The 57,553-nt window shown below is 68.8% G+C and carries 49 protein-coding genes, 1 tRNA gene and 1 pseudogene (1 of these 51 cut by a window edge); 40 read left to right on the top strand and 11 right to left on the bottom strand.

All coding sequences use genetic code 11. The annotated features are described in order from the left end of the window. Positions 1–1,128: the 5' portion of an iron uptake system protein EfeO gene (gene efeO / locus H5411_RS21070; RefSeq protein ID WP_183124773.1), read on the bottom strand. Its footprint begins 24 nt before the window's first position; the window shows 1,128 of its 1,152 coding nt (coding positions 1–1,128); its start codon is at positions 1,126–1,128; its stop codon lies off the left edge, out of view. Between the two features lie 2 nt (positions 1,129–1,130). Beyond that, entirely contained in the window at positions 1,131–1,982 is an 852-nt protein-coding gene (efeU, locus tag H5411_RS21065; protein WP_101437656.1) for an iron uptake transporter permease EfeU, read from the bottom strand. Between the two features lie 268 nt (positions 1,983–2,250). On the opposite strand from efeU, the gene H5411_RS21060 reads away from it, so the two are divergent. Further along, the gene (locus tag H5411_RS21060) at positions 2,251–3,051 is read left to right on the top strand and encodes a lysozyme family protein (protein WP_312878498.1); all 801 of its coding nucleotides are present in this window, start codon (positions 2,251–2,253) and stop codon (positions 3,049–3,051) included. Between the two features lie 962 nt (positions 3,052–4,013). On the opposite strand, the gene H5411_RS21055 is transcribed toward H5411_RS21060, so the two are convergent. Together H5411_RS21055 and H5411_RS21050 are read right to left on the bottom strand one after the other, a co-directional pair. Further along, positions 4,014–4,196 carry a hypothetical protein gene (locus H5411_RS21055; protein ID WP_183124772.1) on the bottom strand — a complete coding sequence of 61 codons (183 nt, stop codon included), beginning with the start codon at positions 4,194–4,196 and terminating at the stop codon, positions 4,014–4,016. Positions 4,197–4,402: 206 nt separating this feature from the next. Then, on the bottom strand, positions 4,403–4,807 hold the full coding sequence (locus H5411_RS21050; protein WP_067575623.1) for a tetratricopeptide repeat protein: 405 nt from the start codon (positions 4,805–4,807) through the stop codon (positions 4,403–4,405). Positions 4,808–4,877: 70 nt separating this feature from the next. Between H5411_RS21050 and H5411_RS21045 the strand changes: the two genes are divergently transcribed. The 6 genes from H5411_RS21045 (at position 4,878) to H5411_RS21020 (ending at position 11,097) form a co-directional block, all read left to right on the top strand. Continuing rightward, entirely contained in the window at positions 4,878–5,369 is a 492-nt protein-coding gene (locus H5411_RS21045) for a VOC family protein (protein WP_183124771.1), read from the top strand. Positions 5,370–5,484: 115 nt separating this feature from the next. Continuing rightward, positions 5,485–6,771 (top strand): phosphopyruvate hydratase, encoded by a 1,287-nt coding sequence (gene eno, locus H5411_RS21040; protein ID WP_101437660.1) that lies wholly within the window; start codon positions 5,485–5,487, stop codon positions 6,769–6,771. 193 nt (positions 6,772–6,964) lie between these two features. Next, complete coding sequence (locus H5411_RS21035; protein WP_183124770.1) at positions 6,965–7,330, top strand: septum formation initiator family protein; 366 nt, start codon at positions 6,965–6,967, stop codon at positions 7,328–7,330. A gap of 477 nt (positions 7,331–7,807) precedes the next feature. Continuing rightward, positions 7,808–8,329, top strand: coding sequence for a DUF501 domain-containing protein (locus H5411_RS21030; RefSeq protein ID WP_183124805.1), 522 nt, complete (start codon positions 7,808–7,810; stop codon positions 8,327–8,329). 736 nt (positions 8,330–9,065) lie between these two features. Next, positions 9,066–10,154, top strand: coding sequence for a lytic transglycosylase domain-containing protein (locus tag H5411_RS21025; RefSeq protein ID WP_312878497.1), 1,089 nt, complete (start codon positions 9,066–9,068; stop codon positions 10,152–10,154). Positions 10,155–10,209: 55 nt separating this feature from the next. Further along, the gene (locus tag H5411_RS21020) at positions 10,210–11,097 is read left to right on the top strand and encodes a LysR family transcriptional regulator (protein ID WP_183124769.1); all 888 of its coding nucleotides are present in this window, start codon (positions 10,210–10,212) and stop codon (positions 11,095–11,097) included. 2 nt (positions 11,098–11,099) lie between these two features. Here H5411_RS21020 and H5411_RS21015 read toward each other — a convergent pair whose 3' ends face one another. Further along, a complete protein-coding gene (locus H5411_RS21015; protein ID WP_183124768.1) occupies positions 11,100–11,834 on the bottom strand; it encodes an SDR family oxidoreductase in 735 nt (244 codons plus the stop codon). Beyond that, entirely contained in the window at positions 11,831–12,574 is a 744-nt protein-coding gene (locus tag H5411_RS21010; RefSeq protein WP_183124767.1) for an oxidoreductase, read from the bottom strand. Before H5411_RS21010 ends, H5411_RS21015 begins: the two co-directional genes overlap by 4 nt. A 181-nt stretch (positions 12,575–12,755) precedes the next feature. On the opposite strand from H5411_RS21010, the gene H5411_RS21005 reads away from it, so the two are divergent. The 7 genes from H5411_RS21005 to H5411_RS20975 all read left to right on the top strand — a co-directional run bounded on the left by H5411_RS21005 (position 12,756) and on the right by H5411_RS20975 (position 21,343). After that, positions 12,756–13,709, top strand: coding sequence for a Ppx/GppA phosphatase family protein (locus H5411_RS21005; RefSeq protein WP_101437665.1), 954 nt, complete (start codon positions 12,756–12,758; stop codon positions 13,707–13,709). 205 nt (positions 13,710–13,914) lie between these two features. Continuing rightward, the gene (locus H5411_RS21000) at positions 13,915–15,543 is read left to right on the top strand and encodes a peptide ABC transporter substrate-binding protein (RefSeq protein ID WP_183124766.1); all 1,629 of its coding nucleotides are present in this window, start codon (positions 13,915–13,917) and stop codon (positions 15,541–15,543) included. A 104-nt stretch (positions 15,544–15,647) separates the two neighbouring features. Next, the gene (locus tag H5411_RS20995) at positions 15,648–16,574 is read left to right on the top strand and encodes an ABC transporter permease (protein ID WP_101437667.1); all 927 of its coding nucleotides are present in this window, start codon (positions 15,648–15,650) and stop codon (positions 16,572–16,574) included. Next, a complete protein-coding gene (locus H5411_RS20990) occupies positions 16,567–17,523 on the top strand; it encodes an ABC transporter permease (protein ID WP_183124765.1) in 957 nt (318 codons plus the stop codon). Before H5411_RS20995 ends, H5411_RS20990 begins: the two co-directional genes overlap by 8 nt. A gap of 5 nt (positions 17,524–17,528) precedes the next feature. Continuing rightward, positions 17,529–18,554: an ABC transporter ATP-binding protein gene (locus tag H5411_RS20985; RefSeq protein ID WP_183124764.1), complete on the top strand. Its 1,026-nt coding sequence runs from the start codon at positions 17,529–17,531 to the stop codon at positions 18,552–18,554. Beyond that, complete coding sequence (locus H5411_RS20980) at positions 18,547–19,545, top strand: ABC transporter ATP-binding protein (protein ID WP_183124763.1); 999 nt, start codon at positions 18,547–18,549, stop codon at positions 19,543–19,545. The genes H5411_RS20985 and H5411_RS20980 overlap by 8 nt, the downstream gene beginning before the upstream one ends. Positions 19,546–19,627: 82 nt before the next feature. Then, positions 19,628–21,343 (top strand): S8 family serine peptidase, encoded by a 1,716-nt coding sequence (locus H5411_RS20975; protein WP_183124762.1) that lies wholly within the window; start codon positions 19,628–19,630, stop codon positions 21,341–21,343. 58 nt (positions 21,344–21,401) lie between these two features. Here H5411_RS20975 and H5411_RS20970 read toward each other — a convergent pair whose 3' ends face one another. Continuing rightward, positions 21,402–22,892 carry a S10 family peptidase gene (locus H5411_RS20970; RefSeq protein ID WP_183124761.1) on the bottom strand — a complete coding sequence of 497 codons (1,491 nt, stop codon included), beginning with the start codon at positions 22,890–22,892 and terminating at the stop codon, positions 21,402–21,404. A 38-nt stretch (positions 22,893–22,930) separates the two neighbouring features. Here H5411_RS20970 and H5411_RS20965 point away from each other — a divergent pair, with 38 nt between their 5' ends. The 4 genes from H5411_RS20965 to H5411_RS20950 all read left to right on the top strand — a co-directional run bounded on the left by H5411_RS20965 (position 22,931) and on the right by H5411_RS20950 (position 26,606). Next, on the top strand, positions 22,931–23,614 hold the full coding sequence (locus tag H5411_RS20965) for a uracil-DNA glycosylase (RefSeq protein ID WP_183124760.1): 684 nt from the start codon (positions 22,931–22,933) through the stop codon (positions 23,612–23,614). 84 nt (positions 23,615–23,698) lie between these two features. Then, positions 23,699–25,027 carry an NAD(P)/FAD-dependent oxidoreductase gene (locus H5411_RS20960; protein WP_037715647.1) on the top strand — a complete coding sequence of 443 codons (1,329 nt, stop codon included), beginning with the start codon at positions 23,699–23,701 and terminating at the stop codon, positions 25,025–25,027. An 84-nt stretch (positions 25,028–25,111) separates the two neighbouring features. After that, positions 25,112–25,185 (top strand) — tRNA-Leu (locus tag H5411_RS20955). Positions 25,186–26,075: 890 nt separating this feature from the next. Continuing rightward, positions 26,076–26,606 carry a hypothetical protein gene (locus H5411_RS20950; RefSeq protein WP_101437674.1) on the top strand — a complete coding sequence of 177 codons (531 nt, stop codon included), beginning with the start codon at positions 26,076–26,078 and terminating at the stop codon, positions 26,604–26,606. Between the two features lie 48 nt (positions 26,607–26,654). On the opposite strand, the gene H5411_RS20945 is transcribed toward H5411_RS20950, so the two are convergent. Together H5411_RS20945 and H5411_RS20940 are read right to left on the bottom strand one after the other, a co-directional pair. Continuing rightward, positions 26,655–28,349, bottom strand: a complete 1,695-nt coding sequence (locus tag H5411_RS20945; RefSeq protein ID WP_183124759.1) for a GMC oxidoreductase — start codon at positions 28,347–28,349, stop codon at positions 26,655–26,657. Between the two features lie 120 nt (positions 28,350–28,469). Then, on the bottom strand, positions 28,470–29,711 hold the full coding sequence (locus H5411_RS20940) for a PucR family transcriptional regulator (protein ID WP_312878493.1): 1,242 nt from the start codon (positions 29,709–29,711) through the stop codon (positions 28,470–28,472). A 127-nt stretch (positions 29,712–29,838) separates the two neighbouring features. On the opposite strand from H5411_RS20940, the gene H5411_RS20935 reads away from it, so the two are divergent. The 7 genes from H5411_RS20935 to H5411_RS20905 all read left to right on the top strand — a co-directional run bounded on the left by H5411_RS20935 (position 29,839) and on the right by H5411_RS20905 (position 35,774). Continuing rightward, positions 29,839–31,245, top strand: a complete 1,407-nt coding sequence (locus H5411_RS20935; RefSeq protein ID WP_183124757.1) for a fatty acid desaturase — start codon at positions 29,839–29,841, stop codon at positions 31,243–31,245. Next, entirely contained in the window at positions 31,242–31,433 is a 192-nt protein-coding gene (locus H5411_RS20930) for a ferredoxin (protein WP_183124756.1), read from the top strand. Before H5411_RS20935 ends, H5411_RS20930 begins: the two co-directional genes overlap by 4 nt. 6 nt (positions 31,434–31,439) lie before the next feature. Continuing rightward, on the top strand, positions 31,440–31,982 hold the full coding sequence (locus H5411_RS20925) for an RNA polymerase sigma factor (RefSeq protein ID WP_101437678.1): 543 nt from the start codon (positions 31,440–31,442) through the stop codon (positions 31,980–31,982). A gap of 32 nt (positions 31,983–32,014) precedes the next feature. Further along, positions 32,015–32,176, top strand: a complete 162-nt coding sequence (locus H5411_RS20920; protein WP_158242499.1) for a hypothetical protein — start codon at positions 32,015–32,017, stop codon at positions 32,174–32,176. Positions 32,177–32,306: 130 nt separating this feature from the next. After that, complete coding sequence (locus H5411_RS20915) at positions 32,307–33,602, top strand: carboxylesterase family protein (RefSeq protein WP_183124755.1); 1,296 nt, start codon at positions 32,307–32,309, stop codon at positions 33,600–33,602. Next, positions 33,599–34,828, top strand: a complete 1,230-nt coding sequence (locus H5411_RS20910; protein ID WP_183124754.1) for an MFS transporter — start codon at positions 33,599–33,601, stop codon at positions 34,826–34,828. The genes H5411_RS20915 and H5411_RS20910 overlap by 4 nt, the downstream gene beginning before the upstream one ends. Beyond that, a complete protein-coding gene (locus H5411_RS20905; RefSeq protein WP_183124753.1) occupies positions 34,803–35,774 on the top strand; it encodes an MBL fold metallo-hydrolase in 972 nt (323 codons plus the stop codon). Before H5411_RS20910 ends, H5411_RS20905 begins: the two co-directional genes overlap by 26 nt. Here H5411_RS20905 and H5411_RS20900 read toward each other — a convergent pair. Then, positions 35,710–36,582: a helix-turn-helix transcriptional regulator gene (locus tag H5411_RS20900; protein WP_183124752.1), complete on the bottom strand. Its 873-nt coding sequence runs from the start codon at positions 36,580–36,582 to the stop codon at positions 35,710–35,712. The two genes, H5411_RS20905 and H5411_RS20900, sit on opposite strands and share 65 nt — an antisense overlap. 129 nt (positions 36,583–36,711) lie before the next feature. Between H5411_RS20900 and H5411_RS20895 the strand changes: the two genes are divergently transcribed. After that, positions 36,712–37,617 carry an SDR family NAD(P)-dependent oxidoreductase gene (locus H5411_RS20895; RefSeq protein WP_183124751.1) on the top strand — a complete coding sequence of 302 codons (906 nt, stop codon included), beginning with the start codon at positions 36,712–36,714 and terminating at the stop codon, positions 37,615–37,617. A 15-nt stretch (positions 37,618–37,632) separates the two neighbouring features. Here the strand turns inward: H5411_RS20895 and H5411_RS20890 are convergent, their stop codons facing one another. Beyond that, a complete protein-coding gene (locus tag H5411_RS20890; RefSeq protein ID WP_183124750.1) occupies positions 37,633–38,019 on the bottom strand; it encodes a VOC family protein in 387 nt (128 codons plus the stop codon). 151 nt (positions 38,020–38,170) lie between these two features. On the opposite strand from H5411_RS20890, the gene H5411_RS20885 reads away from it, so the two are divergent. From H5411_RS20885 to H5411_RS20820, 14 genes and pseudogenes are all read left to right on the top strand, one after another. Continuing rightward, positions 38,171–39,646, top strand: coding sequence for an amidohydrolase family protein (locus H5411_RS20885; RefSeq protein ID WP_183124749.1), 1,476 nt, complete (start codon positions 38,171–38,173; stop codon positions 39,644–39,646). After that, complete coding sequence (locus H5411_RS20880) at positions 39,643–40,800, top strand: M20 family metallopeptidase (protein ID WP_220817230.1); 1,158 nt, start codon at positions 39,643–39,645, stop codon at positions 40,798–40,800. The genes H5411_RS20885 and H5411_RS20880 overlap by 4 nt, the downstream gene beginning before the upstream one ends. Before the next feature lie 47 nt (positions 40,801–40,847). Then, a complete protein-coding gene (locus H5411_RS20875) occupies positions 40,848–41,726 on the top strand; it encodes a GNAT family N-acetyltransferase (protein WP_183124802.1) in 879 nt (292 codons plus the stop codon). Continuing rightward, entirely contained in the window at positions 41,723–42,829 is a 1,107-nt protein-coding gene (gene menC, locus H5411_RS20870) for an o-succinylbenzoate synthase (protein ID WP_183124748.1), read from the top strand. Before H5411_RS20875 ends, menC begins: the two co-directional genes overlap by 4 nt. Before the next feature lie 77 nt (positions 42,830–42,906). Further along, on the top strand, positions 42,907–44,559 hold the full coding sequence (locus H5411_RS20865; RefSeq protein ID WP_183124747.1) for a PucR family transcriptional regulator: 1,653 nt from the start codon (positions 42,907–42,909) through the stop codon (positions 44,557–44,559). 175 nt (positions 44,560–44,734) lie between these two features. Continuing rightward, a complete protein-coding gene (locus H5411_RS20860) occupies positions 44,735–45,622 on the top strand; it encodes a serine hydrolase (protein ID WP_183124746.1) in 888 nt (295 codons plus the stop codon). A gap of 119 nt (positions 45,623–45,741) precedes the next feature. Further along, positions 45,742–47,133, top strand: coding sequence for a serine hydrolase domain-containing protein (locus H5411_RS20855; protein ID WP_183124745.1), 1,392 nt, complete (start codon positions 45,742–45,744; stop codon positions 47,131–47,133). Continuing rightward, positions 47,130–48,023 carry a serine hydrolase gene (locus H5411_RS20850; protein ID WP_183124744.1) on the top strand — a complete coding sequence of 298 codons (894 nt, stop codon included), beginning with the start codon at positions 47,130–47,132 and terminating at the stop codon, positions 48,021–48,023. The genes H5411_RS20855 and H5411_RS20850 overlap by 4 nt, the downstream gene beginning before the upstream one ends. Before the next feature lie 10 nt (positions 48,024–48,033). Continuing rightward, positions 48,034–49,632 (top strand): ABC transporter substrate-binding protein, encoded by a 1,599-nt coding sequence (locus tag H5411_RS20845; protein ID WP_183124743.1) that lies wholly within the window; start codon positions 48,034–48,036, stop codon positions 49,630–49,632. Positions 49,633–49,640: 8 nt separating this feature from the next. After that, the gene (locus H5411_RS20840) at positions 49,641–50,621 is read left to right on the top strand and encodes an ABC transporter permease (RefSeq protein ID WP_183124801.1); all 981 of its coding nucleotides are present in this window, start codon (positions 49,641–49,643) and stop codon (positions 50,619–50,621) included. Position 50,622: 1 nt separating this feature from the next. Continuing rightward, complete coding sequence (locus H5411_RS20835) at positions 50,623–52,530, top strand: dipeptide/oligopeptide/nickel ABC transporter permease/ATP-binding protein (protein WP_183124742.1); 1,908 nt, start codon at positions 50,623–50,625, stop codon at positions 52,528–52,530. After that, complete coding sequence (locus H5411_RS20830; RefSeq protein ID WP_101437695.1) at positions 52,527–53,498, top strand: ABC transporter ATP-binding protein; 972 nt, start codon at positions 52,527–52,529, stop codon at positions 53,496–53,498. Before H5411_RS20835 ends, H5411_RS20830 begins: the two co-directional genes overlap by 4 nt. Then, complete coding sequence (locus tag H5411_RS20825; protein WP_183124741.1) at positions 53,495–56,803, top strand: serine hydrolase; 3,309 nt, start codon at positions 53,495–53,497, stop codon at positions 56,801–56,803. Before H5411_RS20830 ends, H5411_RS20825 begins: the two co-directional genes overlap by 4 nt. A gap of 460 nt (positions 56,804–57,263) precedes the next feature. After that, positions 57,264–57,553 (top strand): annotated as a pseudogene (locus H5411_RS20820) (esterase); the annotation flags it as partial.

Raw genomic sequence — 57,553 nt, 5'->3', positions numbered from 1 at the left:
CTTGCTCAGCGGCTCGCTCAGCGCGTCGACCGCCGAGGCGAACGCCTTGATCTGGTCCTGGGAGAGCTCGTTGTAGTACTTGAAACCGTCGCCGGAGCGGGTCTTGTCCAGCAGCCCCTGCACGTTCGCGAACTCCTTGTCCAAAGTGGAGACCAGGGCCGCGTCGCGCTCCTGGATGACCGGCCGCAGCGCGGCGATCGCGCCCTTGGAACCGTCGAGGTTGGCCTGGAAGTCCCACAGGTCGGTGTGCGAGAAGGTCTCCTCCTCGCCGGTGATCTTCTTCGTCGCGACCTCGTCGAGCAGGCCCTTCGCGCCGTTGGCCAGGTCCAGCACGCTCAGCTGCAGCGTCTTGGTCTTGGCGACCAGCGACTTCACGTCGGTGAGCAGCTTGTCCGCGATCTGCGGGCTGTCCGGCTTCAGGCCGGTGGTCCACAGGTCCTTCTCCAGCCGGTGGAACCCGGTGAACTGCTGGCCCGGCTCGACGTCGGCCTCGCGCGCGTCGATGGCCGGGTCGAGGTCGCCGAACTTCTCCGCGACCGGTTCGATCCGCTCGTAGAACACGCGGGTGCGCGCGTACTCGGCCTTCGCCTCGTCAGCCTTGTTGGCCTTCACCGCGGCGACGAACTTGGCCGTCTCGGTCTCCAGCGCCGAGCTGTTGTTCTCGACGTAGGTCGCGTAGCTCTTGGTGGCAGCGGCTTTCTGCGCGTTGGCGTTGCTCTGGCCCGGCGCGCCGCCGGTGACCGTGAAGTCGCCGCGGATGCCGTTGCCGGTCATGCCCGGCTTGCACGCGGTCTGGTACTTGCCCGCCTCCGGGACCTCGACGATGAGCCGCCGGTTCAGTCCGGGCGCGATGTTCTCGACCTCGCCCATGATCCGGTCGCCCTCGGCGTAGAGGTAGAACTCGGTGACCTTGCTGCCCTTGTTGGCGATCTCGAAGGTCAGGTTGCCCGCGGACGCGGTCGTCGCGGACACCGAACAGGCGGTGTCGGACGCCTCGACCTTGATCGGCCCGCCCGAGGTCGCGCCGGAGGGGCCGGACGCGGAATTCGTGCTGTCGCAGGCGGTCAGCGCGACGAGGGCGCTGAGGCCAGTGAGCACAGCCGTCGAGGTCTTGCGGAACTGAGGCACTGTCACTCCTTGGCGGCGGCCGGGGCGGCGGGAGCCGTCTCGGTCTTGTTCTTGCGGGCAGGCTTGAGGAACAGCGGCAGCACGATCGCCACGTAGGCGACCCATGCGATCGCTTGCAGCACGGTGGTCTGCTGCGAATAGTTGAAGATCCCCTTGAGCAACGCGCCGTACCAGGAGGTTTCCGGCAGGGCGCTCGACGCGTCGAAGGCGAGCGTGGTCAGTCCGGGAATGAATCCGGCTTCCTGCAGGTCGTGCAGGCCGTAGCCGAGGACACCGGCGGCGACGAACACCAGCAGCACGCCGGTGATCGTGAAGAACTTGGCCAGGTTGAACCGCACCGCGCCGCGGTAGAGCAGGTAGGCGAGCACGATCGCGGCGGCGATCCCGATCACGAACCCGATCAGCGGCTGCAGAGTGTCGGATTGCGCGGTCTGCACGGCTGAGTAGAAGAACACGGCGGTTTCGAGCCCTTCGCGGCCCACCGCGAGGAACGACAGCAGCAGCACCGCCGCCGGACCGACCTTGAGCGCGTCCTCCATCTTGCCGCGCAACTCGGCCGCGATGTGCCGGGAAGCCTTGCGCATCCAGAAGATCATCGCGGTGACGAACACGACCGCGACGATGGAAAGGCTTCCGCCGAGCAGTTCCTGATGCTCGAAACTGAGCTGCGCGGTGCTGTAGGTGAGGATCGCGCCGACGCCGATCGACAGCAGCACGGCCGCGCCGACCCCGGGCCACACGAACCGCAGTGCGTGCCGTCGCTCGGTCTTGACGAGGAAGGCGACCAGGATGCTCACCACAAGCGCGGCTTCGAGACCTTCGCGCAGCCCGATGAGCGCGCTCGAAAACACCACTGTTCGGCCCTCCTTCGACTACCTGACCTGATGTTTTTAGGTAAGGCTTGCCTGTAAGTCCAGAGGGGAGTTCGCTGAACAGGCCCGGCAAAACGGATAAAACGACGCTCTGTCGGGAGTTAGGTTAGGGTAACCGCAGGTCAGAGCGTCGCCAATCGATCACGTAACGAATTGTGTGACCTGGGCGGCTTTGGCTCCGAGTTAACCATCCGCTTGCCATTCGCCCGGTCCAGCGTCCCCCGGGCGGGTTCATCAGTAACCTGTCCGAGTGGCCGATACCACTCAGCCGACCATCACGCCGTCGCCGGCGGGTCCGCCGCGCCGCTACCCGAGCCGCATCGCGTTCGCGCTGGGTCTGGTGCTGACCGGGGTCGTGCTGGTGGTGACCATCGGGATCCACAACCCGAATCCGCCCGCCCCTCCCGCCGCGGCCGCCCCGCCGCCGGTTTCAGCCAAAGCGGAACCGCGCCCGCAACCCGGCGCCGAAGCCCCGCGGGTCGGTTTGGCCGCCCCGCCGGACCGCCCGCTCGTGTCCGACCAAGCGGAACTGGACGCGTGGGCGACCCGAGTCGCCGGAAAGACGCGGCTGGACGCACGAGTGCTCGCCGCGTACGGGCGCGCGGAGATGTGGATGCAGCGGCAGAAACCGTCGTGCCACCTGTCGTGGGCGACGCTCGCGGCGATCGGGACCCTGGCGTTCGGAACGGAAAAACCCGGTCCGGACGGCACCATGACGGTGCAGCCTGGTCCAGCGGAAGGCCCAGACACCGACGCGGGAAAACTCGACGGCGACCGCACCGCGGATCACCGGATCGGTCCGTTGCGGATCATGCCGTCCGCCTGGCACAAACACGCCCAACGAGCAGACAGCGACGGCAAAGCGGCAGACCCCCGCGACCTCGACGACGCGGCGTTCACAGCCGCCCGCTACCTCTGCTCGGGCGACGACGACCTTGGCACCCCAGCGGGCTGGTGGAAAGCGATGCTGGTCTACAACCCAGCGGTGGACTACGTACAGGACGTCTTCACCGCAGCAGACTCCTACGCGGCGGCGAGCGTCGCGCCCTGAGCGGGCTTGGCTGGAATCAGTGACTGATCGGCGGGATGGGCTGACCTGGACGGTTGATCGCGCGGCTTGATCGGCTCGGCCACCGACTGGAACTCGTCCGCTTCGTGGTTGTCGGCGCGGGACGTGGGCCGTTTCTGGTGACGACATGGGCCCGGCTGGGGCGTGACCTCGGGACTGGCTCGGCGTGCGATCGGTGCTGCCGCGTTCGCTCGTACCGGCTGGAGCCGGTCCGGCCGGTGACTGTTCAGCCCGGCACGGCGGCCGGGTTCTGCCGATCGCCACCTTCGGTGGCAGTCCCGGATTCGGCTGGTGAGGATGGGCGTGGCATCGGGCTGGCGCGGCGTGCGGTGGGTGGCACCGCGTTCGCTCGCATCGATTGGGACTGGTCCGGTCGGTGGCAGCTCACCCCTGCCCGGCGGTCGGGTTCTGCTGGTGGCCGCCTCGGGCACCCGACCTGGGCCGGGTTGGTGGGTAGTCGGCCCGGCGACTGTGCTGGCTCGGCAAGCGGTCGGCGGCGCTGCGTCCGCATGCACGGGCTGGAACCGGTTGGCCGGTGGCTGTTCAGCGCGGTGCGACGGCCGGGTCCTGCCGGTGGACGCCTCGGTCGTCCGGCCTGGCCGGGTTGGTGTGGCGACTGTGCTGCCTCGGTCAGCAAGGGCGACGTGGCGATTGCTTGCGCCCGCTGGAACTGGTTTGGCCGGTGGCTGTTCAATCCGGCCCAGCGGCCAGGTTCTGCCGATCGCCACCTTCGGTGGCAGTCCCGGATTCGGCTGGTGAGGCTCGGCGTCGGGTTGGCGGTGGACGGTGGGCGGCGCGGCGTTCGCTCGTACCGGCTGGAGCCGGTCCGGCCGGTGGCAGTTCAACCTTGCCCGGCGGGTCCGGTTCTGCTGATGGCCGACTCGGCCGCCCGGTCTGCGCCTGACCGCTAGCAGATCGGTTTGGTGCTTAAACCGACTCAGCAATCAGTGGCTCGTCACCACGGCGCTCACTCGCACCGGCTTCTGCGGCCGGGCCTCGGTGCGCACCGGCTGCTTGCGCGGCTGGACCGGGTGGCGTTCGTTCAGTTCCACGAGCACTGGCGCCAGCGCCATCAGCACCAGCACGAGCAGCCCGGCGGTCGCTCCGATCACGGTCAGCGCGGTCATGTCGGCCTCCTCTAATCGCTCTCTGTGATGACACCAAGGATCGCGCTTCGCCGGGTCTGCCCGGATCGGCCGACTGGCCGAGCCGGGGCACCGGATGGCCAGGCTTCCCCGCTGCCCTGTTCACTTCAGAAGACGCGCCGGGACCGCGCTGGATCCGGCGGTTGCCCGGGAGTGCTTCTGCGGGTGCATGTTCGGGACACGCGGGCTCAGCGGTCGCTGAGCGTAATCCTCGCCCTGACCTCGCTGATCGCTTCGAGATACTCCGGCACCGGGTTCATCGCCGACGCCATCCGCAGTTGCGCGAGCGCCTCGGCCAAACGGCCGAGGCGCTGGAGGGTGCGTCCGAGCACGAACCGGGCGTAGTGGTCGGTGGGGTCCAGCTCCAGTACGCGGGTGAACGCGCGTTCGGCACGGCGGAGCTGGGCGGAGTGGAAGTACGCGCGCCCGGCGAGTAGTTGCACGCTCGGCTTGTCCTGCTCGTCGGCGAGGAGGGGTTCGAGCTCCTTGAGAGCGTCGAGCGGGCGTCGCCGCGCGACGAGGTGCTCGGCGTTGCGAAACCTGCGGAAGCGCGATTCGCCGTCGGGTTCGGGGGCTGCTGCGGCGTCCGTCATGGTCGCTTCACGATACCGGCGCGGAGGGCGTTGCACGACCGTCAGACGAGTCGTGATGGACTGTGCCGCCATGAGCAGCGATCAGGAACCCGAGTACGTGGGACTGGCGCCGTACCTCTACTACAGCGATGCGACCGCCGCGCTCGCGTGGCTGACCAGGGTGTTCGGCTTCACCGAGGAAGTCCGCTTCGAGGACGGGTCCGGCGAGGTTTTCCAGGCGACGCTCCGCGCGGGCGACGCGCGCCTGCAGCTGGCCGGGGTCGGTCCCGAATACTGGGAAGCCAAGGGGGTCGAGGGGCCGGTCGGGCAGTTGAACGTCGTGTACGTGACCGACGTCGACGCGCAGTACGAGCGCGTGTGCGCGGCGCTCGGTGAGGACGCGGCACCGGAACCGCCGCAGGATCAGCCTTACGGCGCGCGGATTTTCACCGTGGCCGATCCTGGTGGCAACAGCTGGACGTTCTGGCAGCAGGTGACCGACGAGGTCGAGCTGCCGTCGGGGTGGCGCGAGGTCCGGCCGGAGGACCAGGCCGCCGAAGAGACCGGCGAAGTGCCCAGCTGAGCTGGAGAACACGCAGCGGCACGGCCCGGCACCGGCCTGGCCTCCAACGGGTGAACCCGCTGGGCGGTTACTCTGGGCGGCGTCACCGCAGGCACGACCCACCAAGGAGCAGAGCGTGGCTCTCATCGAGCAGGTAGGCGCGCGCGAGATTCTCGATTCGCGCGGGAACCCGACCGTCGAGGTGGAGGTGGCGCTCGACGACGGCACTCTGGCTCGGGCGGCAGTGCCGTCCGGGGCGTCGACCGGCGAACACGAAGCGGTCGAGCTGCGCGACGGGGACACCGGCCGCTACAACGGCAAGGGCGTGGAGCGCGCGGTCGCCGCGGTGCTCGACGAGATCGGCCCGGACCTGGTCGGCGTAGACGCGGTCGACCAGCGGATCGTCGACCAGAAGCTGGTGGACCTCGACGGCACGCCGGCGAAGTCGCGGCTCGGCGCGAACGCCATCCTCGGCGTTTCGCTAGCCGTCGCGAAGGCCGCCGCGGAATCGTCCGAGCTGGAGCTGTTCCGCTACCTGGGCGGGCCGAACGCACACGTGCTGCCGGTGCCGATGCTGAACATCCTCAACGGCGGTGCGCACGCCGACACCGACGTCGACATCCAGGAATTCATGATCGCGCCGATCGGCGCCGAGTCGTTCCGTGAGGCGCTGCGCTGGGGCACCGAGGTGTACCACGCGCTGAAGTCCGTGCTGAAGAGCCGCGGCCTGGCCACCGGCCTCGGCGACGAGGGCGGTTTCGCGCCGAGCCTCGCCAACAACCGCGAGGCGCTCGACCTGATCCTCGCCGCGATCGAGAAGGCCGGCTACGTGCCGGGCCGTGACGTCGCGCTCGCGCTGGACGTCGCCGCGACCGAGTTCTACTCCGACGGCGCCTACACCTTCGAGGGTTCGAAGCGCAGCGCGGAGCAGATGTCCGCGTACTACGGCGAACTGCTGCGCGACTACCCGCTCGTCTCCATCGAGGACCCGCTGAGCGAGGACGACTGGGACGGCTGGGTCCAGCTGACCTCCGAGATCGGCGACAAGGTCCAGCTCGTCGGCGACGACCTGTTCGTCACCAACCCGGACCGTCTCGAGGAGGGCATCACCCGCCGCGCGGCGAACGCGCTGCTGGTGAAGGTCAACCAGATCGGCACGCTGTCGGAGACGCTGGACGCGGTGTCGCTCGCCACGTCGTACGGCTACAAGTCGATGATGAGCCACCGGTCCGGCGAGACCGAGGACACCTTCATCGCCGACCTCGCGGTCGCCACCGGCGTCGGCCAGATCAAGACCGGAGCCCCGGCGCGCGGCGAGCGGATCGCGAAGTACAACCAGCTCCTGCGCATCGAGGAAACCCTCGCGGACGCCGCGCGCTACGCCGGCGACCTCGCCTTCCCGCGGTTCAGCGCGGAGGCCTGAGGGGCACATGGCCGACCGGGGGAGGGCGCGCAGCCGCCGCGGCGGCCGGGCAGCGGGGAGCGAGTCCAGCAGGGCCCGCCGTCCCGCGTCTGCCCGGCGCCGCACCGGCACGGGCACGACGGAGACGACCAGGGCCCGGCTGCGCCGCGGCCTGGCGGCGAAACGCGCCTCCGGTGCGGCCAAGGTGCTCGGCATGTCGACCACCCGGCGGGCCGCCGTGGTGGCGATCGTGGTGTGCGCCCTGGCGTTCACCGTCGCGGTCCCGTTGCGCACCTACCTTTCCCAGCGTTCCGAGGTCCGCGACCAGGAAGCGCAGGTCGCCCAGCTCCAGCAGGAGGTCGCCCAGTTGCGCGACCGCAAAGCCCAGCTGAGCGACCCGGCCCAGATCGAGGCGGAAGCCCGCCGCCGGCTCCGGTACGTGAAGCCGGGCGAGACCCCGTGGATGGTCCAGTTGCCCGAGGACCAGCCCGGTTCGCCGACGGCTGCCCAGCCAGGGCAGCAGCCTGCTCCCCAGGCGCCTTGGTACGAGAACCTGTGGGCACAGGTTTCCGGGGGTTGAGGTCGCTGGCTGGGCGGGCGGGATTGCTGACCGGCCGAGGTTGTGCTGGCTGGCGGGTCTTCTGGCCGGTGGGTTTGCTGGGATCGGCCCGGGCAGAGCGCTGGCTGGCCGAGGCTGGTGCCGCGGGATGCCTGTCGACGGGCGAGATCGACACCTTTGTCGGCGGATGCCGATGATTCTTAGGCCTTAGGCGTACTCCTTTACGTCATCGGATCGGTCGTTCTCGAGGGGCCCCGATCCTGGGGATTTTGAGAGTCGGATGCGGTCGTTCTCCGGCGTTCAGCGGGATTCTGGTTCGGGTGACCTTTCTGTTCGACGGTTTGATTTCGTGGCGAAGCTTCGGCTGCCTTCCACGCTAACCACATCGGAAGGGTGGCGGAGGCGGATGCGGCGAGTTGTCCACACGGTGCGCCGGTTGTGGACAACTCGGCCGTTTCGGCGGAGGTCGCGAGGGGTCGGACGGACGGCGGCATTAGCCTGGAGAGCGTGAACAGCAGCACGGAGACACCCCGATTCGAGCCCGTCACCGATGCCGACCGGGAGGTCATCGCGCAGCAGCTCGGACGGCCGCCGCGGGCCTTGCGGGCGGTGGCCGCGCGGTGCCCCAGCGGGCACCCCTCGGTGGTCCAGACCAGTCCGCGGTTGGAGAACGGGACGCCGTTCCCGACGTTGTATTACCTGACCTGTCCGCGGTTGACGTCGATGGTGGGCACGCTGGAGGCATCCGGCGTGATGAAGGAGATGACCGAACGGCTCACCACCGACCCCGAACTCGCGGCGGCCTACCAGCGCACGCACGAGACGTACCTCGCCGAGCGGGATGCCATCGAATCGCTCGGTACGCAGGTCACCGCGGGCGGGATGCCCGGACGGGTGAAATGCCTGCACGTCCACCTCGCGCACACGCTCGCGGCCGGGCCCGGCGTGAACCCGTTCGGTGACGAGACCCTGGCCTGGGTCCGCGAACAGGGCTGGCCGACGGGCGACTGCGCCGGGTAACGCTCCGCTCCCGGGCACGGATAGGCACCACAGAGGCCGGTGCCCGCCTGGGTGGGAACGCTTCGCGGCGAGCACCGCAGCTTCACACCGAGCAGGCGAGCCCGGGTGCACCGCCGAGCGCGCCGGGGAGGGGCGGAAAGTGCGGGTGCCACGCAGATCTCAGCGGTCGGTGCGCGCTGAGGCGTCTCCTGCCGAGGACGGTCAGGCCGAGCTGGTGGCGGACGGTGCGGATGAGCGGGTTGCCGGTGGTCAGGGCTCGTCTGGCGGTGCGGGCGGTGTTGACGAGGGGATTGCTGGCGCGGGCTCGGCGGGCAGTGCGGCGGGTGCTGGCGGGACCGTCGGTGGGGCCAGTGGCAAGAACGTCTCGGAGACCGGTGGCGAAGCAGTAGGTGAGGCCCGAGCCGATGTCGAAGTCGCTGATGGCGCGACGGTCGAGGGCGATAGCGCGAGCGATGCGGCGAATGGCGAAGAAGTAGCTGGCGATGAAGCCGGTAGCGAGTCAGCGGGCCCTGGCGACGATGGTGAAGGCAGTGAAGTAGCGGGTCAAGGCGATGCGGACGGCCACAGCACCGGTGCCAGTGAAGTAGCCGCGCAAGCAGCCGCGTCGGGAGCAGCGGCGGGCAAGGCAGGGAGAGTCAAGAGAACCTCAGCACTCATCGGGCCCCCGTCGGAGAAGGCTCGGTGGAGTGGCCGCGCACGGGTTAGGGCGAGGCGCGGGCGTTATCGGGCCTGGAGGGTGGCTTCGCGGCATCGGACCGTCGTCGCGGTGCTCGCCGGGGTTCTCGGCGTGCTTCCGGCGACGGTCGGCGCGGGCGTGGTCGTCGGGTGGGTCGGGCGGATGCCGGTGGTGCACACGGCGGACGTCTTGCCTGACCAGGGCTACGACCCGGGTATCCGCGGCGTCGCGGTCGACGGGCGGTTGCCGGAGGCGCCGGCACCGGTTCCGTTGCCTGCGTACGACCTTCCGGACGGACCGCTCGGGATTCCGGCTACCGCGTTGGCCGCGTATCGGCATGCGGCGGACGTTCTGGGGAAAGAGCAGCCGGGGTGTCATGTCGACTGGGCGCTCGTCGCGAGCATCGGGCGGATCGAGTCGAATCACGCGCGGGGCGGGTATGTCGACGCCGCTGGGACGACGCTCCAGCCGATTCTCGGGCCGCAGCTCAACGGGACTCCTCCGTACGCGGCGATTCCGGACACCGATCACGGCGTGCTTGACCAGGATCCGGTGTGGGACCGGGCTGTCGGGCCGTTCCAGTTCATCCCGGCGACCTGGCGAACCTACGCGGCGGACGGCAACGGCGACGGCAAGGCCGATCCCAGCAATCTCTTCGACGCCTCGCTCGCGGCGGCGCGCTACCTCTGCTCCGGCGGGCTCGATCTGGCCAATCCGGACCAGTTGCGGACCGCGATTTACCGCTACAACAACTCCGACGCGTACGTCACCACGGTCATTCTCTGGGCCGAGGCTTACCGCAAGGGGGTCGCCCAGGTGCCGGACAGTCCGGTTCCGGTCGGGGCTCCTGGGCCGACGACCTCCAGTTCCGCGCCGCCGCCAGCGAGTCCGGGGGATCGGCCGCGGACTACAGAGTTGCCGCCGGTCTCTTCTGGTGCTCCGTCGGTGACGCCTACCGCACTGCCTCCGGGAAACAGTCCGCCCGGGACGCCCTCGGGTAGTCCGACCGAAACGCCGACCACCGGGTCCAGCAGTCCGACTTGCGGAACCAGCACCTCGACCACGACAACCACCGCGCCGACATCAACGACGACCTGCACCTCGTCGAGCAGCAACTCCCCGAGCAGCGGGACGCCGACTGCGGGCTGACCAAGAAATTTCTCCGGTAACCTTGCTTACACCATTACAACCCGCAGGGGAGCCGATGAGTCTTCGCCAGTTCGAGTACGCCTTGGCGGTCGCCGAGGCGGGGTCGGTGACCGCTGCGGCTGAGGCGCTTCACGTCGCTCAGCCGTCGGTTTCGCAGCAGATTCGGGGGCTCGAGCGGGAACTCGGCGTGCAGCTCTTCTCCCGCACGCCCACCGGCCTGGTGCCTACCGTCGTGGGGCGAGCGTTTCTCAGGGACGCCGAGGTCGCGGTGCGGGCGGCACGACGGGCGCAGGCGACCGCGAGGGCGGGCGCTGACGAGCTGGCCGGCGAGTTGCTCGTCGCGGCGCAGATGGGATTGGGGACTCGACAATTGCCGGGGGCGTTGGCTGCGTTGCGGCGGAGGTTTCCGCGGTTGGCGGTGACGGTTTTTGAGGAACCGAACCCGGCTGACCTGGAGCAGCTCGCCCGGCGCGGGGTGCTGGATCTCGCGTTGCTTGGCTCATCGTGCGATGAGGGCCTGTACGAGGGGCATCATCTCGGCGACGAGGAGTTCGTGGTCGTCCTCGGCGCCAAACACCGGTTGCTCAAGAAGGACCGGATCGCGTTGCGGGAGCTGGAAGAAGAGCAGTGGATCAGGTTCGATCCGGCCAGTGCGCTCGACGGCTTCCTGACCGAAGTGTTGCGCGACAACGGATTGAAGCCGACCGCGGTCGCACGGGTGTCGCAGACCTCGACGGCGGTGCGGTGGGCCGCGCACGGGCTGGGAGTGACGCTCGTTCCGGCGTCGGCGGTGCCGGACGGGCACGAGCACCTCGTCCGTCCGGTGTTGCCGGTCATGTCCCAGCCCGTCGTCGCGGCCGTTCGGCCCGGGGCGGGGCCCGCGGAGATGGCGTTGCTCGAGTTTCTGCGGCAGGAGGCCTGGTACCAGCCAGTGGCCGCCTAACCTCAGAGCTGCGTGTCGCCTCCGTCTACGACCAGTTCGATGCCAGTGGTGAAGGTGGCGTCGAAGGCCAGGAAGGCGACGGCGCGGGCGATCTCTTCGGGTGTGCCCAGCCGCTTCATCGGGTTCGCCTCGGCGCGCGCTGCCTTGAACTGTGCGGCTTCCTCGCCCGACATCCCGGCTTCCAGGATCTCGGCGTCGATGGGGCCGGGGCTGATCGCGTTGACCCGGATGCCGCGCGGGAGCAGTTCGGCGGCGAGCGTGCGGGCCATCGAACGCAGTGCGGCCTTTCCTGCCGAGTAGACGCTGGTTTCCGGCAGGCCCATGACGTTCGCGGTCGAGGTGGTCAGCACGACGCCCGCCCCGGAACGCAGCAGCGGCGCGAGCTTCTGCACGGTGAAGTACGCGCCCTTGACGTTGACCGCGAACTGCTCGTCGAACTGCTCCTCGGTGACCGACTCGAACGGTGTCGTCCGGGCGATCCCCGCATTGACGAACAGAGCGTCGATCGGGCCGGGTACTTGAGCCGCCAGCGCGTCCAGATCGGAGAGCGACGCCACATCGCCGCGGATGGCTGTCGCCTCGTTGCCCAGCTGGGTTAAAGCCGCGTCGAGACGGGGTTGGGAACGGCCGGTGATGAATACGCGAGCTCCGCCGTCGGCGAACAATTTCGCGGTGGCGAAGCCCATTCCGGTGCTGCCGCCGGTAATGACCGCAGTTTTGCCCTGATACGCGTTCATCGCGGGTATTCGCCTCCGTCGACGGCCAGACCGCTTCCGGTCAGCCAGCTCGCCTGGTCGGACAGCAGGAACAGCACGGCGTTGGCGATGTCGTCCGGCTCGCCGTCGCGGCCCAACGGGACCCCGGGCAGCGCAAAGCCGGGTGACAGGCTCGCCCACTGCTCCCGCGTCGCTACGCCGCCGGGCGTGGCGGTCCGGCCGGGGGACACGGTGTTGACGCGGACGCCGGACGGTGCCAGTTCGGCGGCCAGGCCTCGGCTGTACGCCTCCAGTGCCGTTTTCGCTGCCACGTAGTGCAGGAATGGCGGGAACGGCGGACGGAGCGCGGCGGTGGAGATGTGCACGATCGCGCCCGAGCGGCGGTCCCGCATGCCCGGCACCAGCAGCGCGTCCAGGCGGACCGCAGCCAGGAGGTTCACCGACAGCGCGTCCTGCCATTCGTCGTCCGGGATGGCCAGCGCGCTGGGGTGCGGACGTGCGCCGCCCGCGTTGTGGACCAGCAGGTCTACGCCGCCGAGGACCTCCTCTGCGGCGGAAGCGACCGTCTGGGCGCCTGCCTGGGTGCGGACGTCGGCCTCGACGAAGGACGCTCCCTCCGGCACCGGGCCCGCCGACCGGGCGGTCGTGAGCACAGTCGCGCCGGCGGCCAGCAACCGCGCAGTGATCGCCGCGCCGATTCCGCGGGAACCGCCGGTGACGACCGCGCGCTTTCCCGCTATTCCGTATTCGATCGTGGACATGCCACAGAACCTCTCGATAAAAGGAGAAAAAAACCGCCGCGAAGGGAAATGCGGCGAACACGTCAACCGTAGGCTCGGAAAAGAGGGAAAGGCAAAGACCAAATGTCGGAGAGGGGGCATAGGACTCGCCTATATGCCCGCCTGGCCGGCGCGGCGGCGGAGACCAAGTAAAGTCGGGGACATGCCTCGGGTAGCTGCGATCGACTGCGGGACCAACTCCATCCGTCTGCTCGTCGCCGAGCTGACGCCTCGGCACGACGGCACGGTCGACCTGCGCGACCTGCACCGCGAGATGCGCATCGTGCGGCTCGGCCAGGGCGTCGACGCCACCGGCAGGCTCGCGCCGGAAGCGCTCGAGCGCACCCGCGCCGCGCTCGCGGACTACACCGTCGCCGCGCGACGCAAGGGCGTCGAGAAGGTGCGCATGGTCGCCACCTCCGCGACCCGCGACGCGAGCAACCGCGACGAGTTCTTCGCGATGACCCGCGAGACGCTCGGCGTCGAGGCCGAGGTGATCAGCGGCGACGAGGAAGCCCGGCTGTCCTTCACCGGCGCGGTCGGCGAGCAGGACCCGGACGACGGGCCCTTTGTGGTCGTCGACGTCGGCGGCGGCTCCACCGAACTCGTCCTCGGCACCTGGAACGGTCGCGAGGCTGAGGTGATCGCCGCGAAATCCGTCGACATCGGCTGCGTGCGGATCACCGAGCGCGCGCTGAAGGACGATCCGCCGACCGCTGACGAGATCGCCGCCGCCCGCGAGCTGGCTCGCGGCATCCTCGCCGAGGCGTTCGACGTCGTGGACGTCGCGAAGGCCCGCACCTGGATCGGCGTCGCCGGCACCGTGACCACGTTGTCAGCGGTTTCCTTGGCGCTGCCCGAGTACGACTCCGAGCGCATTCACCTGTCGAAACTGACCCACGGCGAGATCGACCGGGTCGCGGAAAACCTCCTCGCGGCCGACCGCGCGACCCGCGCGGAAAACCCGGTGATCCACCCCGGCCGGGTCGACGTGATCGGCGGCGGCGCGGTCGTCGTCCAGGTCCTCGCCGAGGAACTCGCCGCGCGCGGTGGTCCGGACCAGTTGGTCGTCAGCGAGCACGACATCCTCGACGGCATCGCGTTGTCGCTCGCCTGAACGCTCCGCAGCGGCCACGTGACCGGGCGCGCATCCCGCGCCCGGACCCGTACCAAAAGCACCGAAAGTCATCAAGCGCAGTTAGTTGTGAGCTGACCGGGTGATGAACGGTGTCGTTATTCAGGTGCAACCCGGCGATCCGGTTACGAAGCGCCGATTTAGCTAGCCTCCATCTCGCTATGTGGACGCGAGAAACGGAGGGGACATGCGGGGTTCATCCAGGCTCTGGAGCGCGGCCGCGGTCGTGACAACCTTGTCACTGCTCCTGACTGCCTGTGGGGGCGGCGGATCCAGCAGCGGATCGTCGGGAGAAGCGGATCCGAACGGGACCTTCACGGTCTACGGCACGGAACCGCAGAACACGCTGATCCCCACGAACACCAACGAACTCGGCGGTTCCAAGGCCGTCGATCCGATGTTCTCCGGCCTCGTCGGGTACAAGGGCGACAGCGGCGAGCCGTACAACCTGATGGCGGACTCGATCACCACGACCGATTCCAAGGTCTTCGACATCAAGATCAAGCACGGCTGGAAGTTCCACGACGGCACCGAGGTCAAGGCGAAGAACTTCGTCGACGCCTGGAACTACGGGGCCAACTCCGCGAACGGCCAGATCAACAGCACGTTCTTCGAGAACATCCAGGGATACTCCGACGTCCACCCCGCCGACAAGGGGGCGAAGCCGGCCAAGGACACGATGTCCGGCCTGGCCGTCAAGGGCGACTACGAGTTCCAGGTGACGCTGGACGCGCCGTTCTCCGTGTTCACCACCAAGATCGGCTACACCGCGTTCGCGCCGCTGCCGGATTCCTTCTTCAAGGACCCCGACGCCTTCGCGAAGCACCCGATCGGCAACGGCCCGATGAAGTTCGTCAGCCGCACGCCGAACGTCGACATGAAGCTGACCCGGTTCGACGACTACCAGGGCCCGGACAAGGTCAAGTTCAAGGACCTGGACGTCAAGATCTACGCCAGCCAGGAAACCGCCTACCAGGACCTGCTGAGCAACAAGCTCGACTTCATCGAGACGTTGCCGCCGTCCGCGCTCACCGCGGACAAGTACAAGACCGACCTCAAGGAGAACCTGGTCACCGGGCACCTGCTGGGGATCAGCACGATCGCGGTGCCGTACTACGTGCCCGGGTACAACAACCCGGATCTGCGCAAGGCGATTTCGATGGCGATCGACCGCGCGCAGATCACCAAGACGGTCATGCACGACACCTATGTCCCGGCCGACGGCTACGTGTCGCAGGGCATCCAGGGCTACCGCCCGGGCGTCTGCGGCGAGTTCTGCAAGTACGACCCGGCCAAGGCCAAGGAGTACTTCGCGAAGTCCGGTTTCAAGGGCAAGCTGACCATCGCCTCGAACGCCGACGGCGGGCGCAAGGAACCGCTGGTGGCCGCGTGCAACAGCATCAAGAACACCCTCGGCGTCGAATGCGATTTCGTTCCGGCGACCGACTTCGGCCAGTGGCGCAGCATCGTGACCGGCCACAAGCTGACCGGCATGGGCCGTTCCGACTGGTCCGCGGACTATCCGTCCATTGAGGACTTCCTCAACCCGCTGTACCGGACCGGGGCCTCGTCGAACGACTCGACGTACTCCAACCCCCAGGTCGACGCCATGCTGAAGCAGGCCGATTCGACGGCGGACAAGGACGCCGCGGTCAAGCTGTACCAGCAGGCCGAGGACTTGATCGCGAAGGATCTGCCCTCGATCCCGGTGTGGGACGAGAAGGGCGTCGCGGCCAAGTCCAAGCACACCAAGACCGTGGTCCTCGACTTCCGCCGCCGCGCGGACTACTCGTCGGTCGAGGTCCTCAAGAAGTGATGCGCTGACTCGTCCGTTCCCACCACGCGGCTCGTGAGTGTTCGCGCAGGCCACCAGCCGGCGCGGGCGCTCACGAGCCCGGCGCGCACTCCTAGGAACCACGCATGATTCGTTACGTCCTGCGTCGCCTGCTCCAGTTGATCCCGGTGTTCTTCGGCACCACCTTCCTGATCTACGCACTGGTGTGGGCCGTGCCCGGGGACCCGTTCTCCGGCAAATGCGGGCAGCAAGCCTGTCCGCAGGCCTATATCGACCTGATGACCGAGAAGTTCCACCTCAACGACAACCTGTTCGTCCAGTACTTCAAATACCTCGGGAGCCTGTTCAGCGGCGACTGGGGCGAGACGTTCAACGGCTCCTCGGTCGGCGAGATGATCGCCACCTCGTATCCGATCACGCTGCGCCTCGCGCTCGTCGCGGTGCTCATCGAGGCGGTCATCGGCCTGACCGCCGGGGTGCTGACCGGCTTGCGCGGCAAGGGTTTCCTCGACAACCTGGTGCTGGTCTCGACCACGTTCCTGATCTCGCTGCCGGTGTTCGTCACCGCGATCGTGCTGCAGATCGTGCTCGGCGTGAACCTGGGCATCATCGACGCCAGCGTCTCGGACGATCCGAGCTTCGGCGAGCTGATCGTGCCCGGCATCGCGCTCGGCAGCCTGTCGATGGCTTATGTGGCGAGGTTGACGAGAACGTCGATCGCGGAGAACCGGCACGCCGACTACATCCGCACCGCCATCGCCAAGGGACAGCCCAACAGCCGCGTCATCGGCATCCACCTGCTGCGCAACTCGGTGATCCCGGTGCTGACCTTCCTCGGCACCGACCTCGGCGCCCTGATGGGCGGCGCGATCGTGACCGAGGGCGTGTTCAACATCAACGGTCTCGGCGGGCTGATCTTCCGCGGCCTCCAGAACCGCGAAAGCGCGACTGTCGTCGGCGTCGTCGTGCTGCTGGTGCTGGTGTACCTGCTGATGAGCCTGATCGTGGACCTGCTCTACGCCGTTCTCGACCCGAGGATCCGTTATGACTGACCCGAATCTCGTCGGCGGCGGAGGAGCCGACGCGGCACAGCTGTCGCATGTGGACAGCTCGGCCGACGCCGGCCCGAAGAAGCCGCGCAGTCTCTGGGGCGACGCGTGGCGGCAGCTGCGCCGCAAGCCGACGTTCGTGATCTCCGCGTTGATCATCCTGCTGATCGTGCTGATCGCGATCGCGCCAGGACTGTTCTCGCACCGTCCCGCCGGGTACAGCGATCTGACCCACGCCAACGAAGGCCCGTCGGCGGACGCCTGGTTCGGCTACGACAACCAGGGCTACGACGTCTACGCGCGGACCATCTACGGGGCCAGGGCTTCGTTGCTGGTCGGCGTTTTCGCGACCCTGCTGACTGTCCTTTTCGGATCGTTGATCGGCATCGTCGCGGGCTACTACGGCCGGATCGTCGACAGCCTGCTGTCGCGGCTCGGCGACATCTTCGCCGGGCTGCCGTTCGTGCTCGGCGCGATCGTCATCCTCACCACGTTCAACGCGCCGGGCACGAATCCCGGGCAGGTCACCATCATCGTGCAGGTGGTGTGTTCGATCGCGGTGCTGACCTGGCCGGTGGCGATGCGCATCATGCGGTCCGCGACGCTGGTGGCCAAGCAGCTGGACTACGTGAAGGCGGCCCGCGCGCTCGGCGCGAGCACGCCGCGGATCGTGTTCCGGCACCTGCTGCCGAACACGCTCGCGCCGGTGCTCGTGTACGCCACGATCGCGCTCGGCGCGGCCATCGGCGCCGAGGCGACGCTGGCGTACCTCGGCATCGGCGTCCGGCCGCCGGTGGTGTCGTGGGGCGTCATGATCAGCGACGCGCGCGACTACTTCCGCGCGGTCCCGCACATGCTCCTGTTCCCCGGTGCGTTCGTCACCATCACCGTGCTCGCGTTCGTGATGCTCGGCGACGGTATCCGCGACGCGCTCGACCCGAAGTCGAGGTAGCCGCAATGTCCACAGTGTCCAGTTCACCTGGTCCGACGGCGGAGCACGAGCTGCTGCTCGAGGTCGAAGACCTGCACGTGGAGTTCCGCACTTCCGACGGCGTGGCCAGCGTGCTCAACGGCGTCGGGTATTCGGTGCACGCGGGGGAAACCCTGGCTGTGCTCGGCGAATCGGGCTCCGGCAAGAGTGTCACCGCGCAGACCATCATGGGGATTCTCGACACTCCGCCAGGGGTGATTACCGGTGGCTCGATCCGTTATCGCGGCGAGGATCTGCTGACCGCGTCGGCGGACCGACGGCGTCAGGTGCGTGGAGCGGAGATCGCGATGATCTTCCAGGACGCGCTTTCGGCGCTGAATCCAGTGTTCACGGTCGGGTTCCAGATCGAGGAGCAACTGCGCGTCCGGCTGGGAATGTCCAAAAAGGATGCGCGCAAGCGGGCGATCGAACTGCTCGACCTGGTGCGCATCCCTGCGGCGGAACGACGGGTGAAGGACTATCCGCACCAGTTCTCCGGCGGAATGCGGCAGCGCGCGATGATCGCGATGTCCCTGGCGCTCGACCCGGATCTGCTCATCGCGGACGAGCCGACGACCGCTTTGGACGTGACCGTGCAGGCGCAGATCATGGACCTGCTCGCGGACATCCAGCGGGAACGGCGGATGGGGCTGGTCCTCATCACGCACGACCTCGGGGTGGTCGCGGAGGTCGCGGACCGGATCGCGGTGATGTATGCGGGACGGATCGTGGAGCAGGCCGACGTGCGGGAATTGTTCAGCTCGCCGGGCCATCCCTACACCGCCGCGCTGATGGATTCGCTGCCCCGGCTGGACCTCAAAGGACAGACGCTGGAGACCATCAAGGGCCTGCCGCCGAGCCTGCTCGACATTCCACCGGGATGCCCCTTCCACCCGCGCTGCAAGCGGGCCGAGCAACGGTGCCGCGACGAGCGGCCGTCCTCGCACGCGCTCGGGTTCGGCCGGGTCAGTGCGTGTCACTTCGCCGAGGAGGTGGTGGAGAGCCGTGGGTGAGCCGATTCTCAGCGTGCGCGAGCTGGTCAAGCACTTCCCGGTGCGCACCGGCGTGTTGTTCAAACGGACGATCGGGCAGGTGAAGGCCGTCGACGGCGTGTCCTTCGACCTGCAGCCGGGCGAAACGCTCGGCGTGGTCGGGGAATCCGGCTGCGGCAAGTCGACGCTCGCCCAGGTGCTGATGCGCCTGGAGGAGCCGACCAGCGGCAGCGCGACGTTCCAGGGCCGCGATTTGTTCCAGCTGCGCGGCGCGGAACTGCGGCGAATGCGCCGGGAAATCCAGATCGTCTTGCAGGATCCGTACACCTCGCTGAATCCGCGGATGACCGTCGGCGACATCGTCGGCGAGCCGTTCGAGATCCACACCGAGGTCGCGCCGAAGGGTTCACGGGCGAAGAAGGTGCAGGAACTGCTGGAGGTGGTCGGGCTCAATCCCGAGCACGTGAACCGGTACCCGCACCAGTTCTCCGGCGGGCAGCGGCAGCGCATCGGCATCGCCCGGGCGCTGGCGCTGCGGCCCAAAGTGATCATCTGCGACGAGCCGGTGTCCGCTTTGGACGTGTCGATCCAGGCTCAGGTGATGAACCTGCTCGGGGAGCTGCAAGGCGAGTTCGGACTGTCCTATGTGTTCATCGCGCACGACCTGTCGGTGGTGCGGCATCTGTCCACCCGGGTCGCGGTGATGTACCTGGGCAAGATCGTCGAAATCGGCACTGAGGACGAGATTTACGAGCGACCGTCTCATCCGTACACCCAGGCGCTGCTGTCCGCGGTCCCGGTGGCGGATCCGGCGGTGCGCGGGCAGCGGCAGGTGATCCGGCTGGAGGGCGACGTGCCGAGCCCGATCGATCCCCCGTCGGGCTGCCGGTTTCGGACTCGGTGCTGGAAGGCCGCGGACATCTGCGCGACCGAGGTGCCGAAGCTGGAACCGCGGACGGACGGGCATCTGTCGGCTTGTCACTTCGCCGAGGTGAAGTCCGTGGTTCCGTAACGAGCGATTCCTCCGGTTTGCCGATTGCCGTGTGCGGTGTCCGTTATGTACGTTGCATTATCGGTTTTCCTGAGGAGGACTCGTGAAGAGACCAAGATTGCTCGCGGTGGCGCTCGCGGTGCCATTGTTCGGTGCGGTGTCCGGCGTCGCCGTCCCGGCGGCGTCGGCCCAACCGGCCGGGCCGGCAACGGAATTCAGCGTCCTGGCGCGGGACAGCCAGAGTATCGCCGCGGCGCAGCAGGCCGTGCGCGACGCAGGCGGCACGATCGTCGCGACCAACACCGCGGTCGGGCTCATCACCGCCACCGCGCCCGCTTCTGGCTTCGCTGAGCGGGTTTCGGCCAACCGTGCGGTATTCGGGGCGGCGAAGGCGAAAGCGATCGGCAGCGCGCCGAAGGCGGGCAAGAAGGAGAAGCCGGACGCGGTCGAGAAGGAAGGCCGCGGCAGCGTGTCGCGCAAGGCCGCGGCGAACAAGGCGGCTGGCGCCGACCCGCTGGACGACCAGCTCTGGGGGCTCAAGTCGACCCGCTCCGAGCTGGCGCGCACGAAGCAGGCGGGCGACAAGCGGGTGAAGGTCGGCATCATCGACACCGGCGTCGACGGAAGCCACCCGGACATCGCGCCGAACTTCGACAAAGCCGATTCGCGCAATTTCACCAAGGACATCGTCGCGGACGTCAACGGCACCGTGGTCGACGGCCCGTGCGAATTCCGCGGCTGCGTCGACCCGGTGGACCACGACGACAACGGCCACGGCACGCACGTCGCCGGTACGATCGCCGCGGCTGCCAACGGTTTCGGCGTGTCCGGGGTGGCCCCGAACGTGACGGTGGTGAACGTTCGTGCCGGACAGGATTCCGGATACTTCTTCCTGCAGCCGACGGTCGACGCGCTGACCTATTCCGGCGACGCGGGAATCGACGTCGTCAACATGAGCTTCTACGTGGACCCGTGGCTCTACAACTGCCGTTCGAACCCGGCGGATTCAGCGGCGGAGCAAGCAGAACAGCGGACGATCATCGAAGCGACCACGCGGGCGTTGAACTACGCGCACCGCAAGGGCGTGACGATGGTGGTCGCGCTCGGCAACCAGCACGACGACCTGGCCGCGCCGCACGACGACGTCACGAGCCCGGACTATCCGGCGAACGGGACGCATCCGCGCAAGATCGACAATTCCTCGTGCTTCTCGCTGCCGGTCGAAGGCCCGCACACCATCGGGGTCGGCTCGTTCGGCCCGACGCAGGCGAAGGCGGACTACTCCAATTACGGCACCGAGCAGATCTCCGTTTCCGCGCCTGGCGGGTACTTCCGGGACGGTTACGGCACGCCTTGGTATCGGACGGTGGAGAACGAGATCCTGTCCGCGTATCCGCGCAATGTCGGTGTCGCGGAAGGAAACATCGACGCGGCGGGCAATCTGACCCCGGCTGGCGTCGCGCTCGGCATCCAGAAGGCTACGGCGGCGGACGGCCGGGTCGGCTATTACCAGTGGCTGCAGGGGACTTCGATGGCCACTCCGCATGCGACCGGTGTCGCGGCGCTGATCGTTTCCCAGTACGGCAAGAAGACCGGGCATTCGATTTCGATGGATCCGGACGCGGTGCAGCGAGTGCTGGAAGGCACGGCGGCGCCGATCGCGTGCCCGGTGCCGCGGACGGTCGATTACCTGAAGCAGGGCCGGGACGCTTCGTTCACGGCGACTTGCGTGGGTGACGCGTCGTTCAACGGGTTCTACGGACACGGTTCGGTGGACGCTTATTCCGCGGTGACGCGGGGTTCGGAGTTCCTGGGCTGAGCGCGCGGCTGGTTGTGAGTGCCTATCGCGGTTCTAACCGCGATAGGCACTCACGAGGTCAGCGGTTGGATGCCTTCTTCACGAACTTGCCCAGATCCTTCGACTGCTGCACCCGCGACGGTTCGTGCACGTACATCATGTGCCCGGCCGGGTAGTACGCCGTGTCGATGTTTTCCCGCAGCTCCTCCGGAATCTTCAGCTGCGAGAGCACGTACTCGGACGCGTAGTACGCCGTCGCACCGTCGTAATGCCCGAAGGCGACGTGGACCTGCAGGTGCGGGTTGGCCCGCATCGCCGCGCTCAGAGTGTCCACAACGGACACCGAGCGGCCCTCGAACTCCTTGTAGGACCAGGCCTTGAACACCTCGGTGGACAGGATCTCGTACGGCAGGTCGTTCTCGTACCCGAGTTCGGCGCGCACGTAGTGGTTGAACCCGGCCGAGTAAGCGCCGATGATCCGCGACACCGACGGGTCGTCGCTCATGTGCTCGACGCCGCCGTCCGGTTCCCACGTGGTGAACCGGCCGTCCATCCGGCCGACGGCCTTGCCCTGGTCACGCAGCAGTTCGGTGAAGAACCGGATGTGCTCGATCCGCAGGTTCACCCGGTCCACATAGGACTCGCTGAGCCCGGTGAGCGACGCGAGCGTCTGTACTGCCTCAGTACGGTCCTGTGTGGACAGGCGGGCGCCGCGGGAAAGCGCCCACGGCAGCTCCTTCGAGGCGAAGTCCTCGGCGTCGGCGAGCACGTCGTCGAGCGGACGGTCGCCGTGGAGACCGTGGTAGTGCGCGATCGCCGCGTACGTGGGCAGGAACAGCGAGTACGGCAGGTCGTTGCCCTCGTGGAACCGCAGCGTGCCGAGGTCCAGGACGGACGAGATGAGCATCAAGCCGTTGAGGTACAGGCCGTAGCGCTCCTGCAGGTGCCCGGCCAGCGCGGCCGCGCGCAGCGTGCCGTACGACTCGCCGGCCAGGAACTTCGGCGACAGCCAGCGCTGGTTGCGCGAAACCCACAGCCGGATGATCTCCGCGATCGATTCGATGTCGCCCTGGAACCCGGTGTACGGCTGGGATTCGCCGCCCTCGGTCACCCGCGAGTACCCGGTCTGGACCGGGTCGATGAACACCAGGTCGCTGTGCGCCAGCAGGCTTTCCGGGTTGTCCTCGAGCCCGTACGGCGGCGGCACCGGGTCGTTGACGTCGCCGGACAGCACCCGGCGCGGCCCGAGCAGGCCCATGTGCAGCCAGATGCTGGAGGAACCGGGGCCGCCGTTGAAGGCGAAGGTGACCGGTCGCGTGCCGGGGTCCGCGTCGTCGAGGGTGTAGGCGGTGAGGAAAACCTCGGCCTTGGCCTGGAGGCCCTCGGACTTGCCGTCCTTCTTGACCTCCTGGCGGAGCACGATCCGGCCGGTCTGGGCGGTGTAGGCGAGCTTGCGCCGCTTGACGGTGAGCGTGTGCTGCGTCGTGACGAGGTCGTCGACGGGCTCCGCCGCCTTGGTCTCCTCGTCTTTGGTCTTCTCGGCGGTCTCGTCCGCGGTGGTGTCGGCCATGGCCCCAACCTATCTCGTGACCCGGTTAGATTGGCGCAATGCGCACGTTCGCCGACCTCGACGCTTCCCTGGTCGAATGCCGCGCATGCCCTCGGCTGGTCGAGTGGCGCGAGAGCGTGGCCGGGACCAAGGCCGCGTTCGCCGGGGAGCGGTATTGGGCGCGGCCGGTGCCCGGCTTCGGCGCGGAGGACGCCGCGCTGGCGGTCGTCGGGCTCGCGCCGTCCGCGCACGGGGCCAACCGCACCGGACGGATGTTCACCGGCGATCCGTCGGGCGACTTCCTTTTCCGTGTGCTGTACGAGGTCGGTCTCGCGTCCCAGCCGGTCTCCGCGGCCATCGGCGACGGCCTCACGCTGCGCGGCACCCGGCTCGTCTCGCCGGTCCGCTGCGCGCCGCCGGAGAACCGGCCGACCCCCGCCGAGCGGGACACCTGCCGGCACTGGCTGGCCGAGGAACTGGACCTGCTGCGGCCGACCCTGCGCGCGATCGTCGTGCTCGGCGCGTTCGGCTGGCAGGCGCTGCTGCCGGTGCTGTCCGCCGCGGGCTGGCCGGTGCCGAAACCGCGTCCGGCCTTCGCGCACGGGGCCCGGATGCAGTTCGGCGACCTCGCGGTTTTCGGCTGCTACCACGTGTCGCCGCGCAATGTCCAGACCGGCCGTGTGACGCAGCCCATGGTGGTGAGCGCATTCACCGCCGCGGCCTCGGCGGCCGGGCTCATCTGAATCGTGACAACCTGCGTGGCGATGCTGGTCACAGCGGGGTGGGGTACCCGAGCGGAGCCGCTCGCGAAGTGCGACTATAGGTACATGGCTGCTGCGAAGTCGGAACCGACTCGGATCCTCGTCCTCGGTGGTGGATACGTCGGCCTGTACACCGCGTACGGGCTTCAGAAGATGCTGCGCGCCAACGAGGCCTCCGTGACCGTCGTTGACCCGCAGCCGCACATGACCTATGCCCCGTTCCTGCCCGAGGCGGCGGCCGGCGCGATCGAGCCGCGGCACGTGGTCGTGCCGCTGCGCCGCGTGCTGAAGCGCTGCCACGTGCTGACCGCGCGGGTCACGAAGATCGAGAACGAGCGCAAGTCCGTCACGGTCGAGGCCGCCGACGGCCACATCGAGACGCTGAACTACGACGTGCTCGTGGTCGCGCTCGGTGCCGTCGCGCGGATCCTGCCGATCCCCGGCCTCGCCGAGGAGGGCATCGCCTTCAAGACCATCGGCGAAGCGATCTACCTGCGCAACCACATCATGACCAAGCTGGACGAGGCGGCCAGCACGCTCGACCCCGAGCTGCGCAAGCGCCTGCTCACGTTCACCGTGGTCGGTGGCGGGTTCGCGGGCATCGAGGCGCTGGCCGAGCTCGAGGACATGACCCGCTTCGCGGTCGAGAACTACTACCCGAACATCAAGCCGGCGGACATCCGCTGGGTGATGGTTGAGGCGGCCGGGCGGATCCTGCCCGAGGTGCGCGAGACGCTGGGCGTGTACACGGTGCAGCAGCTGGAGAAGCGCGGCATCGAGGTCTACCTGTCGACCGCGGCGAAGTCGTTCGAGAACGGCCACGTGGTGCTCTCGGACGGCACCGAGTTCGACACCGACACGATCATCTGGACCGCCGGCGTGAAGGCCAACCCGGTCCTCGCCAGCTCGGACCTGCCGCTCGACAAGCGCGGCCGCGTCGAGGCCACCGCCGCGATGCAGGTAGTCGGCCACCCGGACGTCTGGACCGCGGGCGACAACGCGGCCATCCCGGACCTCTCGCGCACCGAACAGGACCCGACGGCGACCTGCCCGCCGAACGCCCAGCACGCGGTCCGCCAGGCCCGCCTGCTGGCGAAGAACATCATCAAGGTGATCCGCGGCGGACAGCCGAAGGACTACTACCACAAGAACCTGGGCGCGGTCGCGAGCCTCGGCCTGCACAAGGGCGTGGCGGACGCGCTGAACCTGAAGATCAAGGGCTTCCCGGCGTGGCTCTTCCACCGCGCGTACCACCTCAAGGCGATGCCGACGTGGAACCGCAAGATCCGCATCCTGTTCGACTGGATGCTCGGCGGGCTGTTCCGGCGTGAGGTCATCTCGCTGGGCCAGATCAACAACCCGAAGGAAGAGTTCAACCGCGCTAGCAAGGGCTGAGTTCTCCTGCGCTTGACGAAGCCGGGCCGTCGTGGGGTGGCCCGGCTTTGTCGTGTGCTGGGGCGGGTTCGCTAGGGTGGGTGGGCCCCCGTAGCCCAATTGGCAGAGGCAGTCGACTTAAAATCGACGCAGTGCGGGTTCGAACCCCGTCGGGGGCACTCCAAGGCGGGGAGCGGGAGGCGCTCCGCTCATGACAGCCTGCTCGTTTTCATTATCTTGTTTGCGCTGGTTGAGGCGCTTGAGTTACACCGATCCCATCCGGACCGTGTGCTTGGTTGAACGTCGCCTGTCTGCCGGGCTGGCTTGGAAACCGCACAGACAAGCTAGGCGTCGGGGCCGGACCGGATCTACCCTCCCCGGGAGAGGCTCGCGCGGGCGGCTCCTGCCCATAGGTTCAGGTGACCAGCATGGACGACGATGTCGCTTATCGAGCTCGCGGCGGGGCTAGTCTGCCCGCGGAGTCAGGAGGTGTCACCGCCACCTACCCGCTCGCCGTTCTTGAGGCAGATGGGGCGGGGGTCGGAATCGGCCTGAGCCCGCGCTGGCTCGCAGCCGTTCCTCGGTTCTTTTCCGGTGGTCGTCAGTCGAAGAGCGAATACCTCTGGAGCAGACGGTGGGATGAAATACGGCAGGTCAAAATCGCGCAACGGAGCATCGTATTCATACCGGAGCACGGTGGCCGATGCCGGTTTGTCACGCCGACTAGGCACGGAATCCGGCCGTTGGTCGATATGCTGCGGGGAACAGAAATACGGTGTGAAGAGGTCCGGACGACGATACGTGACGCGTTTATGGACTAGCGCGGTCCTCCTTGCGGCACCGTGGACGGCACTGCCACGATGCCTGGGATCACCGACCGTGTCGAGATCCCATTGCCCGTCTGGAAATGGCCGTGTCGTTCGAATTTCACGCCCCTCCGCGAAATTCAGTCGACGTTTCACATCATTGCCAGCAGAAAGCATGGCCACGGCAGGCGTCGGCGCAGCCGTAACGTCGCACCAATAGGCCGCGACTTCTCGGCAGAGGGCGAAAAGCAGCGGAGGTCCCCATGGCGACCCGGAACACTGAGCGGGCAACCCAGCGGACGTTGTGGTTCATCGGGGTGTCTGACTCCCTGCTGATTGCCCTCGGTCTGTTGTCGACGGCGACCTACCACATCGGCGGCCATGCCTTTAGCCTGCATCTCGGCGGCCTGGGCGGCGCGTTGGCGATCGTCGCGGTGATCAACTTCTTGGGCTTCTACTGGTTCTACCGGGAGCTGCGCGACGCGATCGCCGCGGCCGTCGTGCTGACCTACATCATTTTGCTGGCCTGCATGTTCAATACCAGCGTCCAGGACGCGTTTGACCACTCAGCGCTCGGGAGCAGCATGTTGACCAGCCTCACGACGCTGACCGCCACCGTCGGCGCGTTCTACTTCGTCGGCAAGAGCTACGAGCGAGCATCTGAGATCAAGGCTCCCGCTCCGGCGATGACGTCCGGCGACGGCTCTGCGGCCCCAGAATTCAGCAACGGCTCCCGGCCGTCCGGTTTGACCAATGGGTCTGTGACGGACGACGCGAGCGATATACGGCGGTGAATTTCTGGGGCTCGCGCTATCTCTCGCGTCGTACTGCCCGTCGTGCGCTTAGGAAATCAGAGCGCCGGGAGCACCAGCCGGGACCGCAGCGTGGCGTGGGGGCACCGGGTCGAGGCGTTTGTACGGCGCGCCGAGCGGTGGCCGGGGGTCGGCGTCGCCGTGGTTGGGCCACGGGGACATCGCGCGTTCGGCTTGGGCGGTGATTGTCAGGGACGGGTTGACGCCCAGGTTCGCGGAGATCGCTGAACCGTCGACGACGTGGAGGCCGGGGTGGCCGTGGACTCGGTGGTAGGGGTCTAGGACACCGTCTGCTGGGTCGTCGGAAATGGCGCAGCCGCCGATGAAATGGGCGGTCATCGGGATGTTCAGGATCTCTCCGGTGGTGCCGCCGGCGATGCCGTCGATCTTCTCCGCGACGCGGCGGGCGGCGTCGTTTCCGGCGGGGATCCAGGTGGGGTTCGGTTCGCCGTGGCCGGGGGCGGAGGTCAGTTTGTGCCGTCCGGTGCGGGTGCGTTTGCCGGTGACGGTGATGGAATTGTCAAGGGTTTGCATAACCAGCAGGATGATGGTGCGTTCGGACCAGCGGCGCGGCGAGAACCAGGTGAGGTTGCGCGGATTCCGGGCGAACACGGTCAGCCAGGTCAGCCAGCGCGGAACCGGCTTGCCGCCGTCGGTGAGTGCCGTTTGCAGCAGCGACATCGCGTTGCTGCCCTTGCCGTAGCGGCACGGTTCGATGTGCGTGTGCTCGTCCGGGTGGATCGACGAGGTGATCGCGACGCCGCGGGTGAAGTCGACGTCCTTGCGTTTCGATTTCGCGCCGAGGATGGATTCCGAGTTCGTCCGGGTCAGGCGGCCGAGGCTGGCGGAAATTCGGGGCAGCGCGCCGGTTTCTCGAGCTCGGTGGAGCAGTTTCTGCGTGTTGTAGGTGCCAGCGCTGAAGATGACGTCGCGGGCGAAGAAGGTGCGCACGTTTTTGCGGCGGCGCGGTGACTTTCCGGTGCGCACTGCGGTGACGAGGTAACCGCCGTCCGCTGGGCGTACGTCGAGCACTGTGGTCATCGGGATGACGTTCGCACCGCGTTTTTCGGCCAGGTAAAGGTAATTGCGGTCCAGTGTGTTCTTGGCGCCGACCCGGCAACCGGTCATGCAGGACCCGCATTCGGTGCAGGTTCGGCGTGCTGGTCCGGCACCGCCGAAGAACGGGTCTGGGACGACGGTTCCGGCGGGAGTGTCCTTGTCGCCGAAGAAGACGCCGACTGGCGTGAGCTGGAAGGATGAGCCAACGCCCAGGTCGTCGGCGACTTCGCGGAGCACCTGGTCGGCGGCGGTGACGGTGGGGTTTTGGGTGACGCCGAGCATCCGGCGGGCCTGGTCGTAGTGCGGTTTCAGTTCGGCTTGCCAGTCGGTTACGTGTGCCCACTGTGGGTCTTCGAAGAACGGCGCGGGCGGTTCGTACAGGGTGTTGGCGTAGTTGAGGGAACCGCCGCCCACGCCTGCGCCGCCCAGGATGACGACGTCGCGGAGCAGGTGGATGCGCTGGATTCCGTAGCAGCCGAGCCGCGGTGCCCAGAGGAAATTCCGGACGTCCCAAGAGGTTTTCGGCAGTGTCTCTTCGGTCCGGCGCGGACCGGCTTCCAGCACGGTGACGCGATAGTCCTTTTCGGACAGCCGCAAAGCGCTCACGGAACCGCCGAAACCGGAGCCGATCACGAGGACGTCGGTCTCTTCACGGGTTTCGTTCATCGTTGTCCTCACAGGCGTCAGCGCGGTGGCGACCCCGAAGTCTTCTCGCCCAGGCCGGACCCGTGCATCGGTCTGCGGAACGGGACCGCGGGACGCGACTGGTCCCGCGGCACAAAACCCTCAGTCCACCGGCCGGAGCACCGCCGGGCCCAGCAACCGGCAGGCCAGCAGCGCGACCTCGACGTCGATGCGTCCCTCGGACAGTGGGCGGCCGCGTTCCTGCTCGGCCTTGCGGAGCCGGTACTGGATGGTGTTCTTGTGCAGGTGCAGCTCTTGCGCGGCGACCATCAGGCTGCTCCCGCTGGACAGGTACGCCCACACCGTCTCGCGCATCCGCTGGTGTCCCTCGTCGTCGTCGGCCAGCGCGCCGAGCACCGACTGGACCCAGCCCGCGACCGCCGAGGGATCTGCCGCGACCAGCGCCAACGGTCCGAGCTGCGCCGCCGCGGTGACTGGTCTCGGTCGCGTCCGCTCGGTCATCTGCGCCACGGCTTCGGCTTGGCGGGCCTGCTGGTGGGTGGTGCGGAACCCGGCCAGGCCGCTCGCCGGGTCGCCCAACGCGACGCGCACCGGCTCGGGTGAGCCGGCGAGCGCGGCGGACACCGCGTCGAGGTCGAGCGTCGCGGTCGGGAACCAGGCCCACACGGTCGAGGCGTCCGGGGCCACGACCAGCGGAATGGCGCCGAGCGCATTCGCGAGCAGGGCCGCATGCCGTTCGAGGGTGGTCAGGCGGGCGCTTTCGTCCAGTTCAGGGCCGCACCACAGCACCGCGCCGACGTGCCGCTCCGACAGCGCGTAGCCGAGGGTTTTCTCGACGTCGGCGGGGTCGACGGGCTTCCCGGACAGCGCGGCCTGCACCTTCGCGAGCCGGGCGGCGTTGCGGTGGCGCAGCCAGGTGTCACGTTCCAGCTGGTAGGCCTCGACGACCTCTTCGGAGATCTTGTCGATGTAGGTGAAGGCGACCTGCGACAACTCGGTGGCGGCGACCGCGACGTCCGCGGCCTCCACCGGCTCGGCGGCGATCCGGGCGATCATCTCCTGCTGGAAGGCTGCCTGGCCGAGGCGGTACGCGCGCAGCATCGCGGTGATCGGCACCCGGCGCTGGGCCAGCCGCCGCGCGAACTCCAGCGCGACCGGCGGCGCCCCGACGTCGACCGGCTCCGTCGAGCCGCCCAGCACGCCCAGCGCGGCGACCAGGTTCTCCCGGACCGTGTTGTCCAGCAGCTCAGCGGCCTGCGCGTCGGGCGCGAGCGAGGGCAGCTCGGCGGAGACCTCCTCGACGATCCGCGCGCGGAGCAGCGCGAGCTCGGCCAGGACCGAGTCCGCGACCTTGGCCAGTGTGGCGGCAGCCGTCGACGTCACAGGCAGCACCGTACGCCCGGTTCGTGCCCGAGACCCAACGCAGCCGGTCGTTTCGGTTTCGCGCACAGTGACCGGCCACAGGCGGATTCCTACCTTGAGGAAAACGACAGACCGCGTGGAGGCCGCCATGAAGGAATACCGCCTCGCCGGGCCGAACGGCGAGACTGCCTGGCACGACCGGAAGCGGCAGCTGTGGCTGCTCGGGCTCGTCGTGCCGCTGCTGCCGTTCGGCGCGATCGGGTTGCACGCCGCGACCGGATCCGACGCCGCGCTGTGGCTCGGACCGCTCGTCGTGCTGGTCCTCGTGCCGCTCATCGACCTCGTCGCCGGATACGACCACACCAATCCGCCGGACGAGGTGATGGAGGCGCTGGAGGAGGACCGCTACTACCGCTGGATCACCTATCTGTTCCTCCCGTTGCAATACGCCGGTTTCGTGGCCGGAGCGTGGATGCTCGCGCGCGGCGATCTTTCCGTCGGCGGAAAAATCGGCCTCGCGATCACGCTGGGCACGGTCGCCGGCATCGCGATCAACACCGCGCACGAACTCGGCCACAAACGGGAAAGCACCGAGCGCTGGGCCGCGAAAATCGCGCTGGCGCAGTGTTTTTACGGGCATTTCTACATCGAACACAACCGCGGGCATCACGTCCGGGTTGCCACTCCGGAGGACCCGGCGTCAAGCCGCCTGGGCGAGAGTTTCTACCGGTTCTGGCCGCGGACGGTCCTCGGTTCGTTGCGCAGCGCCTGGGGCGTCGAGCGGAAACGCTATGCCCGCAAGGGAAGCCACCCGTTCCACCTCGGCAACGACGTGCTCAACGCGTGGCTGATGAGCGTGGTGCTGTGGGGCGGGCTGATCGCCTGGCTGGGTATCGGGATCCTGCCGTATCTGGTAGTACAGGCCGTTTTCGGCTTCTCGCTGCTGGAGATCGTGAACTACCTGGAGCACTACGGGATGCTGCGCAAGCAGGTCTCTAACGGCGCGAAGACCCGGTACGAGCGCGTCACTCCGGCGCATTCCTGGAACTCCAACAATGTCGCGACGAATGTGTTGCTGTACCACCTGCAGCGGCACAGCGATCACCACGCCAACCCGACGCGCCGGTTCCAGACTCTGCGCGACTTCAAGGAAAGTCCGGTTCTGCCGACCGGCTACACCGGGATGATGGTTGTCGCGCTGGTCCCGGCGTGGTTCCGGAAGGTGATGGATCCGCGGGTCTACCGGCATTTCGACGGCGATATCCGCCAGGCGAACGTGCAGCCGGGCAAACTGCCTTCGCTGCTGAAGAAGTACCCGGTCATCGCTCCTGCCGCGGAGAAACCCGCCTTGGACAACCGACCGAAGCTGGCCGACGACGTGGACGCCGCGCGGTGCCCCGGCTGCGGCTATGTCTACCGCGTCGCGGAGGGCAACGAGCTGGAGGGCTTCGCCGCCGGGACGCCCTGGTCGGAGATCCCGGACGACTGGACCTGCCCCGATTGCGGCGTGCGCGACAAGGTCGATTTCGTGCCGGTGGTTCGGGAGGCGGCATGAAGATCGTCGCGGACCACGGCACCTGTGAAGGCCTCGGTATGTGCGAGGCGATGGCCGACCAGTTCTTCGAGGTCGGGGACGACGGCGTGGTGCAGGTCCTCGACGAGACCCCGCCGGAGGCAGAGCGGGAGTTCGTCGACGCTGCGGTGCGCGCGTGCCCGGTCGCCGCGCTGCGGTTGCGGGATTGAGGCCCGGTGGAGACGGAGCTGCTGGGGCGGGCGCGGTCCGGCGACCAGGCCGCGTTCGCCGTCCTCTACCAGGAACACGCGGCGCCGGTCTTCCGCTACCTGCGGATGCGGCTGCCCACCGCGACGGTCGCCGAGGACCTGACGAGCGAGGCGTTCCTGCGCGCGTGGCGGAAACTGCCGGACTTCCGCCCGGACGTCGGCTCGTTCACCGGGTGGCTGTACACGATCGCCGACAACCTGCTGCGCGACCACCGCAAATCAGCCCGCTACCGGCGGGAACTCCTCGACGGGAAAGACCACGACGGACCGGACATCCGGGGCGGTGCCGATCGGCTCGCGCTGGCTCGCATCGAAGCGGCGGCGCTGCGCCGGTGCCTGGCCGACCTCAGCGAACCGCAGCGCGAGTGCGTGCGGCTGCGGTTTTTCGCCGGACTGTCCGTCGCCGAGGTCGCCGAAACGATGAACAAGAACCCCAACAGCATCCGGGCGCTGCAGCACCGTGCGGTGCGCACGCTCGCGACGCTGCTGGCCGAGACCGAAAAGGCGTGACTGTGCACGGATTTCTCGAGATTTTCAAGATCATGGGACCACTGCTGGTGCTGATGCTGTGCCCGATCTGGCTTCCGCTGCTCGGGATGGCGATCGGTAAGCTCGCGGACCTCTTGTCCGGCGGCGGCGCCCGGACCGAATCTCGGCCGGTGCGCGCCGAGCCGGCCGAGGCGGGGAGCCGCGTTTCGCGGTGAGGTATAGCCGGGCGCACATGTCTCGGGCGGCAAAGAGCATTGGTCAGGCATTCCGGACTTTCTTAGCCTGACTGCGGGTCGACGGCGGTCTCCTGGCTGGCGTCGGACGCACGCTCAAAGGAGAGCCGAGATGACCGAATCCCCGCCTGTCACTGCCCAGCCGCCGTCCGGTCCGGTCATCGGCGCTCGAACCGACGACGGCCTGCTGCGGTTCCGCGGAGTGCGCTACGGCACCGCGGAACGGTTCCAGCCGCCGCGACCGGTCGCACCGCATTCCGAGCCGGTCGATGCCCTCCTGCCAGGCCCGATCTGCCCGCAGCTCGGCTCGCGCCTGGAAGCCGCGATGGGGCCGCCGCGGGGAGAACCGCCCCAGTCCGAGGACTGCCTGCACCTTGCCGTCGCGACGCCTGGGCTGACCGGGGCGCGTCCGGTGCTGGTGTGGCTGCACGGTGGCGGCTTCCTGAGCGGCGGCGGCACGCTTCCCTGGTACGACGGCGGGAGGCTCGCCGCGGACGGCGACGTGGTCGTCGTGTCGGTCAACTACCGGCTGGGGGCGTTTGGCTACCTGGTCCACGAAGGCGTCAGCGAGGGCAATCTCGGTCTGGCGGACCAGATGCTCGCGCTCGAATGGGTGCGCGACAACATCGCTGCGTTCGGTGGCGACCCGGGAAATGTCACCGTCTTCGGCCAGTCCGCTGGTGCGCTTTCGACGCTTGCGTTGTTGTCGGACCCGACGAGCCGTCCGCTGATCCGGCGGGCGATCGTCCAGAGCTCTCCGGCTCCCGAGATCATCCAGGAACGCGCTGTGGCGCTGGAGATCGGCCAGTATTTCGTCGACGCGGTCGGCGGAAATCCGGCCACTGCTTCGGCCGACCAGTTGCTCGCCGCGCAGTTGCGGACTCTCCGGTGGAACGCGGCGAAGGACCCGGCGTCGACCCGGCCGCCGTTCGGCCTGGTCGGGATCGAGGTCGACGGCGCCATGCTCCGGTCCGACCCGTTGCCGGACTTGATGATCGGGTACACGGCGCAAGAGTGCACGGCATTCGCTTTAGGCGTCGAGGACGCTGAGATCCGGCAAGCGATCGCGGACCAGACCGAGCCGCTTTTCGGTCGTCCGGCACGCGAACTGGCGCGGCAGTACGCCGAAGCCGGCGGAACCGTGTACTCGTACGAATTCGATTGGGCTCCAGAGCACGGCGGATACGGCGCGATCCACTGTCTCGAACTGCCGTTCCTGATGGGCACGCCGGAATCCTGGCGCGGGAGCCCGATGCTGGGGGAAACGAGCTGGACCGAGGTCGAACGCCTCGGTGCCCAGATGCGCTTGTGGTGGACCGAATTCGCGCGTTCCGGCTCGCCGGACCCGCGGCTCGGCGAGAAATTCCGGATCGGGAATCCTTCTCACGGACTGGAGAACACGCCATGAGCAAGCCCGGCATCCACTGGCCAGTCGTCCTGCTCTGCTTCTTCGCCGTTCTTCTCGACGGCTTCGACACCGCCGCTCTGTCGTTCACGATCCCGACGCTGTCGAAAGAATGGGCTTCCGCACCCGCCGCGTTCACGTTGCCGTTGGTGCTGACCAACATCGGCGTCGTCGCCGGGTACCTGGCCGCGGGTTACGTCGGAGCCCGGATGAGGTCCCGGTCCGTGGTGCTCACCGGCGTCCTGATCTTCGCGGCGGCGACCGTGCTGACCGCCGCGATCCTGCACCTGAAGTCCATGCCGGTCTTCGCCGCGAGCCGGTTGGTGACCGGGCTCGGCCTGGGTTTGGTGCTGCCGGCCGGGGTTTCCCTCGCGACGAAGCACAGCGCGGACGGCCGCCGGGAGCTGGTTTCGGTGGCGGTGACCCTCGGTCTCGCGTCCGGGAGCAGCCTCGGCGGGTTCTTCGGCGGCAAACTGCTGCACAGCGTCGGGTCCGCCGGGGTCTTCTACGTCGCCGGGCTCGCTCCGCTGCTGCTGGCCGCAGTGATGGCCATGGTGCTGCCCAAGCGGGAACCGACCGTGGAGAGCAGCGCGAAGCAGGAGGCCAAGGTAAGCAGGCTGTTCGGCCCGGGACTGCGCCTTCCGACCGCGCTCATCTGGGCGTTCTCGTTCCTCATCTTCATCACCGCGTACGTGCTGATTTCCTGGGTCCCGACGCTTCTCACCGGCTACGGTTTCGCCGCCGGGAAGGCCCCGCTGGGACTCGCGTTCCTCACCCTCGGCGGGATCGCGGGCGGCCTGGTGCTCATCCCGCTGGCCGCGCGGATCGGGATCGCCCGCGCGCTGATCCTGATGCCCGCCATCGGGGCCGTGTGCATGGTCCTCGTCGCGACGGTGCCGGTCCGCGAGACTCTGCTGTTCGTGCTGCTGGCCGGTGCCGGTTTCGGGGTCACGGCTGGGCAGATCGGGCAGCTGACCCTCGCGGTCTCGATCTATCCCGCGAGCACGCGCACCACCGGCGTCGGCTGGGCCGCGGCGCTGGGGCGGATCGGGTCCATCGTCGGGCCGGGCGTAGCGGGCTTGCTGCTCGCGCTGGCGTTGTCGGCCCAGACGATCGTGCTGGTGACCGCTGTTCCCGTGCTGGTGGCGATCGCCTGTGCGGTGGGGCTGAGCCGGGTGCGCTCGACCGCTGGGAGGGAGCGCGATGGCGCACTGGTTCGATCTCGGTGACGTCGCGGTCGTTCCCCTGATCGAGGACGACCGGTTGCTGATCGACCCCGGGGAGTTCTTCCCGGGGCTCGAGCCGGATCTGGCCGACTGGTACGCGCGGGAACCGTGGTTCGACCGGGCGGCGGAGAAGCTGGTGTTCGTCATTCAGTCGTTCCTCGTCTGCTCGGCGGACGAGGTGCTGGTCGTCGACGCGTGCGTCGGGGCGGGGAAGGACCGTCAGCGGCCCGAGTTCGACCAGCTGCCGGACCGCTGGAGGCAACAGTTCCTCGCGACCGGGCTGCGGGAGGCGGACGTCGATGCGGTCGTGTTCACTCATCTGCACACCGACCACGTCGGCGCTGCCACTGCCCAGCGGGAACCGGTTTTCCCGCACGCTCCGCATTTCGTGGTCGAGGAGGAGTTCCGTTACTGGTCGAGTGAAGCCGGTGGGGCGGCCATGCGCCGGACCGGTGACTACCTGGCCGACAGCGTCCTGCCGATCGAGCAGGCCGGACAGCTTCGTTTTGTCGCTCCGGACGCGGTGGTGGGCAGGCACGCCGAACTCGTTCCCGCGGCCGGACACACGCCGGGGAACGTGTGCGTGCGGGTCCGCGGCAGTGCCGGGACCGTCCTGCTCGCCGGGGACACGATGCACCACGGGGTGCAGATCCGGCATCCGGAGCTGAGCACTCGGTACTGCGTCGAGCCGGGAGCGGCGGCGCGGGTGCGGGGCGCTTTGCTGGATGAGGCGGCGGGCAGCGGCGCTGTCTTCGTTCCGACGCATTTCCCCGTGCCCTCGGCTGGCCGGGTCCGGCGTGGTCAGGCTGGGTACGACTTCGAGTTCGCCGCCGACCTGGTCCGGACCGGGCAGTTCCGCTACCGGGAGTGGCTGGGCAGCCTTGTCACATTGGGCCGCCGGGGCTCTGCACCCGTTGCGGCGCGGAGCCAGTGGCCTGACCGCGGGTGACGCGGAGGAGGTCGAGCTTCCCCGCGTCGGTGGTGCCGGTCGCCGCGGTGTAGGTGACCATGCGGAGGTCTGCTCCCGGGGCCAGGAGGACATCGCAGTCAAGCCGGATCTCGCCGACGTCGGGGTGATAGATCGTCTTTTGCTCGCTCGTGTGCTGGGCAGCGGACTCCGTGACCCAGTGGCGCGCGAAGGCTTCCGATTCCGCACGGAGATCTCGGACGAGGCGATTGAGCCGGGCGTCGGCGGGATAGCGGGAGACGGCGTCTTTGAGGTCGGCCACGATCGACGCTTCGAAGGCGTCGAATCCGTGTTCGGCCTCAAGGGGCGGCAGGGCCGGGCCATTGCCGAACAAGGCTAGGGCGAGGTTGCGTTGCTCGACCGGGAGCGCGGAGGGATCGCCGATCAGGGCGCACCACATGGCGTTCCACCACACCAGCGTCCAGTCCGCGGTGAACACGCCGATCGGGACGTCGCCCAGGCGCAGGGCGAGCCGTTGGATGCTCGCGGGAACGTGGGCGCTGATCGTGCCGTCGCGCGGCGGCAGGAGTCCGGCGCTGCGGTAGAGCTGGTCGCGTTCGGCCCGGGAGAGCTGCAGCGCTCGGGCGAGGGAGCCGACGACCTGGGCGGAAGGGTTCTTCGCGCGGCCCTGCTCCAGACGCAGGACGTAGTCGACCGAGAGTCCGGCCAGTTGCGCGAGCTCCTCACGCCGCAGTCCGGGCGCACGCCTGCCGGCCGTCGCGGTGAAGCCGGCGTCGACAGGTGAAAGCCGGTCGCGCCAGCCGTGCAGGAGCTCGCCGAATTCGGGCATGAGCCCATTCTGGCGGCGCGGCGATCGTTGAGCCTGGGTACTGCCAGTCCTAGGGACATCCAAGCCACTGGCTGGCGGCGGCGAGTGCGAGGAAATTCCGGTGTGCAGTGACCAGCAAGGGAGACTTCGATGCAGCACACCATCGTGATGACCGGCGCGACTCGCGGTATCGGCCGGATCGCCTCCGAGCACATCCTGCGCCGGTCGCCGGACACCCATCTGGTTGTCGTCGCCCGCGAATCCACCGGCTCGCAGTTCAGCGGCAACGTCTCGTACGTCGTGGCGGACTTGAACTCGCTGAAGAGCGTCCGATCGGCCGCTGCCGAGATCTGCCACCGGCTCGACCGCGGTGACCTGCCGCCGCTGCGCCACTTCGTGGGCAATGCGGGCGTCCAGTACACGGACAACCTGATCGAAGGCCCAGAGGGGATCGAGTCAACATTCATGGTGAACGTGCTCGCCAACCATGTGTTCGTCCGCGCTTTCGAAGACCGCTTCGGCGGCCGCGGCCGGATCGTGGTCACAGTCAGCGACACGCATTTCGGCGATTTCACGCACAACCTGGGGATGGTGCCTCGGCCTGCATGGGACTCACCCGACGTCCTCGCTCGCCCGCGTGCCTTCCCCAAGCCCGAAACCACCGCCGCGGGGCGTGCCGCGTATTCGACCAGCAAACTGGCTGCGATCTACCTGGTGCACGAGTACGCGCGCCGCTTGCCTGCCGGGGTCGACGTCATCGCCTACAACCCGGGTTTCGTTCCCGCCACTGGTCTCGCCCGCAACGCTGGGCCTATCGGCCGCTTCATGATGCGCAGAGTCCTGCCGCTGCTGGCTTTCACCCCGTTCGGCACCCATCGCGACGATGCGGGCCGCTACCTCGCCGAGGTCGTCCTGGGCGGCACGCAAGCCCCGACCGGTTCCTACGTCGACCGCGACAAGGCGGCCCGCTCCTCGGACGAGTCCTACGATCCGCGGCGCGAACAGGAACTTTGGGACACCGCCGAACGCCTGACCGCGCTTGATCCGGCGACCTGAGGTTCGCCCGCCAGGTTAGCCGGACACCGGGTCGACCCGGCGGCGGAGCAGGCAGAAGACGTTTCCCTCCGGGTCCGCCAGCACGTGCCACGGTTCCTCGCCGGTCTGGCCGACGTCGGCGGGTCGCGCGCCGGCCGCGAGCAGGCGTTCCAGTTCCGCGTCCTGGTCCCGGTCGGTCGGGTTCACGTCCAGGTGCAGCGGCAGTTTCGCCGGTTTCGGGTCGGTACCGCGGCTGAGGATCAGCGTCGGCTGCGGGCCGCCGAAACCGGCTCCGGGCGGGCCGATCTCGAGGTCGTCGCCGTCCCAGCCGAGTTCGACGTAGCCGAGGACTTCGCACCAGAAATCGCCCATCCGTTGCGGGTCGGCGCAGTCCAGGATGAGTTCGGTGATCCGGCAGGCCATGTGCGCGAGCTTAGGGCCGCCGCGCACCCCCGCCCAGCGAATTCCGGTTTGTGCGCGCGGAGAGATCTGCCGCCCCGGATTCGTCCGCGCGCACGAACGGACCGTCCGGGAAACCTCCTAGGGTCGCCAGCAGCGAGGCGAGGAGGCAAGCATGCGGACACTGCTGCGTGGCGGTCGCGTCATCGACCCGGCTACGGGCTTCGACGGCACAGCTGACGTGCTGGTATCCGACGGCGAAGTGATCGCGGTCGGACCAGGACTGCCGAGTGCGGACGACCAGGTAGAGATCGACGTCGCCGGGTACATCGTCGGGCCGGGGTTCATCGATCTGCACAGCCACGTGCACACGATCGCCGGTCAGCGGCTGCAGGCGATGGACGGAGTCACGACGGCCCTCGACCTCGAGGCCGGGTTGATGCCGGTCGAACGGGCTTACGCCGAGGCCGCCGCGGCCGGGCGTCCGCTGCACTACGGCTTCTCGGCCTCGTGGGGTTCCGCGCGGGCGAAGGTGCTCGCCGGCATCGAACCGGACGCGAACATCAACACCGGACTCTCCGTGCTCGGCAATCCGGCCTGGCAGCGGTCCTCGTCGAAGACCGAGCTGGCCGCCTGGCTGTCCCTTGTGGAGGGTGAGCTGGCGGCCGGTGCGCTCGGCGTCGGCGTGCTGCTCGGATACGCGCCGGCCAGCGATCCGGCCGAGTTCCTGGCTCTGGCGAAGCTCGCCAAGCAGGCCGAAGCGCCGACGTACACGCACGTCCGCGAGCTGGTCGAGGTCGATCCGGGCACGCCGGCCGACGGGTCCGAGGAGATCGCGATCGTCGCGGCCGAGACCGGCGCGGCGATGCACCACTGCCACGTCAACAGCACCTCCGGCCGGCACATCGACCGCGTGCTCGCCGCGCTGGAGTCGGGCCGTGCCGCGGGGTCGCGGGTGACCGTCGAGGCCTATCCGTACGGCGCGGGCAGCACCGCGGTCGGCGCGGCTTTCATCTCGCCGGAGCGGCTGAAGATGAAGGGCCTCAACCCGACGCGGGTGATCCTGCTGGAGACCGGCGAGCGGATCGCGGACGAGGGCCGGTTGCTGCAGGTCCGCGCCGAGACGCCGGGTGCGCCCTGCATCCTGGAGTTCCTCGACGAGGAAGACCCGGCCGACCGCACCCTGCTGCACCAGGCGCTGGCCTTCCCGGACTCGATCGTCGCGAGCGACGCGATGCCGGTGTACTGGCAAAACGGGGCCAACGAATCCACCGAGTGGCCTTTGCCGCCTGGTGGTGCCACCCATCCGCGCACGGCGGGCACGTTCTCGAAGTCGCTGCGGCTGATGGTGCGCGAGGCCGGTGTTTGGACCTGGTTGGAAGCGTTCCGGCGCTGCTCCTATCTCCCGGCGCGGGTGCTCGACGAGGTCGCGCCCGGTGCGCGGACGAAGGGCCGGTTGAACGTCGGTGCGGACGCGGACATCGTCGTCCTCGATCCGGCCACGATCACTGACACCGCAACGTATTTCGACGCGACCCGGCCCGCGGTCGGCGTCCGGCACCTGTTCGTCGCGGGCACTCCGGTGGTGCGCGACGGGCAGCTGCTCACCGACGCGTTCCCCGGCCAGCCGCTGCGGGGTGAGCCGCGATGACCGAGTTCGCTGTGGACGCTCTGCTCGCCGACATCGAAACGCTGGTGCGCTGCGAATCTCCGTCCTCCGACCTCGACGCGGTCGCGCACAGCGCGGACGTGCTGACCGGTGTCGGCAAGGCGTTGCTCGGCGTGGAGCCGGAACGCATTGTCCTGGATGGACGGACGCACCTGCGCTGGCGGTTCGGTGCCGGTCCGCCGCGGGTACTGCTGCTCGGCCATCACGACACGGTCTGGCCGATGGGTTCGCTGGAGACGCATCCGTTTTCCGTGCAAGACGGCGTCTTGCGCGGGCCGGGCTGCTTCGACATGAAGACCGGCGTTGTCATGGCCTTGCATGTCGCGGCCTCCCTGCCCGACCGAAGTGGACTGTCCATTTTGGTCACCGGGGACGAGGAGCTGGGCTCGCCGTCGTCGCGGGGGCTGATCGAGGAAGAGGCGCGAGGCTGCGCGGCGGCGTTCGTGCTGGAGGCTTCGGCGGATGGCGGAGCGATCAAGACCCGGCGCAAAGGCGTTTCCCACTACCGGATCGAGGTGACCGGACGCGCCTCGCATGCCGGGCTCGAACCGGAGAAGGGGATCAACGCCGGCATCGAGATCGCACATCAGGTCCTCGCGGTCGCCGCGCTCGCCGATCCGGAACGGGGCACCAGCGTCGTGCCGACGGTGCTTTCGGCTGGCACCACGGTCAACACCGTGCCCGCCGCGGCCGCGGTTGAGGTCGACGTGCGGGTGTGGGACGAGGAAGAACAGCTTCGCGTCGATCGTGAGGTCCGTGCGTTGCGACCGGTGCTCACCGACGCACAGGTCCGGGTCAGCGGCGGGATCAACCGGCCGCCGCTGGACGCGGTCTCCTCGGCCGCGTTGTACGGGCTGGCCAAGGAACTGGCCGCGGAACTCGGGTTGCCGGAATTGACCGAGGCGGCTGTCGGCGGGGCTTCGGACGGCAATTACACCGCGGGTTTGGGCGTGCCGACGCTCGACGGTCTCGGTGCGGTCGGCGGCGGAGCGCACGCCGATCACGAACATGTCCTGGTCGAGGAATTGCCGCGGCGGACCGCGTTGCTGGCCGCTTTGGTGGAGAACGTGCTGACGAAGGGGAGTCCGTCGGTTCCGACGAATCCGGCGGGCGATTCTGGTCGAGCACGACGGTGACGTCGGCGGGGAAGCCGGGAAAGGATCATCCCGTGACGAATCTTGCGATGAACACGGAAAGACCCGTCGCGGCGGAAACGTGCGACGAGGCGGTCGCGGCCGCGCGGGCGGCGGCCGCCGCGTCGGGGGTCGAAGTCCGGGAAATCACCGAGATCGCGGAAATGACCGCGGTCGGAGTGCTGTTCGAGACGATCTGGCGGTCCGCGCCAGGCGCCCGGCCGGTCAACACGGAACTGCTGCGCGCGCTGTCGTCGGCGGGGAATTACGTGGCGGGCGCGTTTGCCGACGGAGAAATGCTTGGTGCGTGCGTCGGCTTTTTCGGCACTCCCGGAAAAGGCAGCCTGCACAGTCACATCGCGGGGGTTTCGAAGGCCGGCGCGGGGCGCGGGATCGGGTATGCGCTCAAATTGCACCAGCGCGGCTGGGCGCTGGCACAGGACGTCTCGGCGATCAAGTGGACGTTCGATCCGCTGGTGCGCCGCAACGCCTATTTCAACCTCGGCAAACTCGGCGCGCTCCCGGTGCGTTATCTCCGGGATTTCTACGGGCCGATGACCGACGGCATCAACGGTTCGGGCGACACCGACCGGCTGCTGGTGTCGTGGGAACTGGCCAGTCCGTCGGTGCGGACCGCCGCGTTCGGCGAGCCGATCCGCACCGACGCGAAGGCTTTGCTCGACCAAGGCGCGGCAGTGGCCCTCGAAGTGGCCGCGGACGGCGGTCCGGTCGCCGGTTCCGCGGACGGCCCGGTGGTGCTCGTCGCCGTCCCGCCCGACATCGAAGGCTTGCGCACCACCGACCCCAGCCGGGCGGATGCGTGGCGGTCAGCGCTGCGCGAATCGCTCGGCGGATTGATGGCCGCGGGCGGCCGGGTGACCGGCTTCGACCGAGCCGGCTTTTACGTGATCTCCAAGGAGGAGCAGTGAAACTCAGCGGTGTGGAACTGCGCCGGGTGCAGATGCCGCTCGTCGCCCCGTTCCGGACTTCGTTCGGCACCCAGTCCGTCCGCGAGCTTTTGCTGCTGCGCGCGGTCACGCCGGCCGGCGAGGGCTGGGGCGAATGCGTGACGATGGCCGGGCCGCTGTACTCGTCGGAGTACAACGACGGCGCGGAACACGTGCTGCGGCACTACCTGATCCCGGCGCTGCTGGCCGCGGAGGACGTGACCGCGGCGAAGGTCACGCCGCTGCTGGCGAAGTTCAAGGGCCACCGGATGGCCAAGGGCGCGCTGGAGATGGCGGTGCTCGACGCCGAACTTCGCGCGCACGAGCGGTCGTTCGCCGCCGAACTCGGATCGGTGCGCGATTTCGTGCCGTGCGGCGTTTCGGTCGGGATCATGGACACCATCCCGCAGCTGCTCGACGTCGTGGGCGGCTACCTCGACGAGGGCTACGTGCGGATCAAGCTGAAGATCGAACCCGGCTGGGACGTCGAGCCGGTGCGCGCGGTCCGCGAACGCTTCGGGGACGACGTGCTGCTGCAGGTCGACGCGAACACCGCCTACACCCTCGGCGACGCGCCGCAGCTGGCCCGGCTCGACCCGTTCGGCCTGCTGCTGATCGAGCAGCCGCTGGAAGAGGAGGACGTGCACGGGCACGCCGAACTGGCCCGCCGGATCCAGACGCCGATCTGCCTCGACGAGTCGATCGTGTCGGCGCGCGCGGCGGCGGACGCGATCAAACTGGGCGCGGTCCAGATCGTGAACATCAAACCGGGCCGCGTCGGCGGCTACCTGGAAGCGCGGCGGGTGCACGACGTGTGCGCGGCGCACGGGATCCCGGTGTGGTGCGGCGGGATGATCGAGACCGGCCTCGGCCGGGCGGCGAACGTCGCGCTGGCCTCGCTGCCGAACTTCACCCTGCCCGGCGACACCTCGGCCTCGGACCGGTTCTACCGGACCGACATCACCGAACCGTTCGTCCTGGACGGCGGGCACCTGCCGGTGCCGACCGGACCGGGCCTCGGCGTGGCCCCGATTCCGGAGCTGCTGGACGAGGTGACCACGGCAAAGGTGTGGATCGGTTCGTAGCCCGCTACGAATTCCGGAGGTAGATTTGGTCGAATCGGACCAGCCGGTCCGCACGAGGCCGGATCTACCTTCGGGGGGTGCTGACACCGGTGCCGAGCAAGCCGCACACGAGTCTGGGACGCGTCCTCGAAGCGCTCGGGGACGTGCTCCTCGAACCGGTCGCCGTCGGCCGCGACACGCGACGGCAGCTCGGCGGCGTGGTGATCCACGATCCGCACGACGACGCGGAGTTCCCGGCGCAGGCGGTGGTCCTCGGCGTCGGAGTGCGCGAATCCGACGAGATCGTGCAATTGATGCACACCGTCGCCGCGCGTGGGGCGACCGCGCTGGTCGTGCGGTCGCCGGTCGCCGCCTCGACGGAACTCGTGCGGGCGGCTCATTCCTCCGGCGTCGCGCTGCTCGGGCTGGCCAGCGGCGCGTCGTGGGCACAGCTGGCCGCCATGCTCCGCACGCTGTTAGCCGAGGGCGACGTCGGCGATGTTTCCCCGCAGACGCTCGGCGGGATGCCGTCCGGCGATCTTTTCGCGCTCGCCAACGCCATCGCCGCGCTGCTGGACGCACCGGTCACCATCGAGGACCGCAACTCGCGGGTGCTCGCGTTCTCCGGCCGCCAGGACGAAGCCGACCCCTCGCGGGTCGAGACGATCCTCGGCCGCCAGGTGCCCGAACGGTTCACGCGCGAGCTCGAGAAGGACGGCGTTTTCGAGCGGCTGTACCGGGACCAGGGCCCGGTTTATGTCTACCCGGGACAGGGCTACGACGAGAAAATCGCTGTGCCGCGCGTGGCGGTCGCGGTGCGCGCCGGGGACGAGGTGCTCGGGTCGATTTGGGCCGCTGTCGACCAAGAGCTCAGCGAAGAACGAACCGCGGCCTTGGTCGACGCCTCGAAAATCGTTGCGCTGCATATGCTTCGGCTCCGCGCGGGGGCCGACGTCGAACGACGGCTGCGGGCTGACCTGGTCAGCACCGCGCTCGAAGGCGGCTCCGGCGCGCAGGAAGCCATCGCTCGCCTCGGGTTGCTGGGACAGCCCACCATCGTGCTCGCCATGGGTTTGCTGGAGGCACCCGACGACGACCTCCGGCTGGTCACGGAACGCCAGCGGGTCGCCGACGCGTTCGCCATGCACCTCAGCGCGGTTCAGCCCCGCTCGGCGGTGGCGCTGGTCGGCGACGTCGCGTACGGCATCGTCCCGATGCCCGGGAACCACGGCGACTGCCGCGAACGCTCGGTGCGCGTCGCGTCGACCTTCCTGGAACGCACTGGCCGCCGGGTCGCCGCGGCGATCGGCATCGGCCCGCTGGCGCTCGACGGATCCGGGCTGCGCGCGTCCCGGGACGGAGCCGACCGGGCGTTGCGCGTGCTGCTCACCAACGGCGGCTCGAAGCGGGTGATCACCTCCGAGGACGCGCACATCGAGGCGTTGATGCTGGAGCTGGCCGATCTTTCCGCGGCTCGCGGCGACGTGGCGACCGGGCCGATCGCGCGGCTGCTGGAATACGACACCAAACATCAGTCCCAGCTGGTGCACACGTTGCGGTGCTGGCTCGATTCGTTCGGGGACATCAGTGCGGCTTCGGCGGCGGCGTACGTGCATCCGAGCACGTTCCGGTACCGGTTGCGCCGGCTCGCCGAAGTCGGCGGAATCGACCTCGACGACCCGGGCGACCGGTTCGCGGCGATGGTGCAATTGCATCTGCTGCCGCGCATCGAGAAACCGGAAGAGGTCTGATCCCGTCTTGCTCTCCTGACGGGAAACGCGGGGCGACCTTCCTGCCATCGCACCAACCCCAGGCCCCGCCCAGCCAAGGACAATGGAAACCGGCAGGCCGGAACAGCGAGGTTTCCCGGTCGCGGCAAGAACTTCCTGCCTGCTCCCTGGAAAGTCCACAGTAGACAGGAGGGTCATGGCCACCGCATCCGAAACGATCGCCCGCCGCGCCGAGGAGGTCGGCGTCGAGGTCCGGCTGCACGCCGCCGAGGTCGACGGCACTCGCAGTCTCGGCATCGGCGAGGACGTCCCGGTCGTCCCCGCGTCGGTGTTCAAGGTCCCGATCGCGCTGGAGCTGGCCCGCCAGGCCGCCGAAGGAAAGCTCGATCTCGGCACCCGTGTCGCCGTCAAGCCCGGGCATCCGACGCCGAGTCCGTACGGCCTCGCCACCTTCCGCCACGAAGTCCTGATGTCGTGGCACGACTTGGCGATTCTGATGATGGGAATCAGCGACAACGTCGCCACCGATCTGATTCTCGCCGAGGTCGGCAAGGACGCGGTGAATGACACGTTGCGGCGCCTCGGATTCACGCAAACCGTCGTGCCCCAAGACTGCGGCGAACTGCTGGCCACCATCGGCGAAGATCTCGGAATCTCTTACGAGGACGACGAACGGGCACTCGCCGAACTGACTTACGAACAGGTTTCCGGGTTGCGTGCGCTGCAACCGGAAAAGTCCTGCCGCACCACCGCCGCCGAAATGACCCGCTTGCTGGGACTGATCTGGCGTGACGAAGCGGCCGACCCGGGGGCGTGCGCGGACGTTCGCCGCTGGATGGAACTGCAGGTCTGGCCGCATCGCCTGCGTTCCGGATTCCCGGACGACGCGATCCGCACCAGCGGCAAAACCGGCACTCTGCCCGCCGTGCGCAACGAGGTCGGCGTGGTCGAGTACCCGGATGGCGGCCGGTACTCGGTCGCCGTGTTCACCCGCGCCGAGGATTCCCGTTCCCGGGTGCCCGAGCGCGACGCGTTCATCGGTTTCGCCGCGGCGACCGCAGTGGAGTCGCTGCGCACGGCGTGATTCGTCGGAGCGGAGGAACTTTCCCCGCGCTCTCCTCGGTCCGGACGAACAAGTGACGTACGCCACCGCCCTAGCATTTCCGAAACGCCGGTCCACCATCCCCCGGACAGAAGGTGCACATGTCGAAAATTTCCGAAATCGAGACCTGGCTTCAGGAGAATTTCGCCGCTCTGCTCGCCAAGCATCAGGTCCCCGGAGCCGCCATCGCGGTGCTCGCCGACGGCGAGGTGATCGACCACGCGGCGGGCGTCGTCAACTTGGGCACCGGCGTGGAGTCCACTGTGGACTCGGTGTTCCAGATCGGGTCGATCACCAAGGTGTGGACGACCACGCTGGCCATGCAACTGGTCGACGAGGGCAAGCTCGACCTCGACCGGCCGGTGCGCGACTACCTGCCGGAGTTCGCGCTCGGCGACGACGAGTCCGCGGCGGCGATCACCGTCCGCCAGCTGACCTGTCACACCGCCGGTTTCGAGGGCGACATCTTCACCGACACCGGACCCGGCGACGACTGCGTGGAGAAGCTCGTCGCGACGCTGTCCGACGTGCCGCAGCTTTTCCCGCCGGGCGAGCGCTTCTCCTACAACAACGCCGGTTACTGCGTGCTCGGCCGTGTCATCGAGGTGCTGCGCGGCAAGTGCTGGGACGATTGCGTGCGCGACCACCTCTTCGCGCCGCTCGGCCTGACCCACGCGGCGTCCGGTCCGTACGACGCCATCCGCTACCGCGCCGCGATCGGCCACGTCTCGCCGAAGCCGGGCGAGGATCCGGTGCCCGCGCCGGTCTGGGCGCTCACCCGCTCGAACTCGCCGGCCGGTTCGACGCTCGCGATGCGCCCGCGCGACCTGCTGACGTTCGTCCGGATGCACCTGAACGACGGCAAGGCCGACGACGGCGCCCAGGTCGTGCTGCCGGAGTCGCTGCTCGCGATGCGCGAACCCCAGGTGGAGGTGCCGTCCCTCGGCATCATGTCGTCCCACTGGGGTCTCGGCTGGATGCTCTTCGACTGGGACGGCGGCAAGGTGATCGGCCACGACGGCGGCACCATCGGCCAGTCCGCGTTCCTGCGCGTGGTGCCCGGGCGCGGGGTGGCGGTCGCGCTGCTGACCAACGGCGGCAATCCGATCCACGTGTACCACGAGATCTACACCAAGCTGCTGGACGAACTCGCCGGCGTGACGGTCCCGCCGCTGCCTGAGCCGAACCCCGCCGCCGCGCCGGCCGAGCTGTCCCGGTACGTGGGCGAGTACTCGTCGATGGTCGCCGACACGGTCGTCGTCGAAGAGGACGGCAAGCTCTGGATGACGCGTACCCCGAAGGGGATCTTCGCCGAACTCAGCAGCGCGCCTCCGACGAGGGAAGAACTGCTGCCCTGCCAGGGCGACACGTTCGTCGCCAAAACCGAGCAGCTTCCCGGTGTCTACCTGGCACACGCGTTCGTCGGCGACGACGGGAACGGTCGCGCCCAGTTCCTCCACACCGGACGCGCGGACCGGCGGGTCTCCCAGTGAGCGGGATCCGCGAACAGATCGAAGCTGTCTTCGCCGACGCTGGCGCGGAAGGATTCCTGCACGCCAGGGAAATCGGCGTGCCGGGCCCCGAAGTGTCGGCCGGCGGAGACGATCCGGTCGTCCTCGCGTCGGTGTTCAAGATCCCGGTGGCGCTCGCCTATGCCCGCGAGGTCGCCGCCGGACGGCTGGACGACACTGAACGGACCTTGGTGACCGCGCGGTACCGGATCGGCGGCATCGGCACCGCGGGCTGCGCCGACGACGTCGAGATGAGCTGGCGCGACCTCGCGCACTTCATGCTCACGATGAGCGACAACGCCGCGACCGACGTGCTCTACCACCGGCTCGGCCAGGAAACGATCGACCGGGTGCTGGCCGGCCTCGGGCTCGCCCGCACCCGGCTGATCGGCTGCTGCGAGGACCTGTTCGCGTCCGTCGTCTCCGATCTCGGCGGCACCCCGGAGTCCGATCTCGAAGCGCTGCTGGGCGAAGCGACTCCGGAGCAGCTGGACAAACTTTCGGTCCGGGATCCGGAACGCACCACGTCGTCGACGCCGCGCGAGATCACCGCGTTGCTCGACGCGATCTGGACCGACCGGGCGGGCGAACCCGAAGCCTGCGAACGGGTCCGCACGATCATGGCGCAGCAGATCTGGCCGCACCGGCTGTCGTCGGGCTTCCCGTCCGGCGTTCGGGTCGCGGCGAAAACCGGGACGCTGCCCGGAATCCGCAACGAAGCAGGCGTGGTGACCTTGGGGGACGGCCGTCGGTTCGCGGTCGCGGTGTTCACTCGCGCGCACTCTCTCGAAGACCGCCTTCCCGCGGTCGACGCGTCCATCGGCGCCGCCGCCCGGCTGGCTGTCGACCACCTCCACAGCGTGACCCCGTAGGAGAAATCCCATGAAAACTGCCCGGCTCACCGCCGCGATGGCGGGCGTGGTGGCCTTGACCGTGAGCGCGTGCGGGGGATCAGCGCAATCCGGGACGGACCGGACCGCGAACCAGAAACTGGTCGACGGCAAGACTTTCACCTATGCCATCCCGACCGATCCGGGAACGCTCGACCCCGCGATCACCGTGCTCTCGGTCGCCCGCAACCTCGACGGGTTCCTCTACGACAGCCTGATCAATCTCGACTCCAAGGGGCAGCCGGAGGCGGCGCTCGCGGAGAAGTGGGAAGCCACCACGACCACCGCGTCCTTCACCCTGCGCAAGGGCATCACCTGCGCCGACGGGAGTCCGCTGACCGCGTCCGACGTGGCGGCGAACATCAACTACGTCGGCGACCCGGCGAACAAATCCCCGCTCGCCGGCGTCACGGTGACGACGGGCACGAAGGCGGTCGGCGACACCGCGGCGGGGACCGTCAAGATCACCAGCGGGTCTCCGGACGCGTTCCTGCTCCGCAACCTCTCCGGACTGCCGATCGTCTGCGCCAAGGGGCTGGCCGACCGGAAGACGCTCGCCAAGGGCGAAAACGGCACCGGCATGTTCACCATGTCCGAGATCGTCCCGAACGACCACTACACGCTGACCCGGCGCAAGGACTACACGTGGGGCGCCGGCCAGTTCGACTCGAAGCAGAAAGGGCTGCCGGACAAGGTCACCATCCGGGTCATCCCGAACATGACGACGTCGTCGAACCTGCTGCTGTCCGGCGAGGTCAACGCCGCGTCGATCAACGGGCAGGACCAGCAGCGGCTGCGGGCGCAGCGGCTGTTCCACTCCGACATGGTCGCCCCGTTGGGCGAGCTGTTCTTCAACCAGGCGCCCGGCCGGGTCGGCGCCGATCAGGCGGTGCGCCGCGCGCTGGTGCAGGCGGTCGACCTTCCGCAGGTCGCGAAGGTGCTGACCCGGGACGGCAGCGCGCCGGTCAAGGGCATGGTCACCATCGAACCGCGGCCGTGCGACGGCGATTCGGTCACCGGGAAGATCCCCGGCTTCGACGTCGCCGCGGCCAAGGCGGCGCTCGACGCCGCGGGCTGGAAACCGGGACCGGACGGCATCCGCGTGAAGGACGGGAAGCGGCTCGCGCTGACGGCGGTTTACGGCACGCAGGTCGGTCCGACGATGGCCCCGGGCGCGGAGTTGATGCAGCAGGGCTGGAAGAGCGTCGGAGTCGACGTCACGCTCAAGGGCGTCGACAGCCCGGGGCTCAGCCAGCTGCTGTTCGCCACCGGCGAGTGGGACATCTCGATGGCGCCGCTCGGTCTCACCCTGCCCAGCCAGCTGGTGCCGTTCGTCTCTGGCGGGCAGCCGCCGCAGGGCACGAACTTCGCGCACATCAAGAACCCGCAGTATGAAGCGCTGGTCGCCAAGGCGGCCTCGCAGGCCGGGGAAGCGGGATGTGCGGACTGGACGGCCGCCGAGTCGGCGCTGTTCGAGAAGCAGGATGTGGTGCAGTTCGCGAACTCGGTGGTCCCGACCTACGGCAACAACGCGAAGTTCGAGATCGTCAACGGCTACCTCAAGCCGACGACCATCCGGATGTACGCCTGATGACGGGAATGACGGGCACTGTCGCCGTCGCGGGCCCGAAGGTCAGTCCCTGGCTGGCCTTCGGCGCCCGCCGCCTCGGGCGGTTCGTGGTGTCGCTGTGGGTGCTGGTGACCATGGCGTTCCTGATGATCCAGCTGATCCCGGGCGATCCGGTGCGCGCGGCGCTCGGGCTGACCGCACCGATCGAGCTGGTCAACGCCCGGCGGGCCGCGCTGGGGCTGGACCATCCGCTGTGGCAGCAGTACCTCGACTACTTCGGCGGGCTTTTCCGCGGTGATTTCGGCACGTCGATGCTGAGCGGGCAGCCGGTCAGCGACGTCATCTCGGACCGGCTGCCAGCGACGCTGCAGCTGGCGCTGCCCGCGTTCGTGGTGGTGATCGGGCTCGCGATCCCGCTCGGCCTGACGTTCGCCGTGCTGACCCGCGGCGGCCGGCGGCGCGGAGCCGAGCTGGGGTTCACCTCGACCACCGTGCTGCTCGCCGCGATCCCGGAGTTCCTGGTCGCGGTGGCGCTGGTGGCGTTCTTCGCGGTGCAGCTCGGCTGGTTCCCGGTGGCCGGACACGACGGCGCGGGTTCGCTCGTGCTGCCGGTCATCGCGCTGGCGCTGGGCCCGACCTCGACACTGTCGCGGATCGTCCGCGTGGAGACGCTTTCCGTGCTGGGCAACGATTTCGTCCGCACCGCGCGGGCGAAACGGCTGCCCGCCCGGCTGGTCTACCTGCGCCACGCGCTGCCCAACGCGCTGACCGCGACGCTGACGCTCGGCGGGTTGATGCTCACCAGCCTCGTCGCGGGAACCGTGCTGGTGGAGAACGTGTTCTCCTGGCCGGGCCTCGGCTCGACGATCTCGCAGTCGATTCTTCAGAAGGACTACCCGCTGGTGCAGGGCATCGTGCTCGTCTACGGCATCGGCGTGCTGCTGGTGAACCTCATCGTGGACCTGCTGCTGGCGGTCCTCGATCCGCGTTCGACGATCCGGGAGAACTGAGATGGCGAAACGGCGCGGACACCAGTGGCTGGCCGCCCTGCGCACCCCGCTCGGCGCGTTCGCGGCCGCCATGCTCGTGCTGGTGGTCGCGGTCGCGGTGCTGGGCCCGATTCTGTGGCAGGACGCGGCTTCGGCGGTCGACACCAACGCGATCAGCCAGGGCCCGTCGGCGGAGCATCTGGTCGGCACCGACGAACTGGGCCGCGACATCTTCTACCGCGTGCTCGTGGCGACCCGGCTTTCGGTCATGCTGGCGCTGATCGCCGCGGCGCTCGGCGTCGCGACCGGCCTGGTGCTCGGCATGCTGCCCGCGGTACTGCCGCGGCCGCTCGGCAGGCTGCTGACGGCGGCGGTGAACATCGCGGTCGCGTTCCCCGGGCTGCTGCTGGTGTTGTTCTTCGCGGTGATTTTCGGCGTGGGCACGCGAGGCGCGGTGATGGCGATCGGATTCGCGCTGGCCCCGCAGTTCGCCCGGCTGACGCAGACGCTGTCGGCCTCGGTGGCCGGGCGGGACTTCGTGTCCGCCGCCCGGGTCGCCGGAGTGGGCCGGATCCGGTTGCTGTTCCGGCACATCCTGCCGAACATCGGCGAGCCGCTGGCGATCAACGCGACGATCGGCGCGGGCGGTGCGCTGCTGGCGTTCTCCGGGCTGTCGTTCCTCGGGATCGGCGTGCAGGCCCCTGAGTACGACTGGGGCCGGCTGCTCAACGAAGGCCTCAACGGCATTTACGTCAACCCGGCGGCGGCGCTCGCGCCCGGCGTCGCGGTGGTCCTCGCGGGGCTCGCGTTCAATCTGTTCGGTGAGACCGTCGCCGGAGTGATCGGCGTGCGGACGCGGTTGCCGCGACTCGCTCCCCGGGTCCTGTGCAAGTCCAAAGTGGATTCTTCACCTGCGGACGACGCCGTGCTGGTGGTCGAGAATCTGGAAGTCGCCTTCCCCCGGCCGACCGGCTGGACGGTTCCGGTGCGCGGCGTGAGCTTCACCGTGCGGGCGGGCGAGGCGATCGGGGTCGTCGGCGAATCCGGTTCGGGCAAGAGCTTGACCGGGCTCGCGGTGTCGCGGCTGATCGAAGCGCCCGGCTCGGTGACCGCGGACCGGCTGGACTTCGCCGGGACTCCCGTGCTCACGACGCCGGAGCGCGAACTGCGGACGCTGCTCGGGACGTCGCTGGCGATGGTGTTCCAGGACCCGATGACGTCGTTCAACCCGACCCGGCGGATCGGCCGCCAGCTCGCCGAGGTTTCCGAACAGCACCACGGGCTTTCCCGGGCCAAGGCGTTCGAGAGGGCGGTCGACCGGCTGCGCGCGGTCCGCATCCCGGCCGCGGAACGGCGGGCGAAGCAGTACCCGCACGAGTTTTCCGGCGGCATGCGGCAGCGCGCGATGATCGGCATGGGCCTGATGGGCGACCCGCGGCTGATCATCGCCGACGAACCGACGACCGCGCTGGACGTGACCGTGCAACGGCAATTGCTGCGGTTGCTGGCCCAGACCCGGGCCGAACGGGACACCGCGATCATCCTGATCAGCCACGACATCGCGGTCGTTTCTCAGACGTGCGAACGGATTCTGGTGATGTACGCCGGACGGATCGTGGAGGATCTGCCCGCCGCCGGACCGGACCTCGCGCCGCGGCATCCGTACACGCGGGCGCTGCTGGCCACGACGCTCGACCTGGAAACGGACCCGGACGCGCCGCTCGCGGTGATCCCCGGCCGCCCTCCGGAGCCGGACCAGATGCCGTCCGGCTGCGCGTTCGCGAGCCGGTGCCCGGTGGCGACCGACCGGTGCCGCGAGGAAGACCCGGAACTGACCGTGCTCGCGCCGGAACACCGGGTGGCGTGCTGGCACCCGGATGCGGCACTGTCGGAAGCAGTCGGCGCGACCGCCGCCGGAGGTGCGGAATGAGCGAACTGGTTTTCGATTCGGTCAGCGTCCGGTACGGCGGACGGCGCGGGCTCACCGCGGTGGACGGCGTTTCGCTGACCGTCCCGGCGGGCAAGGTCGTCGGCCTGGTCGGCGAATCCGGCTCGGGCAAGTCGACGCTCGCCCGGGCGGCCGTCGGATTGTCGCCGGTGAGCGCGGGACGAGTGCTGCTCGGCGGCGTGGACGTGCGGAAACTGCCGCGCCGACGCCCGCTGCAGATGGTGTTCCAGGATCCGTATTCCTCGCTCAACCCGCGGATGACCATCGGCGAGTCGATCGCCGAAGCCATGCCGCGCGGGACGGACCGCCGAGCCGAGGTGGCCCGGCTGCTGGAACTGGTCAACCTCGATCCCGAACGGGCCACGCACCTGCCGGGGCAGCTGTCCGGCGGGCAACGGCAACGCGTCGCGCTCGCCCGGGCGCTCGCGGGCCGGCCGGAGGCGCTGATCGCCGACGAGATCACCTCCGCGCTCGACGTTTCGGTGCAGGGCGCGGTGCTCAACCTCGTGCGGTCCGTGCAACGGCAGTTCGACCTGTCGATGTTGTTCATCTCGCACAACCTCGCCGTGATCCGCTACCTCAGCGATTTCGTCGCGGTGATGTACCTCGGCCGGATCGTGGAAGCGGGACCGGCCGCACAGGTGCTCACCGATCCGCAGCATCCCTACACCCGTGACCTGCTCGACGCCGCTCCCTCGGCGCACAAGCCGCTGTTCGACCTCGACCCCGGCGCGACCGCGGACGCGGAACCGCCGGACCCGCACCATCCGCCGGCCGGATGCCGGTACCACCCGCGCTGCCCGGTCGGCCCGCTCGTGCGGAGCGACCGCGAGATCTGCCTCCGGGCCGATCCGGCCGAGGACGCCGCGCCCCGGAAGCACGCCGCGGCCTGCCACTTCTCCGAATCAGAGGGCCACGAGCCCGCGATCTCCCAAGGAGCCAGCGTATGACCCGCCGTCTCGGCATCGATGACCTGTACGACCTCGCCGCGCCCAGCCAGCCCGCGCTCTCGCCGGACGGCAGCCGGATCGTCTACGTACTCCGGACCGCGGACCGGGAGGAGGACCGGAACGTCGACGCGCTGTGGACGGTCGGCGTCTCCTCCGGCGAGGCTCGCCAGCTCACGCGCGGAAACGCCGACACCGCGCCAAAATGGGCTCCGGACGGTTCCCGGCTCGCCTTCCTGCGCGCCCAGGACGGCCCGCCGCAGGTCTGGGTCCTCCCGGCGGACGGCGGCGAAGCCGAGCAGCTCACCAAGCTTCCGCTCGGCGCGGGAGCACCGGTGTGGAGCCCGGACGGCAGCAAGATCGCGTTCTCCGCGGCGGTCGACCTCGCCGCGATTGTCGAAGAGCCGCCGGCGAACAAGCCGATCGTCGCCGAGCGGCTGGACTACAAGTCCGACGGTTCCGGCTTGCTGAAGACTCTCCGCAGCCACGTGCACGTCCTCGACGTCGCCACCGGCGAAGTCCAGCAGCGCACCTTCGGCGATTGGCACGCGGGTCAACCTGCCTGGTCGCCCGACGGCACGCACGTGGCGTTCACCGCCGCGCTGGACGACGACGCCGATCTCACCCTCCGGTCCGCCGCCTACGTCCTCGACGTCACCGAGCGGAACGCCGAACCGCGGCTGGTCGGCACCGACCAAGGCATGGCGGGCTCGGCCGGCTGGACCAAGGACGGCAAGGCGCTGCTGGTGGTCGGCCGCACCGACACCGCCACCGGCCACCTCGGCCTGCTGCGGGTTCCGCTGGACGGCGGAGAGACGGTCGACCTGGCCGCCAGCCTCGACCGCAACGTGATGCCCGGCGGCCCCGGCTACCCGGGCGCGCTGCCGCAGCTGACCGCGGCGGGCGACGTCGTGCTGTTCGCGATCCGCGACCGCGGCTGCACTCATCTGTACGAAGTGGACCTTGCCGGTGGCGAACCGCGTGCGGTGCTGACCGGCGACGGCAACGTGGTGTCCGGAGTGGACTTGGTCGGCGACCAGGCCGCGATTGTGCTGGCTACCGCCGATTCCTTCGGCGAGATCGCCGTCCTGGACCGCGCCACCGGGTCGGTCGACGTGCGCACGAAGCACGGCGAGACAGTGTCCGAAGTGGAATTGTTCACCCGCGAATCGCGCGAATTCACCATCAGCGACGGCACGGTCGTGCAGGGCTGGCTCATCCGGGACCCCGAACGCACTGGCGCGCAGCCGTTGCTGATCGACATCCACGGCGGTCCGCACAACGCCTGGAACGGTGCCGCGGACGCGATTCACCTGTACCACCAGACCCTTGCCGCCCGCGGCTGGGCAGTGCTGCTGATCAACCCGCGCGCCAGCGACGGTTACGGGGAAGCGTTCTACACCGCGGCGATCGGCGCGTGGGGCCACGCGGACGCGCCGGACTTCCTCGAACCGATCGACCAGCTCGTCGCCGAGGGCCTCGCCGACCCCGACCGGCTCGCCGTCACCGGGTACAGCTACGGCGGCTACATGACCTGCTACCTGACCAGCCGCGACGACCGGTTCGCCGCCGCGGTCGCCGGTGGGGTGGTCAGCGACCTGACCAGCCTGGCCGGCACGTCCGACGGCGGGCATTTCATGGCAGTCAACGAATTCGCCGGGCTCTCGTGGGGCAAGTACGAGAAGTCGTCGCCGCACGCGCAGGTCGAGCAGGTCCGCACGCCGACGCTGATCCTGCAGGGCGGCGAAGACGTCCGGTGCCCGGTGGGCCAGGCCGAGCAGTGGTTCACCGCGCTGCGCGAGCGCGACGTGCCGTCCCGGCTGGTGCTGTACCCAGGCGGCGCGCATCTGTTCATTTTGGACGGTCCGCCGTCGCACCGCGCCGACTACAACCAGCGCGTGGTCGACTGGGTCGAGCAGTACGCGGGCTCGCGAGTGCCGATCGACGCCGCGCACTGGAGCCGACGGCTGGCGGAACTGGCGCGCAAGCACGACGTTCCCGGTGCGTCGCTGGGAATCCTGCGCGTCGACACCGGCGAGGAGGTATTCGCGACCCACGGCGTGCTGAGCAAGACGACCGGCGTCGAGGTCACCGAGGACTCGCTGTTCCAGATCGGCTCGATCTCCAAGGTGTGGACGTCGACCGTGGTGATGCAGCTCGTCGACGAGGGCCTGCTCGACCTCGACGCGCCGATCATCGACGTGCTGCCCGAACTGCGCCTGTCCGATCCGGAGGTGGCCAAGCGCGTCACCATGCGGCATCTGCTGACGCACACCAGCGGCATCGACGGCGACATTTTCACCGACACCGGCCGCGGCGACGATTGCGTCGAGAAGTTCGTGGATCTGCTCGAGGACGCCGCGCAAAACCATCCTCTCGGCGCGACTTTCTCCTACTGCAACTCGGGTTTCGTCCTGATGGGCCGGGTGATCGAGAAGCTGACCGGGAAGACCTGGGACGCCGCGCTGCGGGACAAGCTGTACGCTCCGCTTGGCCTCACGCACACTGTCACGCTGCCGGAGGAAGCGCTGCTGTTCCGCGCCGCCGTCGGACATGTCGACGCGGACGGCGGGGACCCGACTCCGGCTCCGGTCTGGCAGCTGCCCCGCTCGGCCGGGCCGGCCGGGCTGATCACCGCGCGTGCCGCGGACGTCCTCGCCTTCGCCCGCCTGCACCTCACCGGCGGCCTGACCGCGGACGGCACGCGGATCCTGTCGGCGGAATCGGCCGCGGCCATGGCGGAAAAGCAGGCCGACGTCCCGGACAAACACACCCTCGGCGATTCGTGGGGCCTCGGCTGGATCCGCGACGAGTGGGGCGGCCGCCGCGTCATCGGCCACGACGGCAACACGATCGGCCAGTCGGCGTTCCTGCGCTTGCTGCCGGACGCGGGCCTCGCCGTCACGCTGCTGACGAACGGCGGACACGTGCGCGACTTGTATGTCGAGCTGTACCGGGAGATTTTCGCCGAACTCGCCGACGTCGCCATGCCGCGTCCGCTTGAACCCCCGGCCACGCCGGTCACCGTGGACGCGAGCCGGCACCTGGGCGTGTACGAACGGGCTGGCGCGCACATCGAGGTGGTGGAGCGCGAGGGCGGCTTGCGCCTGATCCACACGACGACCGGAGCGCTGGCGGAGCTGATGCCGGAGAAGTCTCAGGAACTCGACCTGGAGGCGGTCTCGAACACGCTGTTCGTGTGCCGCATGCCGGGCGGCCAGTTCTGGACGCCGGTGCTGTTCTACACCTTGCCGACGGGCGAGCCGTACCTGCACTTCGGCGCGCGGGCGACGCCCAAGGTGGCCTGAGGCTCGAGGGGCTGGGCTTCGCGGCCCAGCCCCTTAGCCGGTCAGCCCTTGCGACGGGCAGAAAACGCACGAGCAGCGGGGGAGAGCGAACCAGGGCGCGAACCCCCGGTTCGTGGTGGCGCTACCGCTCCACACATAGGTGCCGTCACCGGGCTCAGCCCCACCGCGGTGCGACGCCACTCTGAGTGCATGGACTCGTGGGTGTCCCGCTGATCGGGAGCCGCTCCCACAATTCGGCCCCTGCCGCCGAATGGCCCAGCTTCCTAGGCGAAACGCCTGCGCACCGAGAGCAATCCGTGATCACACCCGAACGCCGCGTATCGGCGGCGTCAGTTTCTACCCTGGTCATCGGATTAATCGGGCACACTCACTCATTCGGCTTAACAACTTCGCTATCTTGGTCTCCGTGGTGAACGCAAAGTCACGCTCCGCTCAGCGGGCGAGCCGTCGGCTGGGTGCCGTGGCGGTTGCCACCATCCTGGGGGCGGGGCTCGCCGGGGCCTACGTCGGCCTGCAGCGGACCGCTCAGGCCGAGACCGCCAAACCGGTGCCGAACCTCGCCGTCGCCCGGGGCACCGGCGGCAACGCGGGCAACGCCAGCGGCACGGTCAGCGGCGGTCCGGGCGGCACCGGCGCCACGGCGTCCGCGCAGGCGTCCGCACTGCCCGATCACCCGACCCCGTTCAGCGTCAAACTGTCCTCAAAGGACATTCCGGAGAAGGACGGCGGCGTTCGCACCGGCGGGGGCAG

Source organism: Amycolatopsis echigonensis (genome assembly GCF_014174495.1).
In the GTDB taxonomy this organism is placed as follows: Bacteria; Actinomycetota; Actinomycetes; order Mycobacteriales; family Pseudonocardiaceae; genus Amycolatopsis; species Amycolatopsis echigonensis.
The sequence above is the reverse complement of the archived record's forward strand: the minus strand, read 5'-3'. Positions and strand labels throughout refer to the sequence as shown.

What these genes read in the sequence shown, in the direction of transcription:
- H5411_RS20910 (WP_183124754.1), top strand. Translation starts at nt 33,599, where the DNA reads ATGAGCAAGCCCGGCATCCACTGGCCAGTCGTCCTGCTCTGCTTCTTC.
- H5411_RS21000 (WP_183124766.1), top strand. Translation starts at nt 13,915, where the DNA reads ATGCGGGGTTCATCCAGGCTCTGGAGCGCGGCCGCGGTCGTGACAACC.
- H5411_RS20900 (WP_183124752.1), bottom strand. Translation starts at nt 36,582, where the DNA reads ATGCCCGAATTCGGCGAGCTCCTGCACGGCTGGCGCGACCGGCTTTCA.
- H5411_RS20930 (WP_183124756.1), top strand. Translation starts at nt 31,242, where the DNA reads ATGAAGATCGTCGCGGACCACGGCACCTGTGAAGGCCTCGGTATGTGC.
- H5411_RS20885 (WP_183124749.1), top strand. Translation starts at nt 38,171, where the DNA reads ATGCGGACACTGCTGCGTGGCGGTCGCGTCATCGACCCGGCTACGGGC.
- H5411_RS21015 (WP_183124768.1), bottom strand. Translation starts at nt 11,834, where the DNA reads ATGAACGCGTATCAGGGCAAAACTGCGGTCATTACCGGCGGCAGCACC.
- H5411_RS20990 (WP_183124765.1), top strand. Translation starts at nt 16,567, where the DNA reads ATGACTGACCCGAATCTCGTCGGCGGCGGAGGAGCCGACGCGGCACAG.
- H5411_RS20855 (WP_183124745.1), top strand. Translation starts at nt 45,742, where the DNA reads ATGTCGAAAATTTCCGAAATCGAGACCTGGCTTCAGGAGAATTTCGCC.
- H5411_RS20890 (WP_183124750.1), bottom strand. Translation starts at nt 38,019, where the DNA reads ATGGCCTGCCGGATCACCGAACTCATCCTGGACTGCGCCGACCCGCAA.
- H5411_RS21055 (WP_183124772.1), bottom strand. Translation starts at nt 4,196, where the DNA reads ATGACCGCGCTGACCGTGATCGGAGCGACCGCCGGGCTGCTCGTGCTG.
- H5411_RS20845 (WP_183124743.1), top strand. Translation starts at nt 48,034, where the DNA reads ATGAAAACTGCCCGGCTCACCGCCGCGATGGCGGGCGTGGTGGCCTTG.
- H5411_RS20875 (WP_183124802.1), top strand. Translation starts at nt 40,848, where the DNA reads ATGAACACGGAAAGACCCGTCGCGGCGGAAACGTGCGACGAGGCGGTC.
- H5411_RS21010 (WP_183124767.1), bottom strand. Translation starts at nt 12,574, where the DNA reads ATGTCCACGATCGAATACGGAATAGCGGGAAAGCGCGCGGTCGTCACC.
- H5411_RS21035 (WP_183124770.1), top strand. Translation starts at nt 6,965, where the DNA reads ATGTCGACCACCCGGCGGGCCGCCGTGGTGGCGATCGTGGTGTGCGCC.
- H5411_RS20965 (WP_183124760.1), top strand. Translation starts at nt 22,931, where the DNA reads ATGCGCACGTTCGCCGACCTCGACGCTTCCCTGGTCGAATGCCGCGCA.
- H5411_RS20895 (WP_183124751.1), top strand. Translation starts at nt 36,712, where the DNA reads ATGCAGCACACCATCGTGATGACCGGCGCGACTCGCGGTATCGGCCGG.
- H5411_RS20950 (WP_101437674.1), top strand. Translation starts at nt 26,076, where the DNA reads ATGGCGACCCGGAACACTGAGCGGGCAACCCAGCGGACGTTGTGGTTC.
- H5411_RS20915 (WP_183124755.1), top strand. Translation starts at nt 32,307, where the DNA reads ATGACCGAATCCCCGCCTGTCACTGCCCAGCCGCCGTCCGGTCCGGTC.
- H5411_RS20935 (WP_183124757.1), top strand. Translation starts at nt 29,839, where the DNA reads ATGAAGGAATACCGCCTCGCCGGGCCGAACGGCGAGACTGCCTGGCAC.
- H5411_RS21005 (WP_101437665.1), top strand. Translation starts at nt 12,756, where the DNA reads ATGCCTCGGGTAGCTGCGATCGACTGCGGGACCAACTCCATCCGTCTG.
- H5411_RS21020 (WP_183124769.1), top strand. Translation starts at nt 10,210, where the DNA reads ATGAGTCTTCGCCAGTTCGAGTACGCCTTGGCGGTCGCCGAGGCGGGG.
- H5411_RS20960 (WP_037715647.1), top strand. Translation starts at nt 23,699, where the DNA reads ATGGCTGCTGCGAAGTCGGAACCGACTCGGATCCTCGTCCTCGGTGGT.
- H5411_RS21050 (WP_067575623.1), bottom strand. Translation starts at nt 4,807, where the DNA reads ATGACGGACGCCGCAGCAGCCCCCGAACCCGACGGCGAATCGCGCTTC.
- H5411_RS20905 (WP_183124753.1), top strand. Translation starts at nt 34,803, where the DNA reads ATGGCGCACTGGTTCGATCTCGGTGACGTCGCGGTCGTTCCCCTGATC.
- H5411_RS20835 (WP_183124742.1), top strand. Translation starts at nt 50,623, where the DNA reads ATGGCGAAACGGCGCGGACACCAGTGGCTGGCCGCCCTGCGCACCCCG.
- H5411_RS20825 (WP_183124741.1), top strand. Translation starts at nt 53,495, where the DNA reads ATGACCCGCCGTCTCGGCATCGATGACCTGTACGACCTCGCCGCGCCC.
- H5411_RS20830 (WP_101437695.1), top strand. Translation starts at nt 52,527, where the DNA reads ATGAGCGAACTGGTTTTCGATTCGGTCAGCGTCCGGTACGGCGGACGG.
- H5411_RS20970 (WP_183124761.1), bottom strand. Translation starts at nt 22,892, where the DNA reads ATGGCCGACACCACCGCGGACGAGACCGCCGAGAAGACCAAAGACGAG.
- H5411_RS20985 (WP_183124764.1), top strand. Translation starts at nt 17,529, where the DNA reads ATGTCCACAGTGTCCAGTTCACCTGGTCCGACGGCGGAGCACGAGCTG.
- H5411_RS20840 (WP_183124801.1), top strand. Translation starts at nt 49,641, where the DNA reads ATGACGGGCACTGTCGCCGTCGCGGGCCCGAAGGTCAGTCCCTGGCTG.
- H5411_RS20995 (WP_101437667.1), top strand. Translation starts at nt 15,648, where the DNA reads ATGATTCGTTACGTCCTGCGTCGCCTGCTCCAGTTGATCCCGGTGTTC.
- H5411_RS20920 (WP_158242499.1), top strand. Translation starts at nt 32,015, where the DNA reads ATGGGACCACTGCTGGTGCTGATGCTGTGCCCGATCTGGCTTCCGCTG.
- H5411_RS21045 (WP_183124771.1), top strand. Translation starts at nt 4,878, where the DNA reads ATGAGCAGCGATCAGGAACCCGAGTACGTGGGACTGGCGCCGTACCTC.
- H5411_RS20945 (WP_183124759.1), bottom strand. Translation starts at nt 28,349, where the DNA reads ATGAACGAAACCCGTGAAGAGACCGACGTCCTCGTGATCGGCTCCGGT.
- H5411_RS20860 (WP_183124746.1), top strand. Translation starts at nt 44,735, where the DNA reads ATGGCCACCGCATCCGAAACGATCGCCCGCCGCGCCGAGGAGGTCGGC.
- H5411_RS20880 (WP_220817230.1), top strand. Translation starts at nt 39,643, where the DNA reads ATGACCGAGTTCGCTGTGGACGCTCTGCTCGCCGACATCGAAACGCTG.